At 71.2% G+C, this 57,671-nt stretch carries 46 protein-coding genes (1 of these 46 running past the window's edge); 18 read left to right on the forward strand and 28 right to left on the reverse strand.

Annotation, left to right across the window (positions count from 1 at the left end; all coding sequences use genetic code 11):
* Nucleotides 1–171 precede the first annotated feature (171 nt).
* Nucleotides 172–1,560 (forward strand): OFA family MFS transporter, encoded by a 1,389-nt coding sequence (locus tag ACZ3I3_RS39075; protein WP_467372535.1) that lies wholly within the window; start codon nt 172–174, stop codon nt 1,558–1,560.
* Nucleotides 1,561–1,709: 149 nt separating this feature from the next.
* Here the strand turns inward: ACZ3I3_RS39075 and ACZ3I3_RS39080 are convergent, their stop codons facing one another.
* The 19 genes from ACZ3I3_RS39080 to ACZ3I3_RS39170 form a co-directional block, all read right to left on the reverse strand.
* Complete coding sequence (locus ACZ3I3_RS39080) at nt 1,710–2,768, reverse strand: sugar phosphate isomerase/epimerase family protein (RefSeq protein ID WP_467372536.1); 1,059 nt, start codon at nt 2,766–2,768, stop codon at nt 1,710–1,712.
* Nucleotides 2,769–2,849: 81 nt separating this feature from the next.
* Nucleotides 2,850–4,262: a nucleotide pyrophosphatase/phosphodiesterase family protein gene (locus tag ACZ3I3_RS39085; RefSeq protein ID WP_467372537.1), complete on the reverse strand. Its 1,413-nt coding sequence runs from the start codon at nt 4,260–4,262 to the stop codon at nt 2,850–2,852.
* Nucleotides 4,259–5,428 (reverse strand): metabolite traffic protein EboE, encoded by a 1,170-nt coding sequence (gene eboE / locus ACZ3I3_RS39090; protein ID WP_467372538.1) that lies wholly within the window; start codon nt 5,426–5,428, stop codon nt 4,259–4,261. The genes ACZ3I3_RS39085 and eboE overlap by 4 nt, the downstream gene beginning before the upstream one ends.
* Nucleotides 5,429–5,431: 3 nt before the next feature.
* Nucleotides 5,432–6,361: a TatD family hydrolase gene (locus tag ACZ3I3_RS39095; RefSeq protein WP_467372539.1), complete on the reverse strand. Its 930-nt coding sequence runs from the start codon at nt 6,359–6,361 to the stop codon at nt 5,432–5,434.
* Nucleotides 6,361–7,110 (reverse strand): EboA domain-containing protein, encoded by a 750-nt coding sequence (locus ACZ3I3_RS39100; protein ID WP_467372541.1) that lies wholly within the window; start codon nt 7,108–7,110, stop codon nt 6,361–6,363. Before ACZ3I3_RS39100 ends, ACZ3I3_RS39095 begins: the two co-directional genes overlap by 1 nt.
* Complete coding sequence (locus ACZ3I3_RS39105) at nt 7,107–8,102, reverse strand: sugar phosphate isomerase/epimerase family protein (protein WP_467372586.1); 996 nt, start codon at nt 8,100–8,102, stop codon at nt 7,107–7,109. The genes ACZ3I3_RS39100 and ACZ3I3_RS39105 overlap by 4 nt, the downstream gene beginning before the upstream one ends.
* Before the next feature lie 11 nt (nt 8,103–8,113).
* Nucleotides 8,114–9,178 carry an SCO3242 family prenyltransferase gene (locus tag ACZ3I3_RS39110; RefSeq protein ID WP_467372543.1) on the reverse strand — a complete coding sequence of 355 codons (1,065 nt, stop codon included), beginning with the start codon at nt 9,176–9,178 and terminating at the stop codon, nt 8,114–8,116.
* Complete coding sequence (locus tag ACZ3I3_RS39115; protein WP_467372544.1) at nt 9,175–10,482, reverse strand: inositol-3-phosphate synthase; 1,308 nt, start codon at nt 10,480–10,482, stop codon at nt 9,175–9,177. The genes ACZ3I3_RS39110 and ACZ3I3_RS39115 overlap by 4 nt, the downstream gene beginning before the upstream one ends.
* Nucleotides 10,483–10,568: 86 nt before the next feature.
* Nucleotides 10,569–14,294 carry a ThuA domain-containing protein gene (locus ACZ3I3_RS39120; RefSeq protein WP_467372545.1) on the reverse strand — a complete coding sequence of 1,242 codons (3,726 nt, stop codon included), beginning with the start codon at nt 14,292–14,294 and terminating at the stop codon, nt 10,569–10,571.
* 262 nt (nt 14,295–14,556) lie between these two features.
* Nucleotides 14,557–15,555: a sugar phosphate isomerase/epimerase family protein gene (locus ACZ3I3_RS39125; RefSeq protein ID WP_467372546.1), complete on the reverse strand. Its 999-nt coding sequence runs from the start codon at nt 15,553–15,555 to the stop codon at nt 14,557–14,559.
* Between the two features lie 14 nt (nt 15,556–15,569).
* On the reverse strand, nt 15,570–16,781 hold the full coding sequence (locus ACZ3I3_RS39130; RefSeq protein WP_467372547.1) for a Gfo/Idh/MocA family protein: 1,212 nt from the start codon (nt 16,779–16,781) through the stop codon (nt 15,570–15,572).
* Between the two features lie 59 nt (nt 16,782–16,840).
* A complete protein-coding gene (locus tag ACZ3I3_RS39135) occupies nt 16,841–17,887 on the reverse strand; it encodes a substrate-binding domain-containing protein (protein WP_086846121.1) in 1,047 nt (348 codons plus the stop codon).
* Nucleotides 17,888–17,904: 17 nt separating this feature from the next.
* Nucleotides 17,905–18,924, reverse strand: coding sequence for an ABC transporter permease (locus ACZ3I3_RS39140; protein ID WP_467372548.1), 1,020 nt, complete (start codon nt 18,922–18,924; stop codon nt 17,905–17,907).
* Complete coding sequence (locus tag ACZ3I3_RS39145; RefSeq protein ID WP_467372550.1) at nt 18,921–20,438, reverse strand: sugar ABC transporter ATP-binding protein; 1,518 nt, start codon at nt 20,436–20,438, stop codon at nt 18,921–18,923. The genes ACZ3I3_RS39140 and ACZ3I3_RS39145 overlap by 4 nt, the downstream gene beginning before the upstream one ends.
* 121 nt (nt 20,439–20,559) lie before the next feature.
* Entirely contained in the window at nt 20,560–21,741 is a 1,182-nt protein-coding gene (locus tag ACZ3I3_RS39150) for an ROK family transcriptional regulator (RefSeq protein WP_020276535.1), read from the reverse strand.
* Between the two features lie 200 nt (nt 21,742–21,941).
* Nucleotides 21,942–22,619, reverse strand: a complete 678-nt coding sequence (locus ACZ3I3_RS39155) for a GntR family transcriptional regulator (RefSeq protein WP_467372551.1) — start codon at nt 22,617–22,619, stop codon at nt 21,942–21,944.
* 160 nt (nt 22,620–22,779) lie between these two features.
* The gene (locus ACZ3I3_RS39160; protein WP_467372552.1) at nt 22,780–23,718 is read right to left on the reverse strand and encodes a beta-ketoacyl-ACP synthase III; all 939 of its coding nucleotides are present in this window, start codon (nt 23,716–23,718) and stop codon (nt 22,780–22,782) included.
* A 160-nt stretch (nt 23,719–23,878) separates the two neighbouring features.
* Nucleotides 23,879–24,019, reverse strand: a complete 141-nt coding sequence (locus ACZ3I3_RS39165) for an MFS transporter small subunit (protein WP_020276538.1) — start codon at nt 24,017–24,019, stop codon at nt 23,879–23,881.
* Nucleotides 23,988–25,322 (reverse strand): OFA family MFS transporter, encoded by a 1,335-nt coding sequence (locus tag ACZ3I3_RS39170; protein WP_467372553.1) that lies wholly within the window; start codon nt 25,320–25,322, stop codon nt 23,988–23,990. The genes ACZ3I3_RS39165 and ACZ3I3_RS39170 overlap by 32 nt, the downstream gene beginning before the upstream one ends.
* Nucleotides 25,323–25,564: 242 nt before the next feature.
* On the opposite strand from ACZ3I3_RS39170, the gene ACZ3I3_RS39175 reads away from it, so the two are divergent.
* From ACZ3I3_RS39175 to fdhD, 5 genes are read left to right on the forward strand one after another with little or no spacing between them, the layout of a single operon-like run.
* Nucleotides 25,565–26,536, forward strand: a complete 972-nt coding sequence (locus ACZ3I3_RS39175; RefSeq protein ID WP_467372554.1) for a 2-dehydropantoate 2-reductase — start codon at nt 25,565–25,567, stop codon at nt 26,534–26,536.
* Nucleotides 26,533–28,458 carry a molybdopterin oxidoreductase family protein gene (locus ACZ3I3_RS39180; protein WP_467372555.1) on the forward strand — a complete coding sequence of 642 codons (1,926 nt, stop codon included), beginning with the start codon at nt 26,533–26,535 and terminating at the stop codon, nt 28,456–28,458. Before ACZ3I3_RS39175 ends, ACZ3I3_RS39180 begins: the two co-directional genes overlap by 4 nt.
* Before the next feature lie 6 nt (nt 28,459–28,464).
* Entirely contained in the window at nt 28,465–30,288 is a 1,824-nt protein-coding gene (locus ACZ3I3_RS39185; protein WP_467372556.1) for an NAD(P)H-dependent oxidoreductase subunit E, read from the forward strand.
* Nucleotides 30,285–31,145, forward strand: coding sequence for a 2Fe-2S iron-sulfur cluster-binding protein (locus ACZ3I3_RS39190; RefSeq protein ID WP_279541189.1), 861 nt, complete (start codon nt 30,285–30,287; stop codon nt 31,143–31,145). Before ACZ3I3_RS39185 ends, ACZ3I3_RS39190 begins: the two co-directional genes overlap by 4 nt.
* Before the next feature lie 7 nt (nt 31,146–31,152).
* Nucleotides 31,153–32,001 carry a formate dehydrogenase accessory sulfurtransferase FdhD gene (gene fdhD, locus ACZ3I3_RS39195; protein ID WP_467372557.1) on the forward strand — a complete coding sequence of 283 codons (849 nt, stop codon included), beginning with the start codon at nt 31,153–31,155 and terminating at the stop codon, nt 31,999–32,001.
* Between the two features lie 120 nt (nt 32,002–32,121).
* Here the strand turns inward: fdhD and ACZ3I3_RS39200 are convergent, their stop codons facing one another.
* Entirely contained in the window at nt 32,122–32,574 is a 453-nt protein-coding gene (locus ACZ3I3_RS39200) for a MarR family winged helix-turn-helix transcriptional regulator (RefSeq protein WP_467372558.1), read from the reverse strand.
* A gap of 104 nt (nt 32,575–32,678) precedes the next feature.
* Between ACZ3I3_RS39200 and ACZ3I3_RS39205 the strand changes: the two genes are divergently transcribed.
* From ACZ3I3_RS39205 to ACZ3I3_RS39215, 3 genes are all read left to right on the forward strand, one after another.
* Nucleotides 32,679–33,596 carry a quinone oxidoreductase family protein gene (locus ACZ3I3_RS39205; RefSeq protein WP_467372560.1) on the forward strand — a complete coding sequence of 306 codons (918 nt, stop codon included), beginning with the start codon at nt 32,679–32,681 and terminating at the stop codon, nt 33,594–33,596.
* A 171-nt stretch (nt 33,597–33,767) separates the two neighbouring features.
* Nucleotides 33,768–35,639: an exo-alpha-sialidase gene (locus tag ACZ3I3_RS39210; RefSeq protein WP_467372562.1), complete on the forward strand. Its 1,872-nt coding sequence runs from the start codon at nt 33,768–33,770 to the stop codon at nt 35,637–35,639.
* Nucleotides 35,640–35,650: 11 nt separating this feature from the next.
* Entirely contained in the window at nt 35,651–36,889 is a 1,239-nt protein-coding gene (locus ACZ3I3_RS39215; RefSeq protein WP_467372563.1) for a DUF4185 domain-containing protein, read from the forward strand.
* On the opposite strand, the gene ACZ3I3_RS39220 is transcribed toward ACZ3I3_RS39215, so the two are convergent.
* A complete protein-coding gene (locus ACZ3I3_RS39220; RefSeq protein WP_467372587.1) occupies nt 36,825–37,838 on the reverse strand; it encodes a bile acid:sodium symporter family protein in 1,014 nt (337 codons plus the stop codon). The genes ACZ3I3_RS39215 and ACZ3I3_RS39220 overlap by 65 nt on opposite strands.
* A 187-nt stretch (nt 37,839–38,025) precedes the next feature.
* Here ACZ3I3_RS39220 and ACZ3I3_RS39225 point away from each other — a divergent pair, with 187 nt between their 5' ends.
* The 3 genes from ACZ3I3_RS39225 (at nt 38,026) to ACZ3I3_RS39235 (ending at nt 41,958) form a co-directional block, all read left to right on the forward strand.
* Nucleotides 38,026–38,958 (forward strand): LysR substrate-binding domain-containing protein, encoded by a 933-nt coding sequence (locus ACZ3I3_RS39225; protein ID WP_467372564.1) that lies wholly within the window; start codon nt 38,026–38,028, stop codon nt 38,956–38,958.
* Nucleotides 38,959–39,182: 224 nt separating this feature from the next.
* Entirely contained in the window at nt 39,183–41,009 is a 1,827-nt protein-coding gene (locus ACZ3I3_RS39230; RefSeq protein ID WP_467372566.1) for an AMP-dependent synthetase/ligase, read from the forward strand.
* A gap of 157 nt (nt 41,010–41,166) precedes the next feature.
* Entirely contained in the window at nt 41,167–41,958 is a 792-nt protein-coding gene (locus ACZ3I3_RS39235; protein WP_399406566.1) for an aldo/keto reductase, read from the forward strand.
* A 134-nt stretch (nt 41,959–42,092) separates the two neighbouring features.
* On the opposite strand, the gene ACZ3I3_RS39240 is transcribed toward ACZ3I3_RS39235, so the two are convergent.
* Entirely contained in the window at nt 42,093–43,028 is a 936-nt protein-coding gene (locus ACZ3I3_RS39240; protein WP_467372568.1) for a class I SAM-dependent methyltransferase, read from the reverse strand.
* 138 nt (nt 43,029–43,166) lie between these two features.
* Complete coding sequence (locus ACZ3I3_RS39245) at nt 43,167–44,888, reverse strand: glycoside hydrolase family 6 protein (RefSeq protein ID WP_467372570.1); 1,722 nt, start codon at nt 44,886–44,888, stop codon at nt 43,167–43,169.
* A gap of 401 nt (nt 44,889–45,289) precedes the next feature.
* On the opposite strand from ACZ3I3_RS39245, the gene ACZ3I3_RS39250 reads away from it, so the two are divergent.
* Entirely contained in the window at nt 45,290–48,208 is a 2,919-nt protein-coding gene (locus ACZ3I3_RS39250; protein WP_467372571.1) for a glycoside hydrolase family 48 protein, read from the forward strand.
* Nucleotides 48,209–48,415: 207 nt separating this feature from the next.
* Entirely contained in the window at nt 48,416–51,064 is a 2,649-nt protein-coding gene (locus ACZ3I3_RS39255) for a cellulose binding domain-containing protein (protein WP_467372573.1), read from the forward strand.
* A 49-nt stretch (nt 51,065–51,113) separates the two neighbouring features.
* On the opposite strand, the gene ACZ3I3_RS39260 is transcribed toward ACZ3I3_RS39255, so the two are convergent.
* Both ACZ3I3_RS39260 and ACZ3I3_RS39265 read right to left on the reverse strand, forming a co-directional pair.
* Nucleotides 51,114–52,988 (reverse strand): rhamnogalacturonan lyase, encoded by a 1,875-nt coding sequence (locus ACZ3I3_RS39260; protein ID WP_467372574.1) that lies wholly within the window; start codon nt 52,986–52,988, stop codon nt 51,114–51,116.
* Between the two features lie 38 nt (nt 52,989–53,026).
* The gene (locus ACZ3I3_RS39265; RefSeq protein ID WP_467372575.1) at nt 53,027–53,995 is read right to left on the reverse strand and encodes a helix-turn-helix transcriptional regulator; all 969 of its coding nucleotides are present in this window, start codon (nt 53,993–53,995) and stop codon (nt 53,027–53,029) included.
* A 39-nt stretch (nt 53,996–54,034) separates the two neighbouring features.
* Between ACZ3I3_RS39265 and ACZ3I3_RS39270 the strand changes: the two genes are divergently transcribed.
* Entirely contained in the window at nt 54,035–54,514 is a 480-nt protein-coding gene (locus ACZ3I3_RS39270) for a hypothetical protein (RefSeq protein WP_467372576.1), read from the forward strand.
* Entirely contained in the window at nt 54,511–54,969 is a 459-nt protein-coding gene (locus tag ACZ3I3_RS39275) for a hypothetical protein (protein WP_467372577.1), read from the forward strand. The genes ACZ3I3_RS39270 and ACZ3I3_RS39275 overlap by 4 nt, the downstream gene beginning before the upstream one ends.
* 6 nt (nt 54,970–54,975) lie before the next feature.
* Here ACZ3I3_RS39275 and ACZ3I3_RS39280 read toward each other — a convergent pair whose 3' ends face one another.
* Together ACZ3I3_RS39280 and ACZ3I3_RS39285 are read right to left on the reverse strand one after the other, a co-directional pair.
* Nucleotides 54,976–55,716 carry a class I SAM-dependent methyltransferase gene (locus ACZ3I3_RS39280; protein ID WP_467372578.1) on the reverse strand — a complete coding sequence of 247 codons (741 nt, stop codon included), beginning with the start codon at nt 55,714–55,716 and terminating at the stop codon, nt 54,976–54,978.
* 4 nt (nt 55,717–55,720) lie between these two features.
* Nucleotides 55,721–56,026, reverse strand: coding sequence for a 4a-hydroxytetrahydrobiopterin dehydratase (locus ACZ3I3_RS39285; protein ID WP_010045986.1), 306 nt, complete (start codon nt 56,024–56,026; stop codon nt 55,721–55,723).
* A gap of 128 nt (nt 56,027–56,154) precedes the next feature.
* Between ACZ3I3_RS39285 and ACZ3I3_RS39290 the strand changes: the two genes are divergently transcribed.
* Nucleotides 56,155–56,961, forward strand: a complete 807-nt coding sequence (locus tag ACZ3I3_RS39290) for a helix-turn-helix domain-containing protein (protein ID WP_467372579.1) — start codon at nt 56,155–56,157, stop codon at nt 56,959–56,961.
* On the opposite strand, the gene ACZ3I3_RS39295 is transcribed toward ACZ3I3_RS39290, so the two are convergent.
* Nucleotides 56,943–57,368 carry a hypothetical protein gene (locus ACZ3I3_RS39295; protein WP_467372580.1) on the reverse strand — a complete coding sequence of 142 codons (426 nt, stop codon included), beginning with the start codon at nt 57,366–57,368 and terminating at the stop codon, nt 56,943–56,945. The two genes, ACZ3I3_RS39290 and ACZ3I3_RS39295, sit on opposite strands and share 19 nt — an antisense overlap.
* A gap of 241 nt (nt 57,369–57,609) precedes the next feature.
* On the opposite strand from ACZ3I3_RS39295, the gene ACZ3I3_RS39300 reads away from it, so the two are divergent.
* A protein-coding gene (locus ACZ3I3_RS39300) for a helix-turn-helix domain-containing protein (RefSeq protein WP_467372581.1) crosses the window boundary here: on the forward strand, nt 57,610–57,671 show its beginning. Its footprint extends 802 nt past the window's final position; only the first 62 of its 864 coding nucleotides appear in the window; the start codon lies at nt 57,610–57,612; the stop codon falls past the right edge of the window.

Raw genomic sequence — 57,671 nt, forward strand, 5'->3', positions numbered from 1 at the left:
GGGATGCCGGGGGGGGGGGGGGGGGGGGGGGGGGGGGGGGGTATCTGTGGGTGGGCGGGGGGGGGGGGGGGGGGGGGGGGGGGGCCCCCCCCCCCGGGACCCGCACGCGCACGAAAGGCATGGGACAGGGGGCGCTGGCCAGATCTTTCGACGCAAGGGGTGCGACACGACATGACAACGACCGATCTGCCCACCACGGTTCCCTACCGGGAGGTCACCGACGCGAACGGACGCGTCTACCGCCTCGGTGAGACCGACATCGACATCATGGGGCGCAAGCGCAAGTGGATGGTGATCCTGCCCTGGATCGGCATGATGGGCATCTCCTCCGCCGAGTACGCGTTCGCGTCCGCCGAGGAGACCCTGCACACGGCACACGCGTGGGACAGCATGCACATCTTCTGGATGATGACCGTGTGGGTCTTCTTCCAGGCCGCGGTGGCCTTCCCCGCGGGCAAGCTGCGTGAGAGCGGAAAGCTTCCGGCCCGCTGGGCGATGATGTGCGGCGCGGTGGGCACGCTGCTGGGCTACCTGTCACTGGCCTTCGCACCGCACGTCGTCTTCGCCTACATCGGCTTCAGCATGTTCAGCGGCATGGGCGCGGGCATGGTGTACGCCACCTGCGTCAACATGGTCGGCAAGTGGTATCCGGAGCGCAAGGGGGGCAAGACCGGCTTCGTCAACGGCGGTTTCGCCTACGGCTCGGTGCCCTTCGTCTTCCTCTTCAACGGCTACATGGACCTCACCAACTTCCGCTGGGTCCTGGTCTCCGTCGGCGTGTTCCTGGCCGGGATCGTGGCGTGCTCCGGCTACTTCTTCAAGGACCCGCCGAAGAACTGGTGGCCCTCCGACATCGACCCGCTCAACCCGCCGAAGGACCCGCGCGCGGCCCGCTCCCTGCGCATGAACCCGCCGGCGGTGCGCCAGTACTCCCCCAAGGAGGCGTGGAAGACCGGCCGGGTGGCCCTGATGTGGTTCTGCCTGGCCTGTACGTCCGGTGTGAACATCTTCGGCATCGCATTCCAGGTGGAGATCGGCGAGGAGGCCGGATTCGCCGGCGGGATCGTCGCCACGGCCATGTCCCTGAAGGCCATCGTCAACGGCACCGGCCGCGGTGTCATCGGCTGGCTCTCCGACCTCTACGGCCGCAAGCGGTGCCTGCTCGTGGTGTGCGTCATCCTGGGGCTGTCGCAGTACGGCATCCTCTGGTCGGCGAACGCCGAGAACCTGCCGCTGTTCCTGGTCTTCTCCTCGATCTCCGGCTTCGGCGGCGGAGCCATCTTCCCCATGTTCGCCGCGCTCACCGCCGACTACTTCGGTGAGAACAACAACGCGTCCAACTACGGCATGGTCTACAGCGCCAAACTCGTCTCCGGCCTGGGAGCGGGCATGGGTGCCGTGGTCGTCGGCGCCTGGGGACACTCGGGTGCGTTCATCCTGGCCGGCTCCATCTCCCTCTTCGCCGGCTGCGTGGCCCTGTTCCTGACCCCGCCGGGACGCGACAAGGAAAAGGGCCGCATCGCTCCCAACCCGCAACCGCTCGGCGAGGACACGACCTGACATGTCCCCGGAGCCGTCCCCGGCAAGCAGCCCGCACGCACCGTCCGGCGCCGCACACCGTCCCCTCCGCGAAAGCGACGGCTGACCCGTCCCACGCATGAGGAGGCCCCTCCCCGGCCGGGGAGGGGCCTCCTCGTGTTCCTGCCGCGTCAGCACTTCTCCCGCAGCGAGTGCAGGTGCGCGCTGGAGCGCCGCGCGAACGTGAAGGACTCGGCCGGGTTGTCGTGCTCGGCCTGCCAGTGGTGGGCCATGCGGTGGCCGCGCAGCCGGGTCACGGCGGAGATGAACCGCTGGTAGTCGATGTCGCCGTCGCCGACATCGGTCATGCGGTAGCCGTACGGGTTCGACGGGTCGCTCTCGCCGTCCTTGACGTGGAACAGCGGGTAGCGGTCGGGCTGCCTGAGGACGTACTTCAGCGGTTCGAACGGGGCGGGCGTGCCGTCGGGCCGCTTGGAGAAGCGGAACTGGCCGACGTACGCCCAGTAGATGTCCATCTCCAGGTAGACGAGGTCCGGGTCGGTCTCCTTGAGCAGGACGTCGTAGAGGCGGACCTTCGGGTTGTCCGTGGCGAAGCTGAACTCCTCGGAGTGGTTGTGCTGGTAGAACTTCATGCCCCGGGCCTTCGCCGCGGCGCCGTAGGTGTTGAAGTCCTCGGCGGCGCGCTTCCAGGCGTCGACGGTGGAGCCGTAGCGGAACGGGCCGGCGGCCGTGCCGATGTGCTTGAGGCCGAGGGCCTGGGCGTCGTCGAGGACCTTGGTGAGGTTCTGGGCGAAGGTGTAGGCGTTCGGGTCGTCGGAGTAGTAGCCGACGTGGCTGCCGATGGGGTTCAGGCCGTGGTTCCTGGCCAGCCGCTTGAGCTGGGCGAGTGTGATGGGGCCGGCCGAGCCCTGGGTGTAGCCGGCGAACTCGACCTCGTCGTAGCCGTACTTCTCCAGTTCGGCGAAGACGGGGCCGAAGCCGAGGGTGGAGACCTTGTCGCGGAGGCTGTAGAGCTGGATGCCGAGGCGGCCGGGCGGCAGGACGGGGCGGCCGCGGCCCTTGGCGCCGGAGGCCGTGCCGGTGGTTCCGGAGGTGTTGCCGGTGGCGGCGGACGCGGGGGCGGCGGCACCGAGCAGGGCGGCGGCGGTGGCGCCTGCGGCCACGCCGAGCATGCCGCGTCTGCTGAGGCGGTGGGTGAGCTCGGGGTCGGGCTGGGAGAAGCGGCTCATGCGTGGAACTCCTCGTGATCGCGGGGCGTTGTCAGTGGTGAGTGCTTCACTTGTGACCAGTCGGGACTGAGGGCTGAGGCTTCAGTCGAGACCGGCGAGTCGGAGCAGCAGTGACTTCACATCGGTGGCCGCGACGCGGTCGCCGACAGCGCGGGGGGTGGAGCAGATGAGGAGCGGACCGTCGTCGTCGCTCGCCGGAAGGCGGCCGTGGCTGCCGCGAATAGGTGAAGGGTCCAGGGGCACGACCGCCATGCGGTAGCGCATGCCTAGTTTCTTGCGCGCCAGCGCGGTGGCCGCCTTGACCTTGACGTAGGGGTCGAGGGGATCCATGAAGAGCTCGACCGGGTCGTAGCCGGGTTTGCGGTGGATCTCGACGAGCTGCGCGAAGTCGGGCGCGCGGGCGTCGTCGAGCCAGTAGTAGTACGTGAACCAGGCGTCGGGTTCCGCGACGGCGACGAGTTCGCCGGCGCGCGGATGGTCGAGGTGGTGGGCCTTCTTGCCCTCGTCGTCGAGGAGTTGCTCGATGCCGGGCAGGCCGTCGAGGGCGGCCCGGGTGGCGTCGAGGTCCTCGGGGCGGCGCACATAGACGTGGGCGATCTGGTGGTCGGCGACCGCGAAGGCACGGGACGCCATCGGGTCGAGGTACTCCATGCCGTCCTGCGTGTGCACTTCCAGCAGGCCGGCGCGGCGCAGGGCGCGGTTGATGTCGACGGGGCGGTTCACCCGGGTGATGCCGTACTCGGACAGTGCGACGACCGTGCGGCCCTCGGCGCGGGCGTCGTCCAGGAGCGGTGCCATGGCGGCGTCCAGGTCGGCGGCCGCCTTCAGGGAGCGCGGGTCGTCGGGGCCGAAGCGCTGCAGGTCGTAGTCGAGGTGAGGGAGGTAGCAGAGCGTCAGGTCGGGGTGCCGGGTGCGGATGATGTGGCGGGTCGCGTCGATGATCCACCGGCTGGAGACGAGGTCCGCTCCGGGGCCCCAGAAGTGGAAGAGGGGGAACGTGCCCAGTTCTTCCGTGAGTTCGTCGTGCAGCGCGGCCGGCCTGGTGTAGCAGTCGGGTTCCTTGCGGCCGTCGGCGTAGTAGACCGGACGGGGGGTGACGGTGATGTCGGTGTCGGCGCCCATGGCGTACCACCAGCAGATGTTGGCGACGGTGTAGCCGGGGTGGGCGCGGCGGGCGGCGTCCCAGAGTTTGTCACCGGCGACGAGGCCGTTGTGCTGACGCCACAGGAGGACGTCGCCGAGTTCGCGGAAGTACCAGCCGTTGCCGACGATGCCGTGCTCGGAGGGCATGGTGCCGGTGAGGAACGAGGACTGGGCGGCGCAAGTGACGGCGGGCAGGACGGTGCCCAGCGCGGCGCGGGAGCCTGACCGGCCGAGCGACTTGAGGTGGGGCATGTGGTCGAGGAGACGGGGGGTGAGGCCGACGACGTCGAGGACGAGGAGCGGTGTGGGGCGGTCCGCGGCGGCCGGGGCCGGATGCTCACCGGTGCTCATGGCAGCTCCTTCAGGCCGAGGTCCGTCAACAGGTCGCGGGCGAGGGCGAGTTCGGCGGCGATGCCCTCGGCGAGCTGGCTGCGGCTCCGGGGGCGCAGCTCGGGCGGGAGGGCCTGCCAGGTGTAGGTCTCGACCTCCAGGTGGCGGGTGAGCGGGACAGGGCCGCCGACGAGCCGGGTGAGCGCGGTCTTCAGGACCGGGAGTGTGGAGGTGAGGGGTGCGGCGGGGGCCGCGTGCAGGGGGACGTGGAAGTGGGCGCGCCAGGGTGCACCGTCGGGCAGGGCGTGGCCTGCGACGGCCTCGTCGAGGTCGTCGGTGGCGCGCAGGCCGGCGGCGGTGGCCGTGCGGGTCTGGTGCAGGAAGCGGGGTTCGGCGAAGGCGGCGAGGGCCTCGCGGACCTCGGGCAGATGGGGGTGTTCGGCGTGCAGGGCGGCGGAGAGCTGGGATTTGACGACGGGGACGCGGGCCTCGGTGAGGGCGTCCAGGGCGGTGTGCGGGTCTTCGAAGGAGGTGGCGAGGTGGCAGGTGTCGACGCAGATGCCGATGCGGTCGTGGCCGATCGCGGTGAGCGGGGCGATGGCGTCGTGGGTGGTCTCGACGACGCAGCCGGGTTCCGGTTCCAGTCCGACGCGGAGGGAGCGGCCGGTCAGCTCCTCGATGGCGTCGAGGCGTTCGGCCAGGGTGCGCAGGGCGGTGCGGGCGGTCTGTGCGCGTTCGTCGTCGTACGCGGTGCGCCAGGCCAGGGGCAGGGTGGAGATGGTGCCGTCGCGGACGTCGTCGGGGAGGAGCCCGGCGAGGACGCGGGCCAGGGCGGTGGTGTGGTCGAGGCGTTCGGGGTCGGCCCAGTCCGGCTTGTAGACGCGGTACTTGACCTCTTCGGCGCCGAAGCCCTCGTAGGGGAAGCCGTTGAGGGTGACCACCTCGAGGCCGCGCCGGTCGAGTTCGGTGCGCAGGCCGCGCAGTGCGGACGGGTCGGTGTCGAGGGCGTGGGCGGCGTCCCTGGCGAGCCACAGGCCGATGCCGAGCCGGTCGCGGCCCAGGCGTCGGCGGACGGGTTCGCAGTGGTCGCGGAGCTGCGCGAGGACGCCGTCGAGGGTTTCGGCGGGGTGGACGTTGGTGCAGTAGGCGAGGTGGACGGTGGAGCCGTCGGGGTGGCGGAAGCGCATGGTTCACGCCCCCGAGGCGGGGACGCGGGCCGGCTCGCCGCCGTCTTCCGGGCCGAGGTCCGGCTCCCCCTGCTCCCCCGGCTCCTTCGGTACGCCGCGGAGGATGGAGTTGCCCTCGTGGGTGGCCTCCGTGCCGGTGACGTCGAGGGTCAGGCGGCCGCTGAGCCCGTAGAAGGCGACGGGGTTGCGCCACAACACCTGGTCGACGTCGTCCTCGCCGAAGCCCTCGGCCAGCATCAAGTCGCCGACCTTGCGGGTCTTCAGCGGGTCGCTCTTTCCCCAGTCGGCGGCGGAGTTGACCAGGACCTGCTCGGTGCCGTAGGCGCGCAGGATCGCGATCATCCGCTCCTCGTCCATCTTGGTGTCCGGATAGACGGAGAAGCCCAGCCAGCAGCCGCTGTCCTTGGCCTCCTTGACGGTGGTCTCGTTGAGGTGGTCGACCAGGACGCGTTCCGGGGGCAGCGCGGACTCCCGGACGACGTCGAGGGTGCGGCGCAGACCTGCGAGCTTGTCGCGGTGCGGGGTGTGCACGAGGGCGGGCAGCCCGTGGTCGGCGGCGAGCTGGAGCTGGGCGGCGAGGGCGGTGTCCTCGGCGGGGGTCATGGAGTCGTAGCCGATCTCGCCGACGGCCACGACGTTGTCCTTGACGAGATACCGGGGCAGCGCGTCGAGGACGGGCACACAGCGCGGGTCGTTCGCCTCCTTGGGGTTCAGCGCCAGCGTGCAGTGATGGGCGATGCCGTACTGGGCGGCGCGGAACGGCTCCCAGCCCAGGAGGGAGTCGAAGTAGTCGAGGAAGGAGGCGGGCGAGGTGCGGGGCTGGCCGAGCCAGAAGGAGGGCTCGACGACGGCGCGGACACCGGCGGCGTGCATGGCCTCGTAGTCGTCCGTGGTGCGGGACGTCATGTGGATGTGGGGGTCGAAGATGCGCATCAGGACTCCTTGCCGTGGGGGTGGTCCGTGCCGGGGGCCGGGGTCACGGACTCGGTCAGGTCCAGGACGCGGTACAGGTCCTCGGGGACGGTGCGGCCGGCGGCGGTGCGTTCGGCGGCGTAGTCGCCCAGCATGCGGGCGAGTTCGCCGTCGCCGCGGGCCCGCCGGGGCAGGTCCGCCACGTGGTCGGCGGGGACGCCGGTGAACAGGCACTTGAGCACGGCGTGACGCCAGTCGTGGGGGGCCAGGTGCCGGGCGGCGTACGGGCCGACGGCGGCGCTGAGGAGCCGCGTGTCGTTGGTGCGCAGGGCGTCCTCGACGAGCGGGAGGGCGCCGGGGCCGGACGCGAGGTGGGGCAGGGCGTGCAGGACGGCGCGGCGCTCGTCGGCGGTGCCCTGGAAGTACACCCGGGTCAGGGCGTCGGTGCCGGCACGGGCCGCTTCGAGGATGAGGACGCGTGCGGCATCGGCGTACGCGGCACCGCAGCGCCGTCCGGCCTCGGCGAGGCGCAGTTCCCACGCGGAGATGGGCCCGTGCATGCCGGGGTGGGCGGCGGCTTCGTCGAGGGCGTGCTCGAGCCAGGCGCGGGCGGCGGGGTCGAGCTGGGCGATGAGGTGGCGGCGGATCTCTTTCAGGGAGGAGGTGAGGGCGGTGTCGAGGGTCGCTTGGGGGCTGTGGGCCTGGGTGTCGTCCTGGGTGTCCTGGGAGCCGTCGGTTCTCGCCGGTGGTGTGGTGCGGGGGTGGGTCATGGGGTGCTGCTCCCTTCAGGGGCGGTGGAGGGAGCGCCGTGGGGTGGCGCGGCCTGCTGGAGGGCCGGAGCAGGGTGCGGTGAGGCGGTGGCCGCGGTCTGCTCGGCGTGGCGGAGGAACGCGAGGGAGTGCCCGGCGTAATGCGGGCCGGCGTGGGAGTGGCGGGGCAGTTCGACGACGGTCAGGCCCTGGTAGCCGGTGGCGGCGAGGGCCGCCAGGACCGGCGGGAAGTCGATCTCCCCGTCCCCGAAGGGGAGGTGCTCGTGGACGCCGCGCCGCATGTCCTCGATCTGGACGTGCCGCAGCCAGGGGGCGGCTGCGCGCACGCAGTCGGCGGGAGGGAGGGGTTCGAGGCACTGGCAGTGACCGATGTCGAGGGTGAGGCCGAGGGGTTCGGGATCGCCGAGGATGCGGCGGAGGTGGTGGAAGTCGGCCAGGGTGGCGAGGAGGTGACCCGGTTCGGGCTCGACGGCGAGCGGAACGCCGGCGGACGCGGCGGCGTCCAGGACGGGCGTGAGGGTCTCGGCGAGGCGCTTCCACGCGGTGTCCGTGTCGGTGCCCTCCGGGAGGATCCCGCTGAAGCAGTGGACCGCGTGGGCACCGAGGTCGGCCGCGACCCGCACGGCCCGCAGGAGGAGGTCGGCACGGCGGGCCCGGTCGCCGGGGTCCGGGTCCAGCAGGGAGGGGCCGTGTTTGCGGCGCGGGTCGAGCACATAGCGGGCGCCCGTCTCCACGGTGACCTCCAGCCCGAGCGCGTCCAGCCGTTGGGCGACCCGGCGGGTGCGGGCGGCGAGGTCGGGGGCGAGCGGGTCGAGATGCATGTGGTCGAGGGTCAGCCCGACACCGTCGTATCCGAGGTCGGCGAGAAGACGGAGCGCGTCGTCCAGCCGGAGATCGGCGAGGCCGTTGGTGCCGTAGCCGAAGCGGAGGGAAGGCAGGGCCGGCCCTGTGGGGGTGGCCCTGCTGCCGGAGGCTCGGGCGTCGGAGGCCATGGCGTCGGAGCTCATGTGACGCTCACCTTCCTCGCGAATCTCGCTCCGAGAGGGGCGAGGGCCGCGATGAGGAGGGCGGTCGCCGTGCCCCGGGAGCGGGCGGTCAGGGTGGCCTGGAGGGGGATCGTGGCGCGGATGCCGGCGCCGACTGCTCGCTGAGTGAGAGGAGGTGAGGGATTGAGAGCGGCGTGGAAGTAGGGGCGGGCGGTGCTCGCGGCGTAGGCGGCTGCGAGGGCGGTGGTGAGGTGTGCCACGGGCTGTCGGCCCGGCTCAGATCGTCGGGGACGGGAGGAGAGCAGGTCCGGCAGGCCCGGCAGGACCTGGGTGGCTGCTTTCCGGCCGCCTTCCGGGGGACGCGCGAGGCGGTGTGTCACCAGGCGGGTCAGCAGGGCCGTCGTGGCAAGCGCAGCCAGGGGAGCCAGGGGGGAGCCGCCCCGCGCCTCCTGGCGGGAGACCGTCGTGACGGCCAGGGTGTGGGTGCCGAGGAGAGCGGCGGAGGGCAGGGCCGGGCGGGTACGGCCGGTGGTGGCCGCGGCCCCCAGGAGCAGATCGAGTCCGCGGGCCGCGCCCATGGCCACGGGTCCGGCGGGGGTGTGCTTCAGGGTGAGGTCGTACGCCCAGACGGTCGCCGCCAGGGGCACGGCGACGGCCAGGGCCGGGCGGCCGGCGCGGGCGGCCAGGGCCAGTCCGGCCCCGGTGAGGGCACAGGCCGCCGTGAGCGCGGCGGCGGGGCGGATGCGGCCGGAGGGCAGAGGGCGGTGGGGGCGTTCGACGGCGTCCACCTCGCGGTCCGCCCAGTCGTTGAGGGCCATACCGGCCTCGTACAGGCACAGGGAGGAGCCGATGGCGAGCAGGGTGCGGGCGTTGGGCGGTGCGCCGGCGGCGGCCGTGCCGGCGAGTGCGTCTCCGGGCACGCTGAACAAGGCCGGGAGACGCAGGAGTTCCGCCCAGGCGCGTGCGCGTGCCCGTGCGGGGCGGCCGGTGCCGCCGCAAGGCGCCGTGCCGTCGGCGTCCCCTCCAAGGGAGGTGTCATCCGTACTGTCCGAGGCTCCGCAAGGGCGTTCTCGCCACCTCACCGGAGGCCCTCCATCCCCTGGGCCTGCTCCGCGCGACCGAGCTCGCGGCCCTCTCCGGCGCCCTGCCGGAGGCCCGCGCTCTCCCGGCCCGCGCCCTCCCCCGACCCCGCCGGGCCTGCCGGGCCTGCCGGGCCCACCGGGCCTCCCGGCCCCGTCGGGCCCATCGCCTCCGCTCCCGCCCCCGCCCCCCGAAGATTCCCGGCGAAGCCGACCAGTGCCTCGTACTGCTCGGCCAGGCCCGACGGCGCGTCCCCCACCGGGTCCTTGAAGTAGAAGGCGAGGGCGTCCAGTGGGCCGGACAGGCCCGACTCGTGGGCCCGGGCGGTCAGGCGGGCGAGGTCGAGGACGAGGGGTGCGGCCAGGGCCGAGTCGCAGCCCTGCCAGGTGGTCTGGAGGATCATGCGCGTGCCGAGGAAGCCGTCGAAGGCGATGTGGTCCCAGGCGGTCTTCCAGTCGCCGAGGGCGGGGACGTCGTCGATGTGGGTCTCGCCCTGGGGCGTGGTGCCGAGGGTGTCGGTGAGGACCCGTTCCTTGCCGGCGTTCTTGGCGGCCGCGGCGGCAGGGTCGGCCAGGGCGGCGCCGTCGCCGCCGCCGAGCAGGTTCGTGCCGGACCAGGCGCGCACGGTCAGCGCCCGCTGGGCGAACATCGGGCCGAGCACCGAGCGCAGCAGGGTCTGGCCGGTCTTGCCGTCGCGGCCGGCGTACGGCAGGCCGCTGCCTTCGGCCTCGCGGGCGGCGACGGGGTGGTGCATGCCCTCGGAGGGGGTGAAGTTGACGTAGGGGCAGCCCGCGCGCAGGGCCGCCAGCGCGTACAGGGTGCTGGCCGGCAGTGGTGCGTCGGGCGCCTGGGAAGCGGGTTCGGTGGAGGCGACGTTCACCACCACGGCTCGCTCCAGCTCGTGGCGGTGGACGAAGTCGCGGATGTCGTCGGCGAAGGCCGTGATCAGATCGGCCTCGCTCCTGGTGTCCCCCGGAGTGGGACCACCGGGCCTGATCTCCCGGTCGGCGGCGGCGAGTTCGGCGGCGACCGCGGTGGCGATGCCCGGCGGGAGGACGCCGCCGGCGGTCAGGGTCTCGGCGCGTTTGGGCAGGGGGCAGTCGACGGTGTCGTGGCCGCCGAAGACGAGGTCGGACAGCGCGGGCAGGCCGCTGTCGGTGAATGCCGGTGTCTCGGTCACCATGCCGGTGGGCGGGTGCAGTCCCGCGGCGACGGCGGCGTACCCCGTGACGACGGTGGTGGCGACGGAGCCGCGGGCTCCGATCAGCCACACGCCCACACGCGGTCGGGAGAGGGACGCGGACATGTGCAACCTCCTGATCGTGCGCGAACCCGGGGGGAGGGACGGGAGACGGCGGGCGGGGGTCCGGCGTCCCCCGCCCGCCGCCGCTCTCAGCCACCCGTGACGGGCAGTTCCTTCAACTGGATGTTGCGGAAGGAGACCTGGTCGTCGGCGCCATGGTTCTGGAGGCCGATGTAGCCGTCGGTCAGGCTCCGCTGGGGGTCCTTGTTGGTGAAGTCGTTGATCTTGACTCCGTTGAGGAACACCTGGAGGCGTTCGCCCTGGACCTTGATCTCGTAGGAGTTCCACTGGCCGGGCGGCCGCAGGACCTGGTCACGGGCCTTGATGTTCGCGGACTTGAACGAGTAGACGGAGCCCGTGGTGCGGTCGGCCGCGTCCGTGGCGTCGATCTGGATCTCGTAGCCCTTGTTCACCGCGGACCAGGGGTCGTCGGAGGCCGGGAAGCCCACGAAGATCCCGGAGTTGTCGTCGCCCCGCATCTTCCAGTCGAGCTTGAGGGAGTACGACTTCAGCTCCTTGGCCTGGTACCAGAGCAGGCCCATGCCGCCCTCGGTCTCCAGGGTGCCGTCCTTGACGTTGAACTTGCCGGGACCGGCCTGCTTCCAGCCGTCCAGGGTCTGGCCGTTGAAGATCTTCCGGTAGTCCTTGCTCGGCTTGCAGTCCGCTTTCACCTGGCCGGTGGCGTACTTCAGGCCGCCGAGCAGATGGGCGCGGAAGGCCTCGTCGGCGTAGGACTCCTTGGTGTGGCCGCCGCCGGTGTAGAAGGACCGGCCGCCGCCGTAGCTCTGGCACCAGGCGATCGGGTGGTCGCCCTTCATGTTCCCGCCCTGGTAGGTGGTCTCGTCCAGGGTGGCGAGGACCTTGGCCTGCGCACGCGGGTTGGTGCGGTAGTTGTACCACTCGTCGGTGCGTTCCCAGGCGTCGTCCAGGTGCGCGGTCGACGGGTGGTCGTGGTCCTCGACGCGGACGGTGGCCTTCTGGATGGCCGGGTGCGAGTCGAAGTAGGCGCCGACGAGGCCGCCGTAGAACTCCCAGTCGTACTCGGTGTCGGCGGCGGCGTGGATGCCCATGTAGCCGCCGCCGTTCTTCACGTAGTTCTCGAACGCCTGCTGCTGCTCGGCGTTGAGGACATCACCTGTGGTGGACAGGAAGGCCACCGCGTCGTACTTGGCGAGGTTGGCCGTGGTGAACTGCTTCGCCTCCTCGGTGGCGTCGACCGTGATGCCGGCCGGTCCGCCGAGTTCCTTCAGCGCGGCGATGCCGGCCGGGATGGAGTCGTGGCGGAAGCCCGCGGTCTTGGAGAAGACCAGGACCTTCTTGCCGCCCTTGAACGGCTCCTTGGAGAACTCGAAGTCGTCCACGTCGTACAGCGCGCCCTCGCCGCCCTTGAAGACCAGGTAGATGTCGGTGGTCTTCTTGGGGAGCGACCGCAGCGGCACGTCGACGTTCTGGAAGGTCTCCCAGCCGCCGGTCGGCGGGATGTACGCCGAGCCGTGCAGCGGACCGTCGGGCGAGCCGGTGCGCAGCTCGATGAAGCCGCCCGCGCCGCCGGAGGAGGCCCGCACGGTCATCTTCTTCTGCCCGTCGAACCGGTAGGGGCTGAAGGAGATCCAGTCGCCGTCGTCGATGTTGCCGACGGTCTTGCCACCGTTGGCGCCGGTCTTCTCGATGACCGACACGCCCGACTGGGTGGTGAAGTGCTCGCCCTGGCGGTGCAGCGGCTGGAGCACGGCACGGGCGGTGCCGGTCAGGGCCTCCTGCCCGTTCGCCCCGCCGTCGGTGTAGCTGGCGCCGACAACGCCGTAGATGTCGGCGTTGGGGTCGTGGCCACCGTCACCGGGGGGTGGCTTCAGGGTGCCCTCGCAGCCCATCTCGCTGGTCAGCTCGTGGGCGTGGGAGTCGTGGCCGAGGCTGTAGACGACCTTGACCTTGGAGCAGTCGACCGTCTCCTCGGGGTCGGTGACGGTCACCTTGAACGGGACGGGCTTGCCGAATTCGGCCAGGGTTCCGTTGCCGGGGACGTCGATCCGCACCTTGGGCTCGGTGTTGCCGACCACGATCCGTACGCTGGCGTTGCCGGTGTTGCCCTCGGGGTCCTTCGCGGTGAAGGTGGCGCTGTAGGTGCCGACCTTCTTGTACTTGTGGGTGGGGTTGAGGCCCTCGCCCTTGGTGCCGTCGCCGAAGTCCCAGCTGTAGGTGAGGTTCTGGGAGTCGGCGTCCTTGGCGGAGCCGGTGAACTCGACCTTCAGGCCGGCGGCCCCGGACGTCTTGTCGGCGCTCACCTCGGCGATCGGCGAGAAGCCGTCCTCGGCGTTCTCGATCCGGTAGAGCGCGGAGTTCTCGTCGCCCTGGAACCAGGAGACGCCGTAGTCGAGGACGTAGAGCGCGCCGTCGGGGCCGAACTCCATGTCCATGATCTGGGTGCCGGTCCACGGGAAGTCGTTGATCTTCGCGACGGAGCCGTCGTCGTTCTGCTCGATCCGCTTGATCCACCGGCGGCCGAACTCACCCGCGAAGAAGTCGCCGTCGTAGGCCTCGGGGAACTTCACGCTGGAGTCGAGCTCGGGGTCGTAGCGGTAGACCGGGCCGGCCATCGGGGACTCGGAGCCGGTGCCGAACTCGGGCACGGAGCCGTCGTCGTAGGGGATCCAGGCGGCCTGCGCGGGCGGCAGGTCGACCAGGCCCGAGTTGTACGGCGAGGTATTCTTCGGGGCGTCGCAGTCGAACTTCTCGCCGGATTCCTTGGTGGCGAAGTCGTAGTCGACGTAGGCGTCGTTGGCGCCGGTGCAGAAGGGCCAGCCGAAGTTGGCCGCCTTGGTCACCTTGGCGAACTCGACCTGTCCTGCCGGGCCGCGCTTGGGGTCGGCGGCGCCCGCGTCGGGTCCGTAGTCGCCGACGTACACGATGCCGGTCTTGTCGTCGACGCTCATCCGGAACGGGTTGCGGAAGCCCATCGCGTAGATCTCGGGACGGGTCTTGTCGGTGCCTGGGGCGAAGAGGTTGCCCTCCGGGACGGTGTACGAGCCGTCCTCGGCGACCTTGATGCGGAGGATCTTGCCGCGCAGGTCGTTGGTGTTGGCGGAGCTGCGGCGGGCGTCGAAGGCCGGGTTGCGGTTCGGCCGGTCGTCGATCGGCGTGTAGCCGTCGGAGGCGAAGGGGTTGGTGTCGTCGCCGGTCGACAGGTAGAGGTTGCCGTCCGCGTCGAAGTCGATGTCGCCGCCGACGTGGCAGCAGGTGCCGCGGGAGGCCGCGACGTCGAGGACCTTCTTCTCGCTGGCCAGGTCCAGCGTGCCGTTGGCCTTGAGGACGAAGCGGGAGAGGCGGTTGACGCCGTCGAACTTCTTGAAGTCCTCGGCGGTGCCGGTCTCCGGGGCGTCGCCCGCGGGGGTGTCGAGCGGCGGGGCGTAGTAGAGGTAGATCGCCCGGTTGTTCTTGAAGTCCGGGTCGATGCCGACGCCCTGGAGGCCTTCCTCGTCGTGGCTGTAGACGGGGATCCTGCCGGCGACCTTGGTGACACCGCCCTGGTCGGTGAGGCGCAGTGTGCCGTCGCGCGAGGTGTGCAGGACGCTGCGGTCCGGGAGCACGGCGAGCGACATCGGCTCGCCCGTCTCGGGTTCGCCCTTGGCGAGCGGCACCTGCTGGAACTGGCCCTCTGCGGCAGCAGCCGGTTCGTCCTGACCCGCTCGGCCGGGCTGGGCTCCGGCGACGGTGGCCGGGGTGCCCACGGCGAGGAGCAGGCCGGTGAACAGGGCGACGGTGGTGCGCAGTCTGGGCCGCCTGGGGGTGCTGGTGCTTCTGGGTCTGGTTCTGTGCACGAAGTCCCTCCGGGAACGGGTGGGCCGTACGGAACGGGTGCGAAGACGTGCGGTGCGGGCGCCGGGGTGCGCCGTCACCCCGGAGGTGCGTGTGTCCTGAACGCTTCAAGGAAGGTAACCGCGTCCGTCCGGGGCGAACACCCCTTGGATCGGGTTCGGTTGGGCTTTCTCCCCGCACAGGACAAAGCGGGATCCGGGCAGGTCGGAGGGGGGACCGGCGGTGGAACCGGTCCCCGTCCCCGACCAGCGGTGAGTGCGTGGTTCAGCTGTTGAACGCGGCGTCGAAGGACGCGCTGGGCGGCTCGAAGTCGAACGCCTTGAGGCGGGTCAGGGCCTCGGGGGCGCCCTGCAGCCGGTCCATGCCGGCGTCCTCCCACTCGACCGAGATCGGGCCCTGGTAGCCGATGGAGCGCAGCATCCGGAAGACGTCCTCCCACGGGACGTCACCGTGCCCGGCGGACACGAAGTCCCAGCCGCGCCTGGGGTCGCCCCAGGGCAGGTGGGAGCCGAGCCGGCCGTTGCGTCCGTCGAGGCGCTTGCGGGCCTCCTTGCAGTCGACGTGGTAGATGCGGTCGCGGAAGTCCCAGAGGAAGCCGACCGGGTCGAGGTCCTGCCACACGAAGTGCGAAGGGTCGAAGTTCAGGCCGAACGCGGGGCGGTTGTCGACGGCCTCCAGGGCCCGCTGCGTGGTCCAGTAGTCGTAGGCGATCTCGCTGGGGTGGACCTCGTGCGCGAACCGCACGCCCTCCGCGTCGAAGACGTCCAGGATCGGGTTCCAGCGGTCGGCGAAGTCCTGGTAGCCCCGCTCGATCATCGCGTCGGGGGCGGGCGGGAACATGGCGACCAGGTGCCAGATGGCGGAGCCGGTGAAGCCGATGACGGTGTCGACGCCGAAGGCGGCCGCGGCGCGCGCGGTGTCCCTCATGCGGTCCGCGGCCCGCTGCCGGACCCCTTCCGGGTCGCCGTCGCCCCAGACCTCTCCCGGCAGGATCGCCTGGTGGCGTTCGTCGATGATGGCGTCGCAGACGGCCTGTCCGACCAGGTGGTTGGAGATGGCCCAGCACTTGAGGCCGTACTTGTCGAGCAAGGCCCGGCGGCCGTCGAGGTACCCGGGGTCGGAGAGTGCCTTGTCGACTTCGAAGTGGTCGCCCCAGCAGGCCAGTTCGAGCCCGTCGTAGCCGAAGTCGCGGGCGAGCCGGCAGACCTCCTCCAGCGGCAGGTCGGCCCACTGGCCGGTGAACAGCGTGAATGTGCGCGGCATGCGCGTCAGCCTCCTCAGACCGCGATCGGCGTGTAGACGGAGTTCTTCTCGGCGCTCTCCTCCACGGCCGCGAGCACGCGCTGCACCTGGAGCCCGTCGGCGAAGGACGGTTCGGGGCGGCGGCCCTCGGCGATGGCGTGGACGAGGTCGCGGGCCTGGTGGACGAAGGTGTGCTCGTAGCCGAGGCCGTGGCCCGGCGGCCACCAGGCGTCCAGGTAGGGGTGGTCGGGTTCGGTGACGAGGATGCGGCGGAAGCCGGCCTCCGCCCCGGGTTCGGTGCCGTCGTGGAAGGACAGCTCGTTGAGCCGTTCCAGGTCGAAGGCGAGCGAGCCGCGCTCCCCGTTGAGTTCGATGCGCAGGGCGTTCTTGCGGCCGGTGGCGTAGCGGGTGGCCTCGAAGGAGGCGAGGGCGCCGGAGGGGAAGCGGGCCGTGAACAGGGCGGCGTCGTCCACGGTGACCTCACCCGTGCCGGCGGACGAGACGGAGGACAGACCGCTGGTGGCGCCGGTGGGCAGGGGCCGCTGCCGTACGAAGGTCTCCGTCAGCGCGGAGACGCCCGCCAGCCGCTCCCCCACCAGGTACTGCGCGAGGTCGATGATGTGCGCGCCGAGGTCGCCGAGCGAGCCGGAGCCGGCCTGTTCCTTGCGCAGCCGCCAGGTCAGCGGGAACTGCGGGTCGACCAGCCAGTCCTGGAGGTACGTCACGCGCACGTGCCGCAGTGCGCCGAGGCGGCCCTCGGCGACCATGCGGCGGGCCTGGGCGGTGGCCGGGACCCGGCGGTAGTTGAAGCCGACCATCGCCACCTGCCCGCGCCGGTGGGCCTCTTCGGCGGCCCGCACCATCGTGGTGGCTTCCTCGACGGTGTTGGCCAGCGGCTTCTCGCACAGGACGTGCTTGCCGGCCGCGAGGGCGGCCAGCGCGATCTCGGCGTGGCTGTCGCCGGGGGTGCAGATGTCGACGAGGTCGATGTCGTCGCGTGCGACGAGGGCGCGCCAGTCGGTTTCGGTGGACGCCCAGCCGTGGCGGTCGGCCGCCGCTCGCACGGCGGTGGCGTCCCGGCCGCAGATCGCGGTCTGCACGGGGTTCAGCGGCAGGTCGAAGACACGGCCCGCGGTGCGCCAGCCCTGGGAGTGGGCGGCGCCCATGAAGGCGTAGCCGACCATTCCCACGCGCAGGGGTGGCTTGCCTGCCTCGGTCCCATCTGACTGCTGCTGCGGCTGTCCCATACGGGTGTCCTCCTCGTCCTGGTCGGGGTGGCGCACGTGGGGGGTGCGGGCGGAACCGGTCACCGGAAGCCGGTGGGCATGTACTGGTCGACGTTGGTCTTGTCGACGACGGCCGAATAGAGGGTGATCGACGCGGGGATCTCGAACTCGGCCATGCCGCCGATGCCCTTGCCCTGGCCGAGGGCGCGGGCGAGGTCGATCGCGGAGGCGGCCATGGTCGGCGGGTAGAGGACGGTCGCCTTCAGCACGCCGTTGTCCTGCTTGATGGCCTGGAAGGCGGACAGGGCGCCCGCGCCGCCGACCATCAGGAAGTCGTCGCGCCCGGCCTGCTCGATGGCGCGCAGTGCGCCCACGCCCTGGTCGTCGTCGTGGTTCCACAGGGCGTCGAACTTCGACTGGGCCTGGAGCAGCTGGGCCATCTTGGCCTGCCCGGACTCGACGGTGAACTCGGCGGCCTGCCGGGCGACCTTCTTGATGTTGGGGTAGTTCTTCAGGGCGTCGTCGAAGCCCTGGGTGCGCTGCTTGGTCAGCTCCAGGTTGTCCAGACCGGCCAGCTCGATGACGCGGGCGCCCGACTTGCCCTTGAGCTTCTCGCCGATGTAGTGCCCGGCGTTGAGGCCCATGCCGTAGTTGTCGCCGCCGATCCAGCAGCGGTAGGCCTGCGGGGTGTTGAAGATCCGGTCGAGGTTGACGACCGGGATGCCCGCGCGCATCGCCTTCAGCCCGACCTGGGTGAGGGCCTTGCCGTCGGCGGGGAGCACGACCAGGACGTCGACCTTCTTGTTGATGAGGGTCTCGATCTGGCCGATCTGCTGGGCGGTGTCGTTGGAGCCCTCGGTGATCTCCAGGGTGACGTCGGAGTACTTCTCGGCCCGCTTCTTGGCGTTGTCGTTGATGGCGTTGAGCCAGCCGTGGTCGGCCTGCGGTCCGGCGAAGCCGATGGTGACCTGCTTGCCGGGCTTGTCGTCGGCGGCCGGCTGGTTGTCTCCCGCCGGCTCGTCCTTCGATTCGGACGGCTCGTTGCTCGTGCACCCCGTGAGGAGGGCACCGGCGGAGACGGCGGCGGCTCCGAAGAGCAGTCCTCTGCGGCTCGTGATCTCGGTCATGGCGGTGAACCCTTTCCTCAGGTCGTGCTCGCGGTACGGCGCTGGACCAGCACGGCGGCGACGATGATCGCGCCCTTGGCGATCTGCTGGACGTCGCTCTGCAGGTTGTTCAGGGCGAAGATGTTGGTGATCGTGAAGAAGATCAGGACGCCGAGGACGGAGCCGGTGATGGTGCCGCGGCCGCCGGTGAGCAGGGTGCCGCCGATGATCGCGGCGGCGATGGCGTCGAGTTCGTAGAGGTTGCCGTTGGTGTTCTGTCCGGAGCCGGACAGGACGATCAGCAGGAAGGCGGCGATGCCGCAGCACAGCCCGGACAGCAGGTAGAGGTAGAGCCGCTGGCGGCGGACGTCGATGCCGGCGAGCCGGGCGGCCTCCGGGTTGCCGCCGACGGCGACGGTGCGGCGGCCGAAGGTGGTGCGGTTGAGCACCAGCCAGCCGATGACGGTCACGACCGCGAAGACCAGGACCAGGGGCGGGATGCCGAGGACGTAGGCGTCGCGTTCGCCCAGGTCGAGGACGGAGGGCACCGTCACGATCTGGGTCTTGCCGTCGGTGATCTGCAGGGCGAGGCCGCGGGCGGAGGCCAGCATGGCGAGGGTGGCGATGAACGGCACCATCGCGCCGTAGGCGATGAGCACCCCGTTGACCAGGCCGCAGCCGACTCCGACGACGACCGCCGTGAAGAGGATGCCGGCGAAGCCGTACTCCTGGGTGGCCACCGTGGTCGCCCATACGGAGGCGAGGGCGACGATCGCACCGACCGACAGGTCGATGCCGCCGGAGATGATGACGAAGGTCATGCCGACGGTGACGACGCCGACCACGGAGGCCTGGGTGAGGACCAGTTGCAGGTTGCGGGTGTCGAGGAACTCGTCGGGCTTGGTGATGCCGCCGACGAGGATCAGCACGGCGAGCACGCCGAGCAGGGAGAGGGTGCGGACGTCGGTGCGGGCCAGCAGGCCGCGCCAGGCCGTGGGCCGGTCCTGGGGCACCTTGTCGGTGATGCTGTCCCGCGGCGGGGAGACGGGCTGCGTCATGACGCCGGACTTCCTTCCATGACCAGGTCGAGTACGCGGTGTTCGTCGAGTTCGCGCGCGGGTGCCGTGTGGACGACACGGCCCTCGCGCAGCACCAGGACGCGGTCGGCGAGGCCGAGCACCTCGGGCACCTCGCTGGAGACCAGCAGCACGGCGAGGCCTTCGTCGGCCAGCCGGCGGACGACCGCGTAGAGCTCGGCGCGGGCGCCGACGTCGACGCCGCGGGTGGGTTCGTCGAGCAGCAGCACCTTGCAGCCGCGCAGCAGCCAGCGGGCCAGGACGGCTTTCTGCTGGTTGCCGCCGGACAGGGTGCGCACCGGCACGGACGGGTTGTCGGGCCTGAGCGACAGTTCGCGGGTCGCGGCCCGGGCGGCGCCGAGTTCGGCGCCCCGGTCGATCCAGCCGCCGCGCGAGAAGCGGGACATGGAGGAGACCGACACGTTGCGGGTGACGGACTCCAGCATCAGCAGGGCCTGCGCCTTGCGTTCCTCGGGGGCGAGCCCGAGTCCGGCCCGGACGGCGGCCCGGACGCTGCCCGGCTTCAGCGTCTTGCCGTCGACCAGCACCTGACCGGTCGTCGGTTTCCTGGCGCCGTAGACGGTCTCCAGGATCTCGGAGCGGCCCGAGCCGACGAGTCCGGCCAGGCCCACGATCTCGCCCGGCCGTACCTCCAGGTCGAGGGGCTCGAACTCCCCTATTCGCGACAGCCCTTGGACCTTCAGCACGGGTTCGCCGCGCGGCGGGGAGTCGGGCCGGTCGGGGAAGACGTACTCGACGTTGCGGCCCGTCATCAGCGCGACGACCTCACGGGTCGGGGTCGTCTTCGCCGGCAGTCCGTTCGCCACGGCCCGCCCGTCCTTGAGCACGGTCACCCGGTCGCCGATGCGCCGGATCTCCTCCAGGCGGTGCGAGATGTAGACGACGGCGACACCGGCGGCGGTGAGGGCGCCGACGATGCGGAAGAGGTTGTCGACCTCGTCGGGGTCGAGGGCGGCGGACGGCTCGTCCATCACGATGAGCCGCACGTCGTGGGAGAGCGCCCGGGCCATGGACACGATCTGCTGCTGCGCCGCGGACAGCTCCCCGATGATCCGGGCGGGATCGATCTCCGGGTGTCCAAGTCTCTTGAGCAGAGCGGCTGTCGACTCCTTCGCGGCCTTGCCCCGGACGACGAACCCGGCGGTGGTCGGCTCGTGGCCCAGGTGGACGTTTTCGGCGACCGAGAGGTGCTCCACCAGGTCGAGTTCCTGGTAGATGGTGGCGATGCCGAGCCGCATGGCGGCGATCGGCGAGCGGAGTGTGACCTGCTCGCCGCGCCAGCGGATCTCGCCGGTGTCGGGCTGGTGGGCGCCGGCCAGGACCTTGATGAGGGTCGACTTCCCGGCGCCGTTCTGGCCGAGCAGGCAGTGCACCTCGCCGGCCTGGACGTCGAGGTCGACGCCGTCGAGGGCCCGGACTCCGGGGAACGACTTGGTGATTCCGGACATGCTGAGCAGCGGTGGTTCTGGTGCCATGCGAATTCCCCTTGGCGGGCGTGCGGGCCGGTTGCAGGGCAGGGCAAAGCAGAGCGCGGTGCTGGTAGGCGGTACTGAACCGAGTGCTTACGCGGGTGAGAAGCCGTACTGAACCGAGTGCCTACGCGGGTGAGAACAGGTGATCGCTGATGAGCCGGGCCGCGCCGGTGACTCCGGCGGCCGGCCCCAACTCGCCCAGGACGATGGGCAGGTTGCCGGTCGCCAGCGGCAGCGACTGGCGGTAGACCTGGGTGCGGATCGCGGCGAGCAGGGTGTGGCCGAGGCCGGTCACCCCGCCGCCGATCACCACCAGGCCCGGGTTGAAGAAGCTGACCAGGCCGGCGATGACCTGGCCGGTGCGGTTGCCGCCCTCACGGATCAGGTCGAGTGCGGTGGCGTCTCCGGCGGCGGCCGCGGCGGCGACGTCGACGGCGGTGAGCCCGCCGCCTGTCTCCAGCCGCGAGGCCAGTTCGGCGGAGAGCCCCTGCTGGGCGGCCTCCGTGGCGTCACGGGCGAGGGCCGCCCCGCTGAAGTGGGCCTCCAGGCAGCCCCGGTTGCCGCAGGCGCAGGGCCGGCCGTCGGGCACGGCCTGGATGTGCCCGATGTCGCCGGCGCTGCCCGTCGTACCGCGGTAGACCTCGCCGCCGACGACGATGCCGCAGCCGATGCCCGTGCCGATCTTGACGCAGAGGAAGTCGGCGACGGTGCGGGCGACGCCCGCGTGCTGCTCCCCCATCGCCATGAGGTTCACGTCGTTGTCGACCATGACCGGGCAGCCGAGTTCCTGGCTGAGCGCCTCCCGCACGGGGAAGCCGTCCCAGCCGGGCATGATCGGCGGGGCCACCGGGATGCCCTCGGGGAAGCGGACCGGGCCCGGGACGCCGATGCCGGCGCCGTCGAACCCCTCCGCGAGCCCCGAGGCCTTCAACTTGGCGGCCATGGCCAGGACTTGCTCGAAGACCGCGACCGGGCCCTCGCGCACGTCCATGGGGTGGTTGATGTGCCCGAGCGTCTCCAGTTCGGCGTTGGTGACGGCGACGTCGACCGAGGTCGCGCCGATGTCGACGCCGAGGAAGCGCAGCCCGGGGTTGAGCCGGATGTTGTGGGAGCGGCGGCCGCCGCGCGAGGCGGCGAGTCCGTCGGCCACGACCAGGCCCGTCTCCAGCAGCCGGTCCACCTCCACGGCGAGCTTGGACCGCGAGAGGTCGACCTGGTCGCCCAGCTGGGCACGGGAGTTGGGGCCGCCGTCGCGCAGCAGCTTGAGCAGTCGGGCCTGGTGGGCGTTTCCGGGTCGTGCGGTCATACGTCTCACGAGCCCCTCCCCGCCTCAATCGGCCTGTGCGCGCCGGTTTTCCGCCACATCAGTGGCTTGCTTTCGGAGGGAACGTAGCAGCGGCTGCCGGAGGTGGGAAGAAGTCGCGCAGGAATTGCCCTCTACTTTTTCCACTCACAGGACAAAGGCGAGGGATGCGAGCTCAGACGGGGCGGGCCGCCGACTGAGGCCTACGAGCGCTCCCGCGCGTGGTACGAGCGCCTCGTGTGCTCGGTGTGTTCGCGCATCAGGTGGGTGGCCCGCTGCTCGTCGCGGTCGGTGATCGCGGCGATGAGTGCGCGGTGCTCGATCCAGGACTGGTGGCCCCGCTGGCGGGCGACCGGCGTGTAGTACCAGCGGACGCGGCGGTCGACCTGGGCGGCCAGTTCGGCGAGGACGGCGTTTCCGGCGAGCTCCATGATCTTCGCGTGGAAGCGGGCGTTCATGGCGACGGCGCCGTCCACGTCGTCCGCCTCGACGGCCTTCTCGCCCTCGGCGCACAGCGCTTCCAGCGCGGCGATGCCGGCGCTGTCCGCGCTCGCCGCGGCGAGCCGGGCCGCCTCGGCCTCCAGGAGCGTACGGACCGTGAGGAGCTGGTCGGCCTCCTCCTCCGTCGGCTCGTGGACGAACGCGCCCTGGGCGGGCCGCAGATCGACCCACCCCTCGGTGTTGAGCCGCTGCAACGCCTCGCGCACCGGCTGCCGGGAGACCCCCAGATGCCCGGCGAGTTCGCTCTCCACGAGGTGCTGGCCGGGCTGGAGGGCACGGGTGGTGATGAGTTCGAGCAGCGCCTCGTAGACACGGTCGCGCAGCGGACCCGGGCGTTCCAGCTTGGGTACCGCCCCTTGGGGCAGGCCTGTCGACAGCATCGCGGTCCCCCTCCTCGGCAGGGCCGTGCACAGCGCGGCGGAAGCCGGTGTAGCCGTGGCGTCAGTATTGATTGTCTTTCGTCTACAGTCTACGGCGCACAACAGCCAGGGTTACGGACAGTTGACCGCGTCACGCCGCGGCGCGGGCTCAGACGCGGCCTCAGGGACAGCGGACGACCTGCCCGGCGTACGACAGATTCCCGCCGAAGCCGAACAGCAGGACCGGGTCGCCCGTGGCGATCGCACCCTGTTCGACCAGCTTGGACAGGGCGAGCGGGATGCTCGCGGCCGACGTGTTGCCGGACTCCGTGACGTCTCGTGCGACGACCGCGTTCACGGCGCCGATCTTCTCCGCGAGGGGTTCGATGATGCGCAGATTGGCCTGATGCAGTACGACCGCCGCGAGGTCCGCCGGCTCCAGCCCGGCCCGCTCGCACGCCCGCCGCGCGATGGGCGGCAGTTGCGTCGTCGCCCAGCGGTAGACGCTCTGCCCCTCCTGCGCGAAACGCGGCGGCGTGCCCTCGATCCGCACGGCGTTGCCCATCTCGGGCACCGAACCCCACAGCACCGGCCCGATGGCGGACTCGTCCGCGGCCTCCACGACCGCGGCCCCGGCCCCGTCGCCGACGAGCACGCAGGTCGTGCGGTCGCTCCAGTCGGTCACCTCGGACATCTTGTCGGCCCCGATGACCAGGGCCCGGCTCGAGCCCCCGGCGCGGACGGCGTGGTCGGCGGTGGCCAGGGCATGGGTGAACCCGGCGCACACCACGTTGAGGTCCATCGTGGCGGCCTGCGGAACACCGAGGCGGTTGGCGACCCGGGCGGCCGTGTTGGGCGAGCGGTCGACGGCGGTGGAGGTGGCGACCAGCACCAGGTCGATGTCGGCGGGGGTCAGCCCGGCCGCCGCGAGGGCCTTGGCGGCGGCGTGGGCGGCCAGCTCGTCGACGGGTTCGTCGGGACCGGCGATGTGGCGGGTGCGGATGCCCACGCGGCTCCTGATCCACTCGTCACTGGTGTCGACCAGGCCCGCCAGGTCCTCGTTGGTGAGCACCTTGGCGGGCTGGTAGTGGCCGACGGCGGCGATGCGCGAGCCGATCATGTGGGCGGTCCCCCTCGTTGGAACTTGGGTAGCGGGATCCACCAGTCTGATCAGTGACTCACCGGTACGACGGCACGCAAGGCGACAGGAAACAGGTGCCCGCGTTGTCGGCTTCGGTCAGGACCTCGGACGACCGAGCACCTGTCACCTGGCCCGGCGCCTAGCCGGTGAACAGCTGGGTCGCCTTGCGCACCAGCTCGTACAGCCCGTAGGCGAGCGGCAGACCCACCCATACCCAGGCGAAGGCGATCAGCCACCGCCGGTCCGGGCTAGGCGGACTCTGACTGCTGTCGCTGGACATGCGCGGCCTCCTTCGGTGCCGGGATGTGATGGCGCGGGTGGACGGGCCGGACGAGTTCGTTGGCGACGAAGCCGGCGACGAGCAGCCCGATCATGATGACGAACGACATTCCGTACAGGGAAGCGCCGTGCCGGCCGGCCTCCTCCTGCCGGTCGGCGATCCAGTTCACGATCAGCGGTCCGAGCACCCCGGCCGTGGACCAGGCGGTGAGCAGCCGCCCGTGGATGGCACCGACCTGGTACGTGCCGAACAGGTCCTTCAGGTACGCCGGAACGGTCGCGAAGCCGCCGCCGTAGAAGGACAGGATCACCAGTGCGCACAGGACGAACAGCGGCTTGGAGGAGTCGCCGAACAGGGCGATCAGCGCGTACATCAGCGCGCCGACGCCCAGGTAGACGCGGTAGATGTTCTTGCGGCCGATCAGGTCGGACGTCGACGACCAGCCGATGCGTCCGGCCATGTTCGCCGCCGACAGCAGCGCGACGAAGCCCGCGGCGGCCGTCACGGACACGGGCGTGGAGGAGTCCGCGAAGAAGTCCGTGATCATCGGGGCGGCCTTCTCCAGGATGCCGATGCCCGCGGTCACGTTCATGCAGAGCACGATCCACAGGCACCAGAACTGCGGCGTGCGGATGGCTTGGTTCGCGGAGACCTGCGGGCCGGTGGGGGCCGGTCGCGCAGTTCCCCGCGCCCCTGGGGCACTGCTCGGAACCCGGACCAAAAGCACACCCAGCAGCATGAACACGGCGTACGACAGGCCGTGCACCAGGAAGGCCAGGGCGATCCCGGAGCTGTCGGCGCCGAACGACTCCAGCATCTGCGCGGACCACGGCGAGGCGATGAGCGCACCGCCGCCGAAGCCCATGATGGCGATGCCGGTGGCCATGCCGGGCCGGTCCGGGAACCACTTGATCAGGGTGGAGACGGGCGAGATGTAGCCGATGCCGAGGCCGATGCCGCCGACGAAGCCGTAGCCGAGGACGATCAGCCAGTACTGCTCCAGGGACGCGCCCAGCGCGGAGAGCAGGAAGCCGGACGAGAAGCAGACCAGGGCGACGGTCATCGCCCAGCGCGGGCCGTTGCGCTCGACGAGCGTGCCGCCGAACGCGGCGGACAGGCCCAGCATGACGATGCCCAGCTGGAAGGGCAGCGCGCTCTGCGTGCCGCTGAGGCCGAGCGCGGACTCCAGGGGCGGCTTGAACACGCTCCAGGCGTAGGCCTGGCCGATGGAGAGATGTACGGAGAGAGCGGCGGGCGGGACAAGCCAGCGGCTCCAGCCCGGGGGCGCGACTGGGGGACTCATGAACCCGGAACCGTAGGCATTCGCCGGGAAGTTGAGAAGGCGGCGCATCGAGTATGCGGTGAGCGGTATCCAGCATGCGCCGAACGGTCGTCGCACGGACCCTTGCTGACCCAACGTCCATACTGTAGACAATATTCCGTCGACACAAGCCGGACGGCAGTCATCGAACGGCAGTCACCCGACGGCAGCCACCCGACGGCAGTCACCTCCGCGGTATCCCTCAAACCGAACGGAGTGTTCCCGTGAAAGTCGCAGTTCTCGGCGCCGGTGCCATCGGCGCCTACGTCGGCGCCGCGCTCCACCGCGCGGGCGCCGAAGTGCATCTCATCGCCCGTGGACCGCATCTGGCGGCCATGAGGCAGCACGGAGTCCGAGTGCGCAGCCCGCGCGGCGACTTCACCGCGCACCCCCACGCGACCGACGACCCGGCCGAAGTCGGCCCGGCCGACTACGTCTTCCTCGGCCTGAAGGCCAACGCGTACGCGGCGTGCGGGCCGCTGATCGCACCGTTGCTGGGCGACGCGACGGCGGTCGTGGCCGCCCAGAACGGCATCCCCTGGTGGTACTTCCACCGGCACGGCGGCCCCTACGACGGCCAGCGCATCGAGAGCGTGGATCCGGACGGCGCGGTCAGTGCGGTGCTCGCGCCCGAACGGGCCGTCGGATGCGTCGTCTACGCGGCGACCGAGCTCGAAGGGCCGGGCGTCATACGGCACTTGGAGGGCACGCGGTTCTCGATCGGCGAGCCCGACCGGAGCGTGTCCACGCGGTGCGTGGCGTTCAGCGAGGCCATGCAGGCGGGCGGCCTGAAGTGCCCGGTCGAACCGGAGCTGCGGGGCGACATCTGGCTCAAGCTGCTCGGCAACATCTCCTTCAACCCGATCAGCGCGCTGGCCCGCGCGACCATGCGGCAGATGTGCCTGCACGGCGGCACCCGCAGGGTCATCGAGATCATGATGACCGAGACGCTCGCGGTCGCGAACGCCCTCGGCTGCGAGGTCGGCGTCTCCATCGAGCGCCGGCTCGCGGGCGCCGAGCGGGTCGGCGACCACCGGACCTCCACGCTCCAGGACCTGGAGCGCGGCAAACCGCTCGAACTCGACGTACTCCTCGCGGCGGTCGTCGAGTTGGCGGACATCACCGGCGTGGAGGTGCCCACCCTGCGCACCGTGCACGCCATCTCGGACCTGCTCGCGCTGAGGAGCGCCGCATGAGCAAACGCGACCGAACCCCGAAGACCTACACACGGCTCACCCACCCCCTGGTCAGGGACTCGCGCGACGAGCCCTTCCGCCGGGCCACCTGGGAGGAGGCCCTGGACCGGGCCGCCCGGGGACTGGCCCAGGGCCGCGGCGCGTTCGGCATGTTCTCCTGCGCCCGGGCCACGAACGAGATGAACTACGTCGCCCAGAAGTTCGCCCGGGTCGTCATGGGCACCAACAACGTCGACTCCTGCAACCGCACCTGCCACGCCCCGAGCGTGGCGGGCCTGTCGGCGGCGTTCGGCTCGGGCGGCGGGACGTCGTCGTACGAGGAGATCGAGCACACCGACGTCATCGTGATGTGGGGCTCCAACGCCCGCTTCGCGCACCCGATCTTCTTCCAGCACGTGCTGAAGGGGATCAGGAACGGCGCCCGGATGTACGCGGTCGATCCGCGCCGGACCTCGACCGCCGAGTGGGCGGAGAGCTGGCTGGGCCTCAACGTCGGCACCGACATCCCGATGGCGCACGCCATCGGCCGCGAGATCATCCACGCGGGCCTCGCCAACGAGGCGTTCATCGAGCGGGCGACCACCGGCTTCGAGGAGTACCGGGCACTGGTCGAGCCGTGGACGCTGTCGCTCGCCGAGAAGGTGACGGGCGTACCGGCCGCCGCCATCCGCGAGCTGGCGCACGCCTACGCCCGTGCCGAGCGCGCCCAGCTGTGCTGGACCCTCGGCATCACCGAGCACCACAACGGCACCGACAACGTCCGCGCCCTGATCAACCTGTCCCTGCTCACCGGCCACGTCGGCCGCTACGGCTCCGGCCTGCAACCCCTGCGCGGGCAGAACAACGTGCAGGGCGGCGGCGACATGGGCGCGATCCCCAACCGCCTGCCCGGCTTCCAGGACCTCCTCGACCCCGGCATCCGGCTGAAGTTCGAGTCGGCCTGGGACACCGTCATCCAGCCCCACTACGGCATGAACCTCACGGAGATGTTCGAGGCGATGGAGGACGGCGCCCTCAAGGCCGTCTACTGCATCGGCGAGAACCCCGCCCAGTCGGAGGCCGACAGCGAGCAGGCCGTACGGCGGCTCAACGCGCTCGACTTCCTCGTCGTGCAGGACATCTTCCTGACGAAGACGGCCGAGCTCGCGGACGTCGTCCTGCCCGCCACGGCCGGCTGGGCGGAGACCGACGGCACGACCACCAACAGCGAGCGGCGCGTGCAGCGCGTCCGCAAGGCCGTCACCCCGCCCGGCGAGGCCCGTGAGGACATCGACATCCTCTGCGACCTCGCGGCCCGCCTCGGCCACGACTGGAAGTACGCCGACGCCGAGACCGTGTGGAACGAGCTCCGTTCGGTCTCGCCCGACCACTACGGCATGACGTACGAGCGCCTGGAGGAGCACCAGGGCATCCAGTGGCCGTGCCCCAGCACCGACGGACTCGAACCGACCTACCTGCACGGCCGGTTGTGGGAGTCCGACCCCGCCGAGCGCGGTCCGCTCGCGCCCTTCGGGATCGTGCAGCACGACCCGCCCGTGGACCTCACCGACGAGGAGTACCCGATCCGGCTCACCACCGGGCGGCGCCTCGACTCGTACAACACCGGTGTGCAGAGCGGCGGTTACGCCTCGCCGCTGCGGCGCGGCGAGTACATCGAACTGAGCCCGGAGGACGCCGAGCGCTACGGAGTGGTGGTCGGCGAGCAGGTGCAGGTCACCTCGCGGCGCGGGTCGGTGACCGCGCCCGTGTGGGTGGACCCCGCGCTGCGGTCCGGACTCGCCTTCATGACCATGCACTTCCCCGACGAGGTGGACACCAACGCGCTGACGATCGAGGCGAACTGCCCGATCGCGGGGACGGCGGAGTTCAAGGCGTCGGCGATCCGGATCGAGAAGCTGCCCATCGCGACCATCGTGGGGTGAAGCACTGTGGACCTGCACTTCGGTGACAGCAAACCGACGGACGAGGAACGGGCGGCCGTCGACGCCCTGCTCGGGCCTCCGGAGTCCTCCTGGGAGGGCGCCGACCGCTCCGATGCCGATCTCAGGTGGGCTCGCGGCGGACGTGCGGCCCGGGACCGCCGCGACCTGCTGTTGCCGGGGCTGCACGCGATCAACGACCGGGTCGGCTGGATCAGCGACGGCGCCCTGGACTACCTGTGCCGGCGGCTGACGGTGCCGCCGGCGGAGGCGTACGGGGTCGCCACCTTCTACGCCATGTTCTCCGTCAAGCCGCGTCCGGCGACCGTGCTCCACGTCTGCACGGACCTGGCGTGCGCGGCGGCCGGGGCCCCGGAGTTGTGCGCGGGGGTCGAGGAGCGGCTGGGGCTCGGCAGTGGGGTCGTGGTCGAGCGCAGCCCCTGCCTGGGCCTGTGCGAACGCGCCCCGGCCGCGCTCGCGATCAGGGCCGGGGACCCGGTCCGTACGGCGGTCTCGGCGCCGGCGGCCGTGCACGACGCCGTCCTCGCCGCGAGCGCCCCCGATTCGGCGCCGGAGGAGCCGCCGGCCGCGCTCGCGGTGCCCCAGGCCGGGCAGGAGGACCTGATGCTGCTGCACCGGGTCGGCGTGGTCGACCCGGCGTCCCTGGACGACTACCGCGCCCACGGCGGCTACACGGCCCTGCGCCGGGCCTTCGAGCTGGGCCCCGCCGGGGTCATCCGCGAGGTCACCGACTCGGGCCTGGTCGGGCGGGGCGGCGCGGCCTTCCCGACGGGCCGCAAGTGGCAGGCGACGGCGTCCCAGCCGGACCATCCGCACTACCTCGTCTGCAACGCCGACGAGTCCGAGCCGGGCACGTTCAAGGACCGCGTGCTCATGGAGGCCGACCCGTACGCGCTGGTCGAGGCCATGACGATCGCCGCGTACGCGACGGGCGCCCACCAGGGCTACCTCTACCTGCGCGGCGAGTACCCCCGCGCCCTGCACCGCCTCGAACACGCGATCGCGCAGGCCCGCGCGCGCGGACTGCTCGGCGACGACGTCCTCGGCCAGGGCTACGCCTTCGACATCGAGATCCGGCGCGGTGCGGGCGCCTACATCTGCGGTGAGGAGACGGCCCTGTTCAACTCCATCGAGGGCTACCGGGGCGAGCCCCGCTCGAAGCCGCCGTTCCCCGTGGAGAAGGGCCTGTTCGGCAAGCCGACGGTCGAGAACAACGTCGAGACGCTGGTCAACGTGCTGCCGATCCTCACCATGGGCGCCCCGGCGTACGCGGCGATCGGCACGGGCCGGTCCACCGGGCCGAAGCTGTTCTGCGTGTCCGGGAGCGTGGAGCGGCCGGGCGTCTACGAGCTGCCGTTCGGCGCGACGCTGGGCGACCTGCTCACCCTCGCCGGGGTGCGGGACGGGCTGCGGGCGGTACTGCTCGGCGGGGCGGCGGGCGGTTTCGTACGGGCCGACGAGCTGGACGTCCCGCTCACCTTCGAAGGGACACGGGAGGCGGGCACGACGCTCGGCTCCGGGGTCGTGATGGCCTTCGACGACAGCGTGCCCCTGCCCCGGCTGCTGCTGCGCATCGCGGAGTTCTTCCGCGACGAGTCGTGCGGCCAGTGCGTGCCCTGCCGGGTCGGGACCGTGCGGCAGGAGGAGGCGCTGCACCGGATCGTGGAGCGCACGGGCGCCGCCGCGGCCGGGGACATCGCCCTGCTCAGGGAGGTCGGCCGCGCGATGCGGGACGCCTCGATCTGCGGTCTCGGGCAGACCGCCTGGAACGCCGTGGAATCCGCCATCGACCGTCTGGGGGCGTACGAATGACCGTCACACCGCTGGGGATCCCGCGCCGCGTGCTGGAGTTCACGATCGACGGCGAGGAGGCCAGGGTCCCCGAGGGCTCGACGATCCTCGACGCCTGCCGGGCGGCCGGGAAGGACATCCCGACCCTGTGCGAGGGCGACACCCTGCGCCCGAAGAACGCCTGCCGGGTCTGTGTCGTCGAGGTCGAGGGGGCCCGCACCCTCGTCCCGGCCTGCTCCCGCAAGGCCGAGCCGGGCATGGAGGTCCGCACCGACACCGAGCGGGCCCGGCACAGCCGCAAGGTCGTCCTCGAACTGCTCGCGTCCTCGGTCGACCTGTCGACGACACCACGGGTCGCCGAGTGGCTCAAGGAGTACGAGGCGAAGCCGGACCGCTTCGGCCCGGACGCGGCCCGGCTCAACGAGGAACCGAAGATCGACAACGACCTGTACGTGCGCGACTACGACAAGTGCATCCTCTGCTACAAGTGCGTCGACGCCTGCGGCGACCAGTGGCAGAACACCTTCGCGATCTCGGTCGCCGGGCGCGGCTTCGACGCGCGGATCGCCGTGGAGCACGACGCCCCGCTGACCGACTCGGCGTGCGTGTACTGCGGGAACTGCATCGAGGTGTGCCCGACGGGCGCGCTGTCCTTCAAGTCCGAGTTCGACATGCGCGCGGCGGGTACGTGGGACGAGTCGCGGCAGACGGAGACGACCACGGTGTGCGCGTACTGCGGAGTGGGCTGCAACCTGACGCTGCACGTGCAGGACAATGAGATCGTGAAGGTCACGTCACCGCACGACAACCCGGTGACCCACGGCAACCTCTGCATCAAGGGCCGCTTCGGCTACCAGCACGTACAGAACCGGGGCTGATCAGGACATGGGACGAGTCACGGAACGACGCAAGGTGCTCCGCATCCGCGACGGGGCGGTCTCCAGCCGTCCGGACACGCTCGTCGCCGAGGAGCCCCTGGAGATCCGGCTGAACGGCAAGCCCCTGGCGATCACCATGCGCACGCCGGGCGACGACTTCGCGCTGGCGGCGGGCTTCCTGGTGAGCGAGGGGGTGCTGGGCGGGCAGCAGGACCTGCGGAACATCGTCTACTGCGCCGGGGCCACGGCCGACGGCTCGAACACGTACAACGTGGTCGACGTGCAGACGGCCCCCGGGGTGGTGATCCCCGACATCACGCTGGAACGGAACGTCTACACGACGTCCTCCTGCGGGCTGTGCGGCAAGGCGTCGCTGGACGCGGTGCGCACGACGGCCCGCTGGCCCATCGCCGACACTCCCCCGGTCCGGGTCACTCCCGAGCTGCTGGCGGGCCTGCCCGACCGGCTGCGCGCGGCCCAGCGGGTCTTCGACCGGACCGGCGGCCTGCACGCGGCGGCGCTCTTCTCGGAGGACGGCGAGCTGCTGGACGTCCGGGAGGACGTGGGCCGGCACAACGCGGTCGACAAGCTGGTCGGCCGCGCCCTGCAGAACGGGGAGCTGCCGCTGTCCCGGACGATCCTGCTCGTCTCGGGCCGGGCCTCCTTCGAGCTGGCCCAGAAGGCCGTGATGGCCGGCATCCCGGTCCTGGCGGCGGTGTCCGCTCCGTCCTCGCTGGCGGTGGACCTGGCCGCCGAGACGGGCCTGACGCTGGTGGGCTTCCTGCGGGGCACCTCCATGAACGTGTACGCGGGTGAGGACCGGATCGCTCTGCGGGCCGCGGCCGCCCAGGGCTGACCAGGTTCCTTCCGCGACACGGCGGCGGGGCCCCGACCGGCGGGGAGCGCCCCCTGCGCCGCAGGGGCCCCGTCTCGGCCCGGGCCCGGCGGAGCAGCCGTCAGTCGCCCGTGCCGGAGGTCAGTCGCCCGTGCCGGTGTCGCCCGTGCCGGATATGCGCCGCAGCATGCCCGTGAACTCCTCGCGTTCGGCCTCCGACAGCGGGGCGAGCAGCTCTTCGTTGGCCGCGCGGGCCGCCTTCTCGCAGCGTGTCAGCAGCCGGGCTCCCCGGGCGGTGAGGGACACGGCGTTCTTCCGCCGGTCCTTCGGGTCCGGCTCGCGCACCACCAGGCCCGCCGCCTGGAGGTCGTTCAGGACGCCGACCAGGTCCTTGGGGTCCAGCCGGACCCCGCGCCCGAGGTCGGCCTGGGCGACGGGGCCGAGGTCCCGGACGGCGGAGAGCACGACGTGGTGCCACATCCGCATGTCCACCTCGGCCAGTGCCTCGGCCACCAGGGCCCGGCCGCGGGCGGCGGCACGGCCGAGCAGCCAGCTGGGCAGGGAGCGGATCGCGGGGAGGGGGGCTTCCGACATGGCCGCAGCCTAACCAAGAGATCGTTGGTTCTCCCTATGATCCTCCTATACCGTTGGGCACCCCAACGAATCTGTGGGGACCACCAACGACATCCGGAGGTGCGATGCGCCGTGTCCGCTACGAATCCCGAGGCGGCCCCCTGTTCCTGGAGGAGGCACCGGTGCCCGAACCGGGCCCCGGAGAGCTGCTCGTGCGCGCGGAGGCGATCGGCGTCACGCTCCCGGTCGTCCGCAAGGTCGGCGAGGCGGCGGAGCCGGTCCCGCTCGGCGGAGAGATCGCCGGGGAGGTCACGGCAGTCGGCGAGGGCGTCACCCGCTTCGGCACCGGCGACCGCGTGACGGGGCTCTGTTTCGGCCACGGCTACGCCGACTTCGCGCTCCTGCACGAGGCCATGGCCTCCCCGGTCCCGGCGGACGCCGACGCCGTCACGGCCGTCGCCCTGGTCCGCAGCGGCCTGGTCGCCCTCGGCGCCCTGGAGGCGGCGCGACCCGAGCCGGGCGAGGCGGCCCTGGTCACCGCCGCGGCGAGCGGTGTCGGGCACCTGGCCGTGCAGCTGGCCAGGACGCGGGGCGCCGGGCGGGTCGTGGGGGCCGTCTCCGATCCGGCCAAGGCCGGCTTCGTCCGTGACCTCGGCGCCGATCACGTCGTCACCTACGGCGACGACACCTGGGGCGCCCCGGTCGACTACGCCCTGGACGCGGTCGGCGGCGAGCTGCTCACCCCGGCCCTCGCCGCACTCGCCCCGGAGGGACGGCTGGTGGCGTACAGCTCGGGCGGGGGCACCGTGCAGGCGTACGACCTGCTCGCCGGCGCCAAGTCGGTGATCGGGTTCCAGATGGCCCGTGTCGCGCGCGGGAAGCCGGAGTTGTACGAGCAGTGGCGCGAGGAGCTGTGGCGGCTGTTCGCGGCCGGAGAGGTCAGGCCCGTCGTGCACGGGGAGTTCGCCCTTCAGGACGCGGCGAAGGCACACGGGGAGATCGAGGCGAGGGCCAACCTCGGCAAGGTCGTCCTGATCCCCTGACGCACGCTCCTTGTGGGGGGTCTGTGAAGCCAAGTACCGTCTGTGGCCCCACACATGGGACGTGGGATGTCCGGTTGACCGAATGTCCGTGCCTCGGACTTCCGATCCCCGGATTTCTGTTCCCATGCCTCGGTGGTCCAGCCGACAGACGCATGAAGGGCAGGTCGCACCATGCCGTCAAGACTTCGCGCACGTCTGAGATCCACCCTGACAGCCGTCCTCACCGCCGTGGCGCTGCTCGCGCCCGTCGGCCCGGCCCGCGCCCAACCCGCCGCCGCCTTACCGGAGTTCGAGCAACAGGTCCTCTTCAAGGCCTCCCAGGACCCCGGCTACGCGTGCTTCCGGATCCCGGCGATCGTGCGGACCACGGCCGGCACGCTGCTCGCCTTCGCCGAGGGCCGCGTCCTCAACTGCGGTGACGCGGCCGACATCGACATCGTCCTCAAACGCTCCACCGACGGCGGCCGCACCTGGGGACCGCTCCAGGTCGTCAACGAGGGCGCGGGCGACACCCACGGCAACCCGGCGCCCCTCGTGGACCGCAGGACCGGCCGCATCCTGCTGGCCGAGACGTACAACACGGGCCGTACGGACGCCGGCAACTGCACCGTCCCCTGCGACCGCACCCCGCACCTCCAGTACAGCGACGACGACGGCCGGACCTGGTCCGAGCCGCGCGACCTGAGCGACCAGATCCTGCCCGGCCACTGGAACTCCTGGTACGCCACCGGGCCCGTGCACGGCATCCAGCTCACCCGCGGCAAGCACGCCGGGCGGCTGGTCTTCGGCGTGAACACCGAGACCTGGAACGGCAGCCGGGTCAGCGCCAACCACGCCGCGCTCATCGTCAGCGACGACGGCGGCGACCACTGGCGGATCGGCGCCACGGACTCCTGGCCGATAGCGCAGGACGGCATGTTCCGGCAGAAGCCCTCGGAGGTGACGCTCACCGAACGGGCCGACGGGGCCGTCCTCGTCAGCGGACGCGAACAGGACGGCACCGACCTGGGGCACCGCTCCCAGACCCTCAGCCTGGACGGCGGCGACAGCTTCGCCACGCCCTTCCGCGCCCTCCCGGACCTCTACACCCCACAGGTCCAGGGCGCGACGCTGCGCCTCGGCCACCGGATGCTGCTGTCCGCCCCGGCCGATCCCGACCGCCGCCGGACGATGATGGTCCGCTCCTCCTACGACGGCGGGCGCACCTGGGACAGCGTGGACCGGGGCACGGTCGTCACCACGGACTGGTCCGGCTACTCCGACATGGCGGCGGTCGACTCCTCGACGGTGGGCCTGCTGTACGAGGGCGGCGCGGTCGACGCCCGCGACGAGATCCGCTTCGCCCGTTTCACCGAGGACTGGCTGAAACCGCGCCGTGGCGCCGACCCGACCACCCGCGACGCGGCACCGGGCGCGAGGCCGGCGGCCGTGCTCGGCGATGCCGGGCGGACGGCGGGTGTCCTCGGCAGCGCGCTGTCCTTCGACGGCACCGACGACGCCGTACGCCTGCCCTACCGGTCCCGACTGCCGCTCGGCGAGGGGGACTTCACGGCCTCGCTGTTCTTCCGCTACACGGCCACGACCGGCGAACAGCCCTTCCTGTGGATGGGCGGCATCGGCACCAACCAGCCGCAGGTCTGGCTGCGCGGGGAACCGGCGAGCGACCGGGTCCGGGCGCTCATCACCACCCGGTCGGGCGCGACGACCGTCCGGACGGCCTCGGTGTGGACCGACGGCGCCCACAACGACGGCCGCTGGCATCACCTGGTCCTGCGCCGGGGCGGCGGGCAACTGACCCTCTTCCTCGACGGCACGCCGGTCAGCACCCCGGACGTGCCGGGCTCGGTCAGCCGTAACTCCCCGTTCGGCGTGCACATCGGCCAGCGCATGGACAGCCGGGCGTTCCTGACGGGAGCGATCGACGACGTCCACGTCTGGAACCGGGCCCTCACCGACAGGGAGTTGGGCGCCGGCACCAAGGGCGCGGCCACCAGGGGCACGGTCCTGTGGCTCCCCATGGACCGGGTGAGCGGCAGCAACTAACGTCACGGCACGTGCCCGACGACGCAGAAACAGCACGAGCACGACAGCGCACCGGAACCGGGATCGGCCTGCTGCTGGTCCTGGTTCTCGGCGCCGCGCTGCTCATCGCCCTCCCCGAGGACGAGAGCCCGGACGACGACACCGCCTGCGGGGCGCGCACCGTGCGCTCCTGGCAGGCGGACGACGGCCTCACCGCCGAGTTCGCCCGCTACGGCGACGACGCGGCCCGCACCGACGACTGGACCGGCGGCGACGGCACCCACTCGGTGCGGCTGCCGGACGGCCGGGTGCTGTGGCTGTTCTCGGACACCTACCTGGGCCGGGTGTACGGCCCGCCCAACCCGGCCGGTGAGTCCCACGCCTGGCGGGACACCACCGCGCCGCTGGTGCGCAACTCGGCCGTGCTGATGCGCGACGGCCGGCTGGAGACCACCCTCCCCGCCCCGCTCTTCGCCGACCCGGCGCCGAACCAGTGGCGCTGGCCGGTCGCCGCCCGCGTCGAACCCCGCTCCCCCGGCTCCTCGGAGCAGGTCGTCCGGGTGCTGCTGTGGGTGCGCACGGCCGGCCAGGCCCCGTGGATCTACGGCGTGCCCACCGCGACCGAGGTCGCCACGCTGTCGCTGCCCGATCTGCGCCTGGAGTCGGTCGTCAAGGTGCTCGACCAGCAGCTGGTCCCGGACCCGTCCCGGCGGGTGCTGTTCGGCACGACGCTGGTCGAGGAGGGCGGCTGGACGTACGTCTTCGGCGGCGACGACGGCCGGGCCGCCTCCCGCCCGGCCTCGCACGCGTACGTGGCGCGGGTGCCGGAGGGCAGGCTCGGGGACCCGGCGGCCTGGCGGTACTGGAACGGCTCGGCGTGGGCGGCCGGCGCCCGTCCCCGGGCGGTGCTCGGGGACGGGCAGCGCAGGGGGGTGGGCAGCGCGTTCTCGGTCGTCCGGGACGGCGGGACGTACGTGCTGTTCACGATGGCCGCGGGCACGAAGGGCCTGACCACCGTCGCCTCGTACTGGGCGTGCTCCCCGGCCGGGCCGTGGCACGGGCCCGCGAAGGAGTTCAGCCCGTCGCTGCCGCAGGGCCAGGTGGCCGCCTACAACCCGCAGGCGCACCCGGTCCTGAGCGGCGAGGGACGTCTCGTGCTGAGCTACGACGTCAACTGGCTGGAGACGACGGGCGCCGCCGCCCAGCTCAGCCGGAACGTGTCCCTGTACCGACCGCGGTTCGTGACGCTGCGGCTGGCTCCGGCCCGGTGACCTCCGGGCGGGGGTCGTGCGAGCGGCGCTTGGCGATCACCGCGCAGACCATCAGCTGCATCTGGTGGAAGAGCATCAGCGGCAGCACGGCCAGCGAGGCCTGCGGGCCGAACAGGACGCTCGCCATGGGCAGTCCGGCGGCCAGGGACTTCTTCGATCCGGCGAACTGGAGGGTGATCCGGTCCTCCCGGACGAAGCCCAGCGCCTTGCCGCCGTACCAGGTCAGCAGCAGCATCACGGCGAGGATCACGGCCTCGACGACGAGCAGCCCGCCCAGCCGGAGAGGGCTCACCTGGTGCCAGATGCCCTGGACCATGCCCTGGCTGAACGCGGTGTAGACGACGAGCAGGATCGAGCCGCGGTCCACCAGCGCGAGGACCTTCTTGTGGCGGGTGATGAAGCCGCCGATCCAGCGGCGCAGCAGCTGCCCGGCGAGGAACGGCACGAGCAGTTGCAGCACGATCTTCAGCAGCGAGTCGGCGGAGAACCCGCCGCCGCTGCCGCCGAGCAGCGAGGCCGCGAGCAGCGGGGTGGCGACGATGCCGACGAGGGAGGAGAAGGAGCCCGCGCAGATCGCGGCGGGCACGTTGCCGCGGGCCATCGAGGTGAAGGCGATCGAGGACTGCACGGTCGACGGGACGAGCGTGAGGAAGAGCAGGCCCTGGTACAGCGGGTGCGTCAGGATCACCGGCACCAGCCCGCGGACCGCCAGGCCGAGCAGTGGAAAGGCGACGAAGGTGCAGGCCAGGACGGTGACGTGGAGCCGCCAGTGGCGCAGCCCGTCCAGGGCCTCACGGGTGGACAGCCGGGCGCCGTAGAGGAAGAACAGCAGGGCGATCGCCGCCGTGGAGGCACCGGACGCGACGTCGGCGACCGTCCCGCGCGCCGGGAACAGGGCGGCGACACCCACCGTCGCGAGGAGGAGAAGGATGTACGGGTCGATCGGCATCCGACGCGGCCGGCGCAGGCGTTTCACGGTGCTCCACTTGCTCGGGACTTACGGGCGGTACATACGTGCGGTACTCACGTGCGGTGCGGGCCGGTACGGCCCCCTTCCATCCTGCTCCTCGGCCCGGCGATCGGGAATCCCGCATACCGCTCTCACTGTCATCACGTTCCGCGATAGCCTGGCGCTCATGTACGACCCCTCCCATCTGCGCACCTTCCTCTCGGTGGCGCAGACGCTGAGCTTCACGCAGGCCGCCCGGCGGCTCGGGCTGCGGCAGTCCACCGTCAGCCAGCACGTGCGGCGGCTGGAGGACGCCACCGGGAGGACGCTGTTCACCCGCGACACGCACTCGGTGGAGCTCACGGAGGACGGCGAGGCCATGCTCGGGTTCGCGCGCCGGATCCTGGAGGTGCACGAGCAGGCGACGGCGTTCTTCACGGGCACCCGGCTGCGCGGCCGGCTGCGCTTCGGCGCGTCGGAGGACTTCGTGCTGACCCGGCTGCCGGAGATCCTCGAGGGCTTCCGGCACGACCACCCCGAGGTCGACCTGGAGCTGACGGTCGAGCTGTCGGGCACGCTGCACGAGCAGCTCGCCGCCGGGAAGCTGGACCTCGTCCTGGCCAAGCGGCGGCCCGAGGATCCGCGCGGCGAGCTGGTCCGGCACGACAGGCTGGTGTGGATCGGCGCGGAGCGCCTCCGGCTCGACCCGGACCGTCCCGTGCCGCTCATCGTCTATCCGCCGCCGGGCATCACCCGCGCGCTCGCCTTGGAGGCGCTGGAGCGGCAGGGCCGCGAGTGGCGCGTGGTGTGCACGAGCGGCTCTCTCAACGGCCTCGTCGCGGCGGCCCGGGCGGGGCTCGGCGTGATGGCCCACTCCCGCGGCCTCATCCCGCCGGGCCTGGTCCGGATCCCGGACCGGGCGGGGCTGCCGGAACTGGGACAGGTCGACTTCGTCGTGGTCCACGGCCGGCGGAGCCCCGCCGCCCAGGGAGCGGCGGACGCCCTGGCCGCGGCGATCCTGGCGGGCGGCGACCGACTGAACCGGAGTGACGAAATCCGCCTGCGGGGCGCTGACAGAAGAGACGGCCGGGCACCGCGCACGAGGAGCCTCGGGCCGTAGGGCGTCGTACAGATTCGGTGGAGATTACGGCTCCGAAACTTACTCAACCGTCAGGATTCTGTCCGACCCTTCCCCATGTGGGCGCATTTTCCCTCCCTGACCAGCGCGGACAAGAGTGCTGCTCGCCTTCGCCACCCCTCCCGCCCCCTGCCCGGTTGGGGTAGCTTTCACGGCGCTGTGCGGAGCGTCACTCAACAAAAGCGCTGAGGAGCGGGGAGCGGGGTTTGCGCGAGTTCACCAACCCTCCGTTGGCGTTGGCACCTCCGGTGGGCGGTCTGGCCGACGTGGTCTTCGAGTATGCCCAGGATGACCCGCTGCGCATCGCGCTGGGCCGCAAGGACGAGTCCGGGCAGTGGCGCGACGTCACCAGCGCCGAGTTCCGTGACGAGGTGCTCGCCCTGGCCAAGGGCCTGCTGGCGAGCGGAATCCGGTTCGGCGACCGCGTCGCGATCATGTCCCGTACGCGCTACGAGTGGACGCTGTTCGACTACGCGCTGTGGACGATCGGCGCCCAGGTGGTGCCGGTCTACCCGACGTCCTCGGCCGAGCAGTGCTTCTGGATGCTGTACGACGCCGAGGTGACGGCCGCGGTCGTGGAGCACGAGGACCACGCGATGACGATCGCCACCGTCATCGACCGGCTCCCCCAGCTGCGCCGCCTGTGGCAGCTCGACTCCGGCGCCGTGCACGAGCTGTACGACGCCGGCGCGCACCTCGACGACGAGGTGGTGCACCGCCACCGGCAGGCCGTCACCCCCGACTCGGTCGCCACGATCATCTACACCTCGGGCACCACCGGCCGCCCCAAGGGCTGTGTCATCACGCACGGCAACTTCATGTACGAGGCGGACACGGTCATCGAGCGCTGGGAGCCGGTGTTCCACTCCAAGCGCGGCGACGAGGCCGCCACCCTGCTGTTCCTGCCGCTCGCCCACGTCTTCGGGCGGATGGTCCAGGTCGCCGGGATCCGGGGCAAGGTGAAGTTCGGCCATCAGCCGCAGCTGAACGCGGCGGCCCTGCTGCCGGACCTGGCCGCGTTCAAACCGACGTTCTTCCTGGCCGTGCCGTACATCTTCGAGAAGGTGTTCAACGCGGCCCGCCGCAAGGCCGAGAAGGAGGGGCGTTCCGGCCCGTTCGAGAAGGCCGTCGACATCGCCATCAAGTACGCGGACGCGATGGAGGCGAAGGCCTGGGGCATCGGCCCCGGCCCGTCCGCCGGCCTGCGCATGCAGCACCAGTTGTTCGACAAGCTCGTCTACGCCAAGATCCGCGCCGCGATGGGCGGCCGCATCAAGCACGCCATGTCGGGCGGTTCGGCGATGGACCGGCGGCTCGGCCTGTTCTTCGCCGGGGCGGGCGTGCACATCTACGAGGGCTACGGCCTGACCGAGTCCACGGCCGCCGCGACCGCCAACCCGCCCGGCCGCACGCGCTTCGGCACGGTCGGGCAGCCCATCCCCGGTATGACCGTGCACATCGCGGACGACGGCGAGATCTGGCTGCACGGCCAGAACGTCTTCCAGGGGTACCTCAACAATCCCAAGGCGACCGACCAGACCCTGCACGACGGCTGGCTGGCCACCGGCGACCTCGGCGCACTCGACGAGGACGGCTACCTCACCATCACCGGCCGCAAGAAGGAGATCCTGGTCACATCGGGCGGCAAGAGTGTTTCTCCCGGTGTGCTGGAGGAACGCGTCCGTGACCATCCACTGGTCAACCAGTGCATCGTCGTCGGCAACGACCGCCCGTACATCGCCGCCCTCGTGACCCTCGACCAGGAGGCCGTGGAGCACTGGCTGACGATGCGGGGCAAGCCGCGGATGTCCGCGGCGGAGCTGGTGCGCGACGCGGATCTGGAGGCGGAGGTGCGGCGCGCGGTGGTCGCGGCCAACACCCTTGTCTCGCAGGCCGAGTCCATCCGCACCTTCCGCATCCTGGCCCAGCCGTTCACCGAGGAGCACGGGCTGCTGACCCCGTCCCTGAAGCTGAAGCGGAAGGCGATCGAAAAGGCGTACGAGAACGAGGTCGAGGCACTGTACCGGGCGTGATTCTCCAGGTAACAGGTGAATCTCACGCCGGAATTCTCCCGTCAGGAATGCATCACGGCTCGTGATCGTTGACGATGGGAGGTACACCGACCACAAACCGAAGGATCGAGAGCTCGTGAGCAAGGTCCCCCCGATCATCCTGAACAACGGCGTCGAGATGCCCCAGCTGGGCTTCGGCGTCTGGCAGGTGCCGGACGACGAGGCCGAGTCGGCCGTCGCGACGGCGCTGGAGGCCGGGTACCGCAGCATCGACACAGCGGCGATCTACGGCAACGAGAAGGGCACCGGCAAGGCCATCGCCGCGTCCGGTCTCCCCCGCGAGGAGCTGTTCGTCACCACGAAGCTCTGGAACGCCGACCAGGGGTACGACTCGACGCTGCGCGCCTTCGACACGTCGCTGGACAAGCTCGGCCTGGACTTCGTCGACCTGTACCTGATCCACTGGCCGCTGCCGGCCCGGGGCACCTACGTCGACACGTACAAGGCGTTCGAGAAGCTGCACGCCGACGGCCGGATCCGGGCCATCGGTGTCTCCAACTTCCTTCCCGAGCACCTGGAGCGGCTGATCGGCGAGACGTCGGTCATCCCGGCCGTGAACCAGATCGAGCTGCACCCGCACCTCCAGCAGAGCGAGGCCCGTGAGTACCACGCGGAGCAGGGCATCGCCACGGAGGCCTGGTCGCCGCTCGGCCAGGGCAAGGGCCTGCTGGAGGTCCCGGCGATCGTGGCCATCGCCCGGAAGCACAACCGCACTCCGGCCCAGGTCGTCCTGCGCTGGCACATCCAGCTGGGCAACGTGGTCATCCCCAAGTCCGTGACGCCGGCACGGATCAAGGAGAACATCGAGGTCTTCGACTTCAGCCTGGACACGGAGGACCTGGCGGCCATCAGCGCCCTCAACGAGGACCGCCGCCTGGGCCCGGACCCGGCAACGTTCGACGGCGCCTGAGGAATCCGACTGCCCGCAGCTGGCCCAGCTGCGGGCAGTCGTGCCGCTGGGGCGGCACGGGTGGGCGCAGCGGCACCCCGCTACGCCGGGCTGCGCACCCACCCGCTCCCAGCACCAACGCCGAGCACCCCGTATCAACCGGCAGCCGCGCGCACGGCCGTGTGCACCGTATGCGCCTCCAGAACAAACACATCCGCCCGCCGGTGCAGACTCGCCTCGTCGTCGGGGTCAAGCAGCCGATCAAGAGTCGCGAGATCCTCCGAGTCGAGCCCGCCCTCGAGCCTCTCGCGCACGTGTGACAGAGACGCCACGACATACGCCCGGGCCCGCTCCGAGGCGGGCGCGGGCAGGTCGAGCAGGAACGTATGCGTCCTGGCATGCTTCAGTCCCGCGGCGGCCAGCAGCCCCGGCCAGTCCTCCGCCTCCGCGACATGCCCCGGCAACTCCGCCCGCATCCGCGTGAACCACTCCGCTTCCACCGCGTCGATCCGCGCCTGGAGCCCGGGCCGGCCGATGCCGATGTCGCGCGGCAGGTACCGCGGGGGCAGACCACCCTCCATCAGGGCGAGCGTGCCGCCGGGCGCCAGCCGCGCGGCGAAGGCGGTGAGCGCGGCCCGCTGGTCGCCCAGGTGGTGCAGGCTGCGGCTCGCCCAGAGCAGGTCGGCGGGGTAGTCCAACTGGTCGAGCACGTCCGGGAGTTCACCGGCGATCGTGTCGAAGCGGTCGGCGACCCCCAGCCGCTCGGCCCGTGCCCGTGCCCGCTCCAGCAGGGGCTCCGAACCGTCCACCGCGACGATCCGCGCGCCCGGGAACGTCTCGGCGAACAGACACGACACGACGCCCGGCCCGCTGCCCGCGTCGACGATCAGGCCCGGCTCGGTCACCTCCTGCGCCAGCCAGGCCATGGCCCGCTCGTACAGGGACGCGAACAGCTCCGCCTGTGACTCCAGCTTCGGGCCCATCTCGGCCCAGTCGATGTCCGTGGAGCCGTGATGGTGGCCATGGCCCTGCCCGTGCTCCTGGTTGTGCTCGTGGTCTTGGTGGTGGTCGTGGTCGTGGTCGTGCGCCATGGTGGTCAGCCTCTCCCTCGGATGCCGCCAGCCTGAGCCGACGCACCGGGGAAGGCCACCGCTCTTGCCGTTCCCGCAAGAGAATGATCCGCCGGGGCCGGAGCCCCGGCGGATCCGTGGGGACGGGGTGTCAGCGGGTCAGGACAGCGGCGGGTACGCGTTCTGCATCAGCTGCCGGAACTGGGCGGAGAACCAGTGCCCGGAAATCGGCGCGTCCGGCAGGGCACCGGACGGGTTGTTGCCGTTGCGCGGGTTGCCCTCGTACGTCGGGTCGCACATCCGGTCGAAGCCCTTGCCCTCGGGGTTCGGGATCTCCTTGCTCGCCCCGTCGGACTCGCCCGGCGGCTTCATCCACACGTAGGCGTCGATCCCGGCGGCCGGGCTGGCCTTCGGGCGCTCGCCGAGGCCGGCTCCGGACTGGTTGCACCAGTTGCCGGGGTTGATGCGGCGGTCGTAGCGGCCGCCGTCGACGTAGGTGTCGACGGAGGTCTGGGCGCCGGGGCCGGTGGGCCGGGCGGCGCCGCCCCAGCCGTTGCGGGAGGTGTCGATCAGCATGCCGATGCCGGAGTTGAAGCCGACCGAGACCAGCTGGTTGCGGAAGGCCTGGGCGAAGGACAGCTCGTCGACGTAGCGGTTCCAGTCGACCCAATTCGACTCGCGGACGGACTTGCCGGCCACGTTGTCGTTGATGGAGAAGTGGTCCTCCTTCAGGGCGCTGTAGTTCGCCGTGTTGGTGATGAAGCCGTGGACGTCGTTGACAGTCGCGCCCTCGGCGGTCGCCGCTTCCTTGAACAGGGTCGCGGAGGGAGCGAAGTTGTCGTCCCAGCCGATCCAGCCGTGGTGGCCGGCGTCGACGTAGTTGTAGACGTTCGGCACGTCGCCGAGCTTGTTCAGCGCGTAGCCGACGCCCTTGATGTAGTTGCCGTTGGCCTTCATCACGTCGCACTGCGGGGTGGCCGTCGGGCGGCTGCCGGTGTTGGTGACGAGGTTCGGCAGCGAGTCGATCTCGACGGTCGTGACGATTCGCAGCGAGGAGTACTTCGAATCGGCGAGGATCGCCTTGATCGGGTCGATGTACTCCGTCTTGTAGCGGCCGATCTCGTCGGGCTTCAGCTCGCCGTTGGAGGCGAGGGCGGCGCAGTCACGGCCGGGCAGGTTGTAGATCACGAGCTGGACGACGAGCTCGCCGGAGCCCTTCTGGCGCAGCGCCTCGTCGAGGTGGGCGCGCAGGCCCATCTTGCCGCCGGCGCCGTTGATCGCGGCGATCCGGTCCAGCCAGACACCGGTCGGCTGGTTGGCGATGCGGCTGCCGCCCGGCTCGGCGGCGGCGTTCGCGGACCACTCGGGGTTCACGTACACCTTGGCGCCGTCGTAGGGGTTGTTGACCCGGTTGGCGGGGCCGCCCGGGTCCGGCGGATCCGTGGGGCCGCCGGGACCGCCGCTGTCGACGTTGCAGGTCACACCGTCGAGGGTGAAGGTGGCCGGGATCGCGTTGCTGCCGCTGTAGGAGCCCTGGAAGCCGAAGCTGACCGAACCGCCCGTCGCGAGCTGGGCGTTGTAGCTCTCGTTGGCCACGGTGACGTCGGCACCGCTCTGGCTGATCTTGGCGTTCCAGCCGCTGGTGACCTTCTGGTTGCCGGCGTACGACCACTTCAGCGACCAGGACGACTTCGCGGCACTGTTGTTGGTGATGGTCACGGCGGCGGTGAAGCCGGTGTTCCACTGGTTCTGCACCTTGTAGTCGACGGTGCAGGGGACGGCGGTGGTGCCGATGCCGTCCGGGTCGACGGCGAACGCCGTGCCGGTCGCTCCGGCGACCAGGGCCATGGCGGCCAGTAACGCTGTTCTCGTACGGCTCATGAGTGCGGGTTTCCCTTTCGGTGGTGGGGGTGTCAGCCGTTCAGGGCGCGCTCCGACAAGGACATGAGGAACCCGGCACCGGCACTCGCGCAGCCGGGGACGACCGCGAGAGCGGCGGCTATAAGTACTGAACGCGAGGGGTGTCGCATGAGCGACTCCGTGCAGGTCGGGCCCGTCGTGACGGACGCGTCGACTGATGGAACCGCTCCCACTGGTGTCAAGGAAGGTAGCGCCAAGTGTCGGCAAAGAACAGGGGAGTCACTGACTTTCGCTCAACACGCGGCGTCGAATCTTTTCGACTCTTCAAAGACCTTGACCGGTACCTGACCCATCCTCACTATGGGAGCGCTCCCACTGGTTCAAGCCTTGACTTCTCCGAGCCGCAAGGAGGAACCAGCACCATGCATCCCCCACCCCGGAGGCGGAGAGCGGTGCGGCGTCTGTGGACCGCCGCGCTCGCAGCTCTCGCGCTTCCGTTGACGATGCTCTCCTCAGGGTCGACCACCGCGCAGGCGGCCGCACTTCAGTGCAGTGTCGATTACAAGACGAACGACTGGGGCTCCGGCTTCACCGCGGACCTGACCCTCACCAACCGCGGCACGGACGCCATCGACGGCTGGACGCTGACCTACGCCTACTCCGGCAACCAGAAGCTGGGCAACGGCTGGAACGGCACCTGGTCCCAGTCCGGCCAGAACATCACCGTCAAGAACGCCGCCCACAACGCGCGGGTCGCCGCGGGCGCCGCCGTCTCCACCGGCGCCCAGTTCAGCTACAGCGGCAGCAACACCGCGCCCACGTCCTTCGCGGTCAACGGCACCCCCTGCACCGGTGCCCACCAGCCGCCGATCGCCGTGCTGACCAGCCCGGCCGCCGGCGCCGTCTACACCCAGGGCGAGGCGGTCCCGCTGGCCGCCACCGCGGCCGCCGCGGACAACGCCACGATCAGCAAGATGGAGTTCTACGACGACACCAAGCTGCTGGGCACGGACACCAGCGCGCCCTACGCGCTGTCCGTCTCAGATTTGACCGTGGGCAGTCATTCCTTGGTGGCGAAGGCCTACGACAGCATGGGCGCCTCCGCCGACTCCACCCCGGTCGGCATCACGGTCGCCGCCGGCCCCACCGTCGTCGCCTCGCCCCTCCAACTGGGCGTGCAGTCCGGCAAGTCGGGCACGTACGAGGTGAAGCTGTCCAAGCAGCCGGCGTCCAACGTGACGGTGACGTCGGCCAGGGCGAGCGGCAACTCGGGCCTGTCGGTCACCGGCGGCGCCTCGCTCACCTTCACCCCGCAGAACTGGAACACCGCGCAGAAGGTGACCGTCACCGCGGCCGGCTCCGGCACCGGCTCGGCCGTGTTCGAGTCGACGGCAGCGGGTCACGCCAAGGCCTCGGTCACCGTCACCCAGCTCGCGGCGAGCAAGGCGTACGACGCCCGCTTCCTCGAGCTCTACGGGAAGATCACCAACCCGGCGAACGGCTACTTCTCCCCCGAGGGCATTCCCTACCACTCGGTCGAGACGCTGATCGTCGAGGCGCCGGACCACGGCCACGAGACCACCTCGGAGGCGTACAGCTACCTCCTGTGGCTCCAGGCCATGTACGGCAAGGTGACCGGTGACTGGTCCAAGTTCAACGGCGCGTGGGAGCTCATGGAGAAGTACATGATCCCCACCAAGGCCGACCAGCCGACCAACTCCTTCTACAACGCCTCCAAGCCGGCGACCTACGCGCCCGAGCTGGACACACCGGGCGAGTACCCGGCCAAGCTCGACGCCGGCGTCTCGGTGGGCCGGGACCCGATCGCGGCCGAGCTGAAGAGCGCGTACGGCACGGACGACGTCTACGGCATGCACTGGCTCCAGGACGTCGACAACGTCTACGGCTACGGCAACTCGCCCGGCAAGTGCGAGGCGGGGCCGTCGGACACCGGCCCGTCGTACATCAACACCTTCCAGCGCGGCTCGCAGGAGTCGGTCTGGGAGACGGTGCCGCAGCCGACCTGCGACGCCTTCAAGTACGGCGGCAAGAACGGCTATCTGGACCTGTTCACCGGTGACGCCTCCTATGCCAAGCAGTGGAAGTTCACCAACGCGCCGGACGCCGACGCGCGCGCCGTGCAGGCCGCCTACTGGGCGGACCTGTGGGCCAAGGACCAGGGCAAGGGCGGGCAGGTCTCCGGGACCGTCGCCAAGGCGGCCAAGATGGGCGACTACCTGCGCTACTCCATGTTCGACAAGTACTTCAAGAAGATCGGCAACTGCGTCGGACCCTCCACCTGCCCGGCGGGCACCGGCAAGGACGCCTCGATGTACCTGATGTCCTGGTACTACGCCTGGGGCGGTGCCACCGACACCTCGGCCGGCTGGTCCTGGCGCATCGGCTCCAGCCACGCCCACGGCGGCTACCAGAACCCGCTGGCCGCCTACGCGCTGGGCAACTACGCCCCGCTGAAGCCCAAGTCGTCGACGGGCGCGGCGGACTGGGCCAAGTCCATGGACCGGCAGCTGGAGTTCTACCGCTGGCTCCAGTCGGACGAGGGCGCCATCGCCGGCGGCGCGACCAACAGCTGGGCGGGCCGGTACGCGACCCCGCCCGCCGGGAAGTCGACGTTCTACGGCATGTACTACGACGAGAAGCCCGTGTACCACGACCCGCCGTCCAACCAGTGGTTCGGCTTCCAGGCGTGGTCCATGGAGCGGGTCGCCGAGCTGTACCAGCAGACGGGGAACGCGCAGGCCAAGACGGTCCTCGACAAGTGGGTCGACTGGGCGCTGTCCGAGACCACGTTCAACCCGGACGGCACGTTCCGTGTCCCGTCGACGCTCCAGTGGTCGGGCCAGCCCGACACCTGGAACGCCTCCAGCCCCGGCTCCAACAGCGGACTGCACGTCACCGTCGCCGACTACACCAACGACGTCGGTGTGGCGGCCGCGTACGCCAAGACCCTGACGTACTACGCCGACCGCTCAGGTGACACGGAGGCCGCGGCGGCGGCGAAGAAGCTGCTGGACGGTATGTGGGCGAACCACCAGGACGACATCGGGGTCGCCGTCCCGGAGAACCGCGCGGACTACAACCGGTTCGACGACCCGGTGTCCATCCCGAGTGGCTGGACGGGCACGATGCCGAACGGTGACGCGATCAACTCGTCGTCGACGTTCGACTCGATCCGGTCCTTCTACGAGGACGACCCCGCCTGGTCGAAGATCGAGAGTTATCTCGCGGGCGGTGCGGTGCCGTCGTTCACGTACCACCGGTTCTGGGCCCAGGCGGACATCGCCCTGGCCATGGGCTCGTACGCGGAGCTTCTCGAATAGCCCCCGCCGGGCGCTCCGCGGGTGGCGCGGGGACTTCGGCTGCCGGTCCGTCGTGGCTGGTCGCGCAGTTCCCCGCGCCCCCGAAGCAGCGTCCGAAGCTCTGCGTACATGGCCCTGCACCTGACGCAGGGCCACGGCCGGGCGGCTCCACACGCACTGGGGCCGCCCGGCCCTCGCACGTTCCCCCCTCACGGAAGGAACCCCACCGTGCGAAGAACCCGTGCTCTCACGGCCGTGCTCGCGCTGGCGGCCGGGCTGTTGTCGGGCGCTCCCGCCGCCCTGGCCGCCGATCCGCCGTCTACGAAGATCGCCGCCGACACCTACACCTGGAAGAACGCCCGCATCGACGGCGGCGGCTTCGTCCCCGGCATCGTCTTCAACCGGTCCGAGAAGAACCTCGCCTACGCCCGGACCGACATCGGCGGTGCCTACCGGTGGCAGGAGGCCTCGAAGACCTGGACGCCGCTGCTGGACTCCGTCGGCTGGGACGACTGGGGGCACACGGGGGTCGTCAGCATCGCCTCCGACTCCGTCGACCCCGACAAGGTGTACGCGGCGGTCGGTACGTACACCAACAGCTGGGATCCGAAGAACGGTGCGGTCATGCGCTCCTCCAACCGGGGGGCGAGCTGGCAGAAGGCGAATCTGCCGTTCAAGCTGGGCGGCAACATGCCGGGGCGGGGCATGGGCGAGCGGCTGGCCGTCGACCCGAACCGCAACAACGTGCTGTACCTGGGCGCGCCGAGCGGCAAGGGGCTGTGGCGGTCGACGGACTCGGGCGTGACCTGGTCGCAGGTGACGAACTTCCCCAACGTCGGGAACTACGCGCAGGACCCGAGTGACACGAGCGGCTACGCCTCCGACAACCAGGGCATCGTCTGGGTCACCTTCGACGAGTCCACGGGCACCTCGGGCAGCGCCACGAAGACGATCTACGTGGGGGTCGCCGACAAGGACAACGCGGTGTACCGCTCGACGGACGCGGGCGCGACCTGGCAGCGGCTTGCCGGGCAGCCCACCGGCTACCTCGCCCACAAGGGCGTCCTGGACGCGAAGAACGGCCACCTCTACCTCGCCTACAGCGACAAGGGCGGCCCGTACGACGGCGGCAAGGGACAGCTGTGGCGGTACGCGACCGGGAGCGGGACCTGGAAGGACATCAGCCCGGTGGCGGAGGCCGACACCTTCTACGGCTTCAGCGGGCTGACCGTGGACCGGCAGAAGCCGGGCACGGTGATGGCGACCGCGTACAGCGCCTGGTGGCCGGACACGCAGATCTTCCGGTCCACGGACAGCGGCGCGACCTGGACCAAGGCCTGGGACTACACGTCGTACCCGAACCGCGAGAACCGCTACACGATGGACGTCTCGTCCTCGCCGTGGCTGACCTGGGGCGCCAACCCGCAGCCGCCCGAGCAGACGCCGAAGCTGGGATGGATGACGGAGGCCCTGGAGATCGACCCGTTCAACTCGAACCGCATGATGTACGGGACGGGCGCGACGATCTACGGCACCGAGAACCTCACCAACTGGGACAGCGGAAGCAAGTTCGCCATCAAGCCGATGGTGCAGGGGCTGGAGGAGACAGCGGTCAACGACCTGGCGTCACCGCCGTCGGGCGCGCCGCTGCTGAGCGCGCTGGGTGACATCGGCGGCTTCCGCCACACGGATCTGACGAAGGTCCCGTCGATGATGTTCACCCAGCCGAACTTCACGACGACCACGAGCCTGGACTTCGCCGAGTCGAACCCGAACACGGTCGTCCGGGTCGGCAACCTCGACTCCGGTCCGCACATCTCGTTCTCGACGGACAACGGCGCCAACTGGTTCGCGGGGACCGACCCCTCGGGCGTGAGCGGCGGCGGCACGGTCGCGGCGGCGGCCGACGGCAGCCGGTTCGTGTGGAGCCCCGAGGGCGCCGGCGTGCACCACGCGACGGGCTTCGGTACGTCGTGGCAGCCGTCCGGCGGAATCCCCTCCGGGGCGATCGTCGAGTCGGACCGCGTCGACCCGAAGACCTTCTACGGCTTCAAGTCGGGCAAGTTCTACGTCAGTACGGACGGCGGGGCGACGTTCAAGGAGTCCCCTGCGACGGGCCTGCCCGGCGGTGACAGTGTCCGCTTCAAGGCGCTGCCCGGCGGCAAGGGCGACGTGTGGCTGGCGGGCGGCGCGAGCGACGGGGCGTACGGCCTGTGGCACTCGACGGACGGCGGCACGAGCTTCACGAAGCTGCCGAACGTCGAGCAGGCCGACACCATCGGCTTCGGCAAGGCGGCCCCCGGCGCCTCCTACCAGACGCTCTACACCAGCGCGAAGATCGGCGGCGTGCGTGGCGTCTTCCGCTCCACGGACAAGGGCGCGAGCTGGACCCGCATCAACGACGACGCCCACCAGTGGGGCTGGACGGGCGCGGCCATCACCGGTGACCCGAGGGTGTACGGCAGGGTGTACGTGGCGACGAACGGCCGTGGCGTCATCTACGGCGACAGCTCCGACGGCGGCACCACGGGCCCCGGACCCGGCCCCGAGCCGACCGGTGCCTGCAAGGTGACGTACAAGGTCACGAGCCAGTGGTCGGGCGGCTTCCAGGCGGACGTGCAGCTCACGAACACCGGCACCAGCGCCTGGAGCGGCTGGTCGCTCGGCTGGTCCTTCGCCGACGGGCAGAAGCTGACCCAGGCGTGGAACGCCGAGGCCGCGCAGTCGGGTTCGGCGGTGACGGCGAAGAACGTCGGCTGGAACGGCAACGTGGCGGCGGGCTCGTCCGTGAGCTTCGGCTTCACGGCCAACTCGTCGGGGACGAACGCGAAACCGACGGCGTTCAAGCTGGGTGACCAGAGCTGCACGGTGGCCTGACCGTGCTGGCGAGGGCGTATGCCTCAGGCGGCATACGCCCTCGGCTTTCTCAGGGGGTGTAGACCGTCGGCCTGGGAGCCGTCGGCATGGCGTTGCCGATGAAGAAGCTCGGGTGCGGGGGCTGGTTGTAGGCCGTGTTCTGCCAGGCCAGGGCCGTGCGGTACTGCGTGTCGTGGAGCAGGGTCGTGATCTTCGTGCTGGTCTCGTGCGGGGTCGAGTAGATGCGCAGCGCGGTGTTGCCGCTGGTGCGCCAGACGACCTCCTCGCGCCAGTCGCCGAGGATGTCACCGGACAGGACGGGCGTGGACTTCGTGCCGTTGTTGGAGGAGACGCCGGATCCGGTCAGCAGGCGGGTGTCGCCCGAGGTTCCGTACTTGTCGATGTGGGTGCCGTCGAGGAGTTCGCGGACCGGGTCGCCGTCCCACCAGGACAGGAAGTTCATGCTGGACGGCTCCCGGCCGAGCGAGGCGCCGGTGGCCGAGCGCAGGGTCGTGTCGGCGGCGGACCAGGCCTCGGCGCCCGGGCTGCCGGCGTAGACGTCGGCGGCGACACCGCGGCCGTTGTCCGAGCCGGAGGCCGTCCGCCACAGGATCTGGCCGGTGCGGGCGTCGGCCATCCAGGAGCCGGGTGAGCCGGAGTTCTCGGAGACCTTGAAGTACTCCAGGCCCGCGCGGGAGGGGTTGAGGTCCCCGACGTGGCCGGCGTCGCCGTGGCCCAGCCTGGTCGTCCACAGGCCGTTGCCGTTGTCGTCGACCGTCATCGCACCGTAGACGATCTCGTCCTTGCCGTCGGCGTCGACGTCCGCGACGGAGAGGCTGTGATTGCCCTGACCGTCGTAGCCCTTGCCACTGTTGGTCGAGGAGTTGGTGTCGAACGTCCAACGGCGGGTGAAGGAGCCGTTCCGCCAGTCCCAGGCGGCGATCACGGTCCGGGTGTAGTAGCCGCGCGCCATGATCAGCGACGGGCGGGCGCCGTCCAGGTACGCCGTGCCCGCCAGGAAGCGGTCGACGCGGTTGCCGTAGTTGTCGCCCCAGGAGGAGACGTTCCCGCGGCCCGGGACGTAGTCGACGCTCTGCATCGCCTTGCCCGTCTGCCCGTTGAACATCGTCAGGAACTCCGGGCCGGAGAGCACATAGCCGCTGGAGTTGCGGTGGTCGGCCGAGGAACTGCCGATGACCGCGCCGGTGCCGTCCCTGGTGCCGTCGGCCGTCTTCATGGCGACCTCGGCCTTGCCGTCACCGTCGTAGTCGTACACCTGGAACTGCGTGTAGTGCGCCCCGGAGCGGATGTTGCGCCCCAGGTCGATACGCCACAACCGGGTACCGTCCAGCTTGATGCCGTCGACGATCGTGTTGCCGGTGTAGCCGGACTGGGAGTTGTCCTTGGCGTTGGTCGGCTGCCACTTCAGGACGATGTCCAGGGCACCGTCACCGTCCAGGTCACCGAGGCTGGCGTCGTTGGCCTCGTAGGTGTACGCCGAGTTGCCCGGGGCCGTGCCGCCCGCGGGCGGGGAGATCGGGACGTCCTTGTAGCCGGTACGGAACTGGATCGCGTGCACCGAGTCGCCCTGCTCCACGCCGTTCACGATCGCGCGGACCGTGTAGTCGGCGTGCGAGGGGGCGCCGGAGTGGAAGTAGTTCGTGGAGCCGGTGATCGGGGTCGCGTTGACCTTCGTACCGGCCCGGTACACGTTGAACGACGCGTCGTTCGGGTCGGTGCCCAGCCAGCGCCAGCTGACCAGGTTGCCGCTGCCGGTGTGGACGCTGACCACGCCCCGGTCCAGCTTCTCGACCTGCCGGGCGGTGGCGGCCGCTGCGGTGTCGTCGGTGGCGAACGTGGTCAGGCCTGCGCCGACGAGCGCCGCCGTGGCTGCGGCGACGGGCAGGAGCAGACGGCGTCTGCGGTGCCTGTGCGGGTGCTTCACGGGACGGACCTCCTGAAAGGACGGGCGGGTTCCGCCTCTCAGTCGCCGCCGGGGGCACGGGAGTTGCCGTACCGCTCCGCCAGTTCGGCCACGGTCCGGGCGATCCTCGACCGCAGTTCGTCCGGAGCCAGCACCTCGATGGCCGTGCCCAGGCGCAGGAACTCGGCGTGGGCGTGGTCGACGGACTCGATGGGGACCGTGGCGCGTGTCCAGCCGTCGTCGTCGGTACGTCCGTCGCGCCGTACGGCCTCCCCCGCCGGGCCCGTGAGCGTCGTCCCCGGGGCAAGTCGCACGACCGCCTCCCCGCGGTGCAGCCGGTCATGGAAGCCTCGCTGGTACGCGGCCCAGTACGCGGCCAGGTCGAAGCCCGCGGGCCGGGTGAACTCCTCGTCGCCGGTGGTGAGTTCGAGGATCTGGTCGACCCGGTAGGTACGAGGTCCGGGCCCGGCGACGACGTACCAGCGGCCCGCCTTCAGCACCAGCCCGTAGGGCTCCAGACGGCGCTCCACGTCGGTGGGCTCGCGCCAGCGGCGGTACAGGACGTGCAGCACACGGCTGCTCCAGACGGCGTCCGCGACGGCCGGGAGGTGAGGGGCGTCGTCGGCGTCCGCGTACCAGCCGGGGGCGTCCAGGTGGAAGCGGCCGCTGATCCGGTCGGCGTGCGCGCGCAGCTCCACCGGCAGGGCGGCGCGCACCTTGAGCTGGGCGGCGGCGAGCACGGAGCCGAGACCGAGCTGGGCGGCGGGGCCGGGGGCGCCCGCGAGGAAGAGGGCCTCCGCCTCGTCGGCGGTGAGTCCCGTCAGACGTGTGCGGTAGCCGTCGAGCAGGCGGTAGCCGCCGGCGTGGCCCGCGTCGCCGTACAGGGGAACCCCGGCCGCCCCGAGGGCCTCCACGTCCCGGTAGACGGTACGGACCGAGACCTCCAGCTCCTCGGCGAGCTGCGCGGCGGTCATCCGGCCGCGGGTCTGGAGCAGCAGGAGGATCGAGACGAGTCGGCTGGACTTCACTGACACAGGATGTCAGGGAAGCGGCCCTAACGTCCCGCCATGCCTTTCACGGAGAAACTGCTGACCGTGCCGCCGCCGATCGAGGTGGCGGGCCGGTGGATCAAGCGCTACCACGTCACCGCCGACCCTGAGGGCATCGCGCCCGAGGTGGAGAAGGCGGCGTACGCGCTCCTCCCCGAGCTGCTGCCGGAGCCGGACGGGACCCCGTCGGCGACGTTCGTCGTGCTGCACCGGGGCGGTGACGACGGCGCCTATCTCAACGCGTACAGCTGGGTGTGGGACAACGTGCTGCACTTCGGCGGCGCGGCGGCGGGCCAGCCGGTCCTCGGCTGCCCGGACCGCGACCCCACCCACTTCGTCAGGCCCGGCATGCCGTGGATCGGCTGCGTCTGGGAGCTGCCGCCGATCCTGCACGAACGCGACGCCTGGGTGCGGCACATGCTCGCCCCGGACGTCCCCGACCTCGACGCCTATCTGGCCGACCGCATGTCCGAAGGAACCACTGGAGACCGCTCATGAGCAGCCCGCACGACTTCGACTTCTTCCACGGCACCTGGAACGTCCTGCACCACCGCCGCACCGACTTCCTCGACCCCGGCAGCGACTGGGAGGAGTTCCCTGGCCGGAGCGAGTGCCGGCCGCTGTTCGACGGGGCAGCCAACATCGACGAGATGGACATGCCGCACCTGGGCGCGAAGGGGCTGACGCTGCGGCTGTTCGACCCGGTCCGCGAGGAGTGGTCGCTGAACTGGGCGTCCAGCCGCAGCGGCACCCTGTTCCCGCCGGTCTTCGGCCGCTTCGAGGGCGAGACGGGCGCGTTCCACGGCGACGACACCTACGACGGCAAGGACGTGCGCGTGCGGTTCGTCTGGTCGGGGGTCTCGGCGGCCACCGCCCGCTGGGAGCAGGCGTTCTCCGTGGACGGCGGTGCGACCTGGCTGACCAACTGGGTCATGGAGTTCACCCGGGCCTGAGGCCCCTCACGGCTTCCGGAACGCCCGGAGCGTGAAGTACGGGTCGGGGCGGGGTCTGTCCTGGTCGGGGAGTTCCGCCAGACGGGAGGCGAAGCCGTCGGCGAGCGGGTGGCCGGGCGGCAGGGTGACGAACCAGCCTCTGCGCAGGTCGGCGACCGTGCGGCGCGGGCTGCGGCCCTGACCGTGGCCGCGGAAGCGGGCCTGCCCGGCCGGGACCAGGCCGTGCGCGGCGGCGTAGGCCTCGACGTCCGCCGCCGCGTCCCGGACCGGGCTGGGCGGGCGGGAGGACAGGACGACATCGATGTCACTGCCCACGTTGTGGGAGGCGGCCTTGTCGACCGTGCTGATCCAGACGCCGCCGGGCCGCAGCACCCGGGCACACTCGCCGACGATGGTCCGGACGTCGGCGGGCCCGGCGGCCAGGTGCAGCAGCCAGACGCTGGACACGGCGTCGAACTCGCCGTCCCGGAAGGGCAGCCGGCGGCTGTCGGCGAGCACCACGGCACCGGGCAGCCGGGCGGCGGCCTGCCGGGCCATCGCCGGGGCGAGGTCCACGCCGGTCACCCGCATGCCGTCGCGTCCGGCCCCGAGCCGGCGGGTCACGATGCCGGTGCCGCAGGCGACGTCGAGCAGGCTGCGCGTGTCCGGCGGCACGAGGCTCAGCACCGCGTTCGCGGCGGCGGCCGCCCTGGGCTCACCGCCGCGCGAGGCGTCGTACCGCTCCGCTTCCTTGTCGTAGTCCAGCACCCGGTCAGTGTGCCCCGTGCCCGGGGGCCAGGTCCTCCACCCTGCGGGCGAGCTCGAGGTCCTTCTCGGTGACGGCGCCGCCCGCACTGTGCGTGTGCACGGACAGGGACACCGTGTTGTAGCCGAGCGTGAGGTCGGAGTGGTGGTCGAGCTCCTCCTGGACCTGGGCGATGTGCACGACCATCGCCGTAGCCGCGAAGTGCGAGCCGAGCCGGTAGGAGCGGGTGAGACGGTCCCCGTCGAGCGACCAGCCCGGCAGCTCGGCCAGCCGGTCCTCGACCTCCTTCTGCGACAGCGGTTCGACGGGCATGGGCAGCGCTCCTTCCCTGACACGGGAGTCCTCTTCTCCCTTCTCAGCCTGCCACAGCGGGACGTCGGGGGCCCTGGTCACAGCGGTGCGCCTGTCCGGCGCGGCCGGTTCTCGACTACGGTCCCGGCATGACCACTCATCCGTCCACCACCGACCAGGGCGTGGGGCCGCTGCTGCGGGCCTGGCGGGAACAGCGCCGGGTCAGCCAGCTGGAGCTGGCGCTGCGCGCGGACTCCTCGGCCCGGCACATCAGCTTCATCGAGACGGGCCGCTCCCGTCCCAGCGAGGAGATGGTGCTGCGGCTGGCCGAGCACCTGGACGTCCCCATGCGGGAGCGCAACGCGCTGCTGCTGGCGGCCGGTTACGCCCCGCGCTACCCCGAGACGCCGCTGGACGACCCGGCGCTGGGCGCGCTGCGCGAGGGCATCGAACGGCTGATCGGGGGCTACGAGCCGTATCCGGCGCTGGTGGTGGACGCGCTGTACGACGTCGTGGCGGCCAACCGGGGGATCATGGCGCTGGTCGACGGCGTGGACGAGTCGCTGCTCGAACCGCCGCTGAACGCGATGCGGCTGGCCCTGCACCCGCGGGGCCTGGCGCCGCGCATCCGCAACCTGCGCGCCTGGCGCGGGCACCTGCTGGAGCAGATGGAGCGGCAGATCGCGCTGCACCGCTCCGAGCCGCTGCGGGCGCTGTACGAGGAGGTGGCGGCGTATCCGGTGCCCGACGCGGATCCGGCGGAGGAGCCCTCGGAACCGGTGCCGTACTTCGCGCTGCCGCTGCGGATCGAGCACGAGGGGCGGACGCTGTCGTTCATCTCCTCGATCTCCACGTTCAACACCCCGATGGACGTGACCGTCGCCGAGCTGGCCATCGAGACGCTGCTCCCGGCCGACCCGGCGACGGTCAAGTACCTTCAGTCGCTCATGCCCTGACGGGCCTTCAGTGCCGTGTACTGGAGGGCGGCGAACGCGGCCACGGTCAGGGACTGGAGCACCGTCCACACGGCGCCCGCCGTGCTCGGCGTGAGCCACAGCGCCAGGGCCACGAGGCTCACCGCCGTCCAGGCGAGGTTGGCCTCCACGACGGCCCGCACGCCGAGCACCGGCGGCTGCGGGCGGGAGGCCAGCAGGCCCACGCCCGCCGCGTAGGCGGTGAGGAACGCGCCCAGGGCGAGCAGCAGCGTGGAGTCCACGCCGAGGAAACGGCCGAGCGGGCCGGAGAACGCGAGGTAGGCGAGCGCGTTGGTGCCGGTCACCGCCGCGTCCAGGGCGAGGAAGCGGCGCAGCATCGACTGCGGCGCGCTGGTCCGGGCGAGCGTGGCGAGCGGGATCGCGGACATGGTGCATCACTCTCCGTCGGGTCGTGGTGCGGCAGCGGGTACCGGGTCCCGGGCCGGAGTGCGCCGGCCTGGAACCCGGTGCGTTCACGATCCCGTCCCGGGCGCGCCCGGTCGATTACCCGCGGGGTAATGCCCCGGCGACAGCTCCGATTCGCGCGATCTTCTCTCCCGCGGCCCTGTGAGACTGCCGTCGGAACGTGACAGACTGATCACAGGCTGGGGCACGTTGGGGAGGCGTGGCGTGAGTGAACGGCGGGCCGCACCGACCGTGGGCCAGGTGGTGCTGGGCAAGAGGCTGCAGGA

Source organism: Streptomyces sp. NPDC016851 (genome assembly GCF_055562795.1).

Bases quoted from the DNA above. Each gene is read 5' to 3' on its own strand.
- ACZ3I3_RS39115 (WP_467372544.1), bottom strand. From the start codon at position 10,482: ATGTCCGCGTCCCTCTCCCGACCGCGTGTGGGCGTGTGGCTGATCGGA.
- ACZ3I3_RS39170 (WP_467372553.1), bottom strand. From the start codon at position 25,322: ATGAGTCCCCCAGTCGCGCCCCCGGGCTGGAGCCGCTGGCTTGTCCCG.
- ACZ3I3_RS39290 (WP_467372579.1), top strand. From the start codon at position 56,155: ATGACCACTCATCCGTCCACCACCGACCAGGGCGTGGGGCCGCTGCTG.
- ACZ3I3_RS39275 (WP_467372577.1), top strand. From the start codon at position 54,511: ATGAGCAGCCCGCACGACTTCGACTTCTTCCACGGCACCTGGAACGTC.
- ACZ3I3_RS39145 (WP_467372550.1), bottom strand. From the start codon at position 20,438: ATGGCACCAGAACCACCGCTGCTCAGCATGTCCGGAATCACCAAGTCG.
- ACZ3I3_RS39250 (WP_467372571.1), top strand. From the start codon at position 45,290: ATGCATCCCCCACCCCGGAGGCGGAGAGCGGTGCGGCGTCTGTGGACC.
- ACZ3I3_RS39085 (WP_467372537.1), bottom strand. From the start codon at position 4,262: ATGAGCACCGGTGAGCATCCGGCCCCGGCCGCCGCGGACCGCCCCACA.
- ACZ3I3_RS39200 (WP_467372558.1), bottom strand. From the start codon at position 32,574: ATGTCGGAAGCCCCCCTCCCCGCGATCCGCTCCCTGCCCAGCTGGCTG.
- ACZ3I3_RS39135 (WP_086846121.1), bottom strand. From the start codon at position 17,887: ATGACCGAGATCACGAGCCGCAGAGGACTGCTCTTCGGAGCCGCCGCC.
- ACZ3I3_RS39095 (WP_467372539.1), bottom strand. From the start codon at position 6,361: ATGCGCATCTTCGACCCCCACATCCACATGACGTCCCGCACCACGGAC.
- ACZ3I3_RS39205 (WP_467372560.1), top strand. From the start codon at position 32,679: ATGCGCCGTGTCCGCTACGAATCCCGAGGCGGCCCCCTGTTCCTGGAG.
- ACZ3I3_RS39235 (WP_399406566.1), top strand. From the start codon at position 41,167: ATGCCCCAGCTGGGCTTCGGCGTCTGGCAGGTGCCGGACGACGAGGCC.
- ACZ3I3_RS39270 (WP_467372576.1), top strand. From the start codon at position 54,035: ATGCCTTTCACGGAGAAACTGCTGACCGTGCCGCCGCCGATCGAGGTG.
- ACZ3I3_RS39190 (WP_279541189.1), top strand. From the start codon at position 30,285: ATGACCGTCACACCGCTGGGGATCCCGCGCCGCGTGCTGGAGTTCACG.
- ACZ3I3_RS39165 (WP_020276538.1), bottom strand. From the start codon at position 24,019: ATGTCCAGCGACAGCAGTCAGAGTCCGCCTAGCCCGGACCGGCGGTGG.
- ACZ3I3_RS39180 (WP_467372555.1), top strand. From the start codon at position 26,533: ATGAGCAAACGCGACCGAACCCCGAAGACCTACACACGGCTCACCCAC.
- ACZ3I3_RS39140 (WP_467372548.1), bottom strand. From the start codon at position 18,924: ATGACGCAGCCCGTCTCCCCGCCGCGGGACAGCATCACCGACAAGGTG.
- ACZ3I3_RS39130 (WP_467372547.1), bottom strand. From the start codon at position 16,781: ATGGGACAGCCGCAGCAGCAGTCAGATGGGACCGAGGCAGGCAAGCCA.
- ACZ3I3_RS39125 (WP_467372546.1), bottom strand. From the start codon at position 15,555: ATGCCGCGCACATTCACGCTGTTCACCGGCCAGTGGGCCGACCTGCCG.
- ACZ3I3_RS39225 (WP_467372564.1), top strand. From the start codon at position 38,026: ATGTACGACCCCTCCCATCTGCGCACCTTCCTCTCGGTGGCGCAGACG.
- ACZ3I3_RS39210 (WP_467372562.1), top strand. From the start codon at position 33,768: ATGCCGTCAAGACTTCGCGCACGTCTGAGATCCACCCTGACAGCCGTC.
- fdhD (WP_467372557.1), top strand. From the start codon at position 31,153: ATGGGACGAGTCACGGAACGACGCAAGGTGCTCCGCATCCGCGACGGG.
- ACZ3I3_RS39220 (WP_467372587.1), bottom strand. From the start codon at position 37,838: ATGCCGATCGACCCGTACATCCTTCTCCTCCTCGCGACGGTGGGTGTC.
- ACZ3I3_RS39240 (WP_467372568.1), bottom strand. From the start codon at position 43,028: ATGGCGCACGACCACGACCACGACCACCACCAAGACCACGAGCACAAC.
- ACZ3I3_RS39295 (WP_467372580.1), bottom strand. From the start codon at position 57,368: ATGTCCGCGATCCCGCTCGCCACGCTCGCCCGGACCAGCGCGCCGCAG.
- ACZ3I3_RS39100 (WP_467372541.1), bottom strand. From the start codon at position 7,110: ATGACCCACCCCCGCACCACACCACCGGCGAGAACCGACGGCTCCCAG.
- ACZ3I3_RS39285 (WP_010045986.1), bottom strand. From the start codon at position 56,026: ATGCCCGTCGAACCGCTGTCGCAGAAGGAGGTCGAGGACCGGCTGGCC.
- ACZ3I3_RS39245 (WP_467372570.1), bottom strand. From the start codon at position 44,888: ATGAGCCGTACGAGAACAGCGTTACTGGCCGCCATGGCCCTGGTCGCC.
- ACZ3I3_RS39075 (WP_467372535.1), top strand. From the start codon at position 172: ATGACAACGACCGATCTGCCCACCACGGTTCCCTACCGGGAGGTCACC.
- eboE (WP_467372538.1), bottom strand. From the start codon at position 5,428: ATGCGCTTCCGCCACCCCGACGGCTCCACCGTCCACCTCGCCTACTGC.
- ACZ3I3_RS39150 (WP_020276535.1), bottom strand. From the start codon at position 21,741: ATGACCGCACGACCCGGAAACGCCCACCAGGCCCGACTGCTCAAGCTG.
- ACZ3I3_RS39160 (WP_467372552.1), bottom strand. From the start codon at position 23,718: ATGATCGGCTCGCGCATCGCCGCCGTCGGCCACTACCAGCCCGCCAAG.
- ACZ3I3_RS39105 (WP_467372586.1), bottom strand. From the start codon at position 8,102: ATGGCCTCCGACGCCCGAGCCTCCGGCAGCAGGGCCACCCCCACAGGG.
- ACZ3I3_RS39080 (WP_467372536.1), bottom strand. From the start codon at position 2,768: ATGAGCCGCTTCTCCCAGCCCGACCCCGAGCTCACCCACCGCCTCAGC.
- ACZ3I3_RS39155 (WP_467372551.1), bottom strand. From the start codon at position 22,619: ATGCTGTCGACAGGCCTGCCCCAAGGGGCGGTACCCAAGCTGGAACGC.